The organism is Dechloromonas denitrificans (assembly GCF_020510665.1).
In the GTDB taxonomy this organism is placed as follows: Bacteria; Pseudomonadota; Gammaproteobacteria; order Burkholderiales; family Rhodocyclaceae; genus Azonexus; species Azonexus denitrificans_B.
This window is the reverse complement of the sequence record NZ_CP075187.1, coordinates 2,187,880-2,244,615: the sequence shown is the minus strand read 5'-3', so window position 1 is coordinate 2,244,615 and position 56,736 is coordinate 2,187,880. Positions and strand designations below refer to the sequence as shown.

General features: G+C 57.7%; 55 protein-coding genes (2 of these 55 cut by a window edge). 36 read left to right on the top strand and 19 right to left on the bottom strand.

Annotated elements, in window-relative coordinates:
* Both KI614_RS10640 and KI614_RS10635 read left to right on the top strand, forming a co-directional pair.
* On the top strand, positions 1-275 hold the 3' end of the coding sequence (locus tag KI614_RS10640) for an ABC transporter ATP-binding protein (RefSeq protein WP_226405583.1). Its footprint begins 424 nt before the window's first position; the window shows 275 of its 699 coding nt (coding positions 425-699); its start codon lies beyond the left edge, outside the window; it ends in the stop codon at positions 273-275.
* Entirely contained in the window at positions 269-1,489 is a 1,221-nt protein-coding gene (locus KI614_RS10635; RefSeq protein WP_203467041.1) for an ABC transporter permease, read from the top strand. Before KI614_RS10640 ends, KI614_RS10635 begins: the two co-directional genes overlap by 7 nt.
* On the opposite strand, the gene KI614_RS10630 is transcribed toward KI614_RS10635, so the two are convergent.
* The 7 genes from KI614_RS10630 to KI614_RS10600 form a co-directional block, all read right to left on the bottom strand.
* Positions 1,490-2,800 carry an EAL and HDOD domain-containing protein gene (locus KI614_RS10630; RefSeq protein ID WP_226405581.1) on the bottom strand — a complete coding sequence of 437 codons (1,311 nt, stop codon included), beginning with the start codon at positions 2,798-2,800 and terminating at the stop codon, positions 1,490-1,492.
* Between the two features lie 156 nt (positions 2,801-2,956).
* Complete coding sequence (locus KI614_RS10625; RefSeq protein ID WP_226405580.1) at positions 2,957-3,925, bottom strand: CapA family protein; 969 nt, start codon at positions 3,923-3,925, stop codon at positions 2,957-2,959.
* Entirely contained in the window at positions 3,922-4,329 is a 408-nt protein-coding gene (locus KI614_RS10620) for a hypothetical protein (protein ID WP_226405579.1), read from the bottom strand. Before KI614_RS10620 ends, KI614_RS10625 begins: the two co-directional genes overlap by 4 nt.
* The gene (locus KI614_RS10615) at positions 4,313-4,999 is read right to left on the bottom strand and encodes a YbaY family lipoprotein (protein ID WP_226405578.1); all 687 of its coding nucleotides are present in this window, start codon (positions 4,997-4,999) and stop codon (positions 4,313-4,315) included. The genes KI614_RS10620 and KI614_RS10615 overlap by 17 nt, the downstream gene beginning before the upstream one ends.
* Positions 4,996-5,745 carry an arginyltransferase gene (locus tag KI614_RS10610; protein ID WP_226405577.1) on the bottom strand — a complete coding sequence of 250 codons (750 nt, stop codon included), beginning with the start codon at positions 5,743-5,745 and terminating at the stop codon, positions 4,996-4,998. Before KI614_RS10610 ends, KI614_RS10615 begins: the two co-directional genes overlap by 4 nt.
* Positions 5,746-5,751: 6 nt before the next feature.
* A complete protein-coding gene (aat, locus tag KI614_RS10605; RefSeq protein WP_226405576.1) occupies positions 5,752-6,456 on the bottom strand; it encodes a leucyl/phenylalanyl-tRNA--protein transferase in 705 nt (234 codons plus the stop codon).
* Positions 6,453-7,538 (bottom strand): ABC transporter ATP-binding protein, encoded by a 1,086-nt coding sequence (locus tag KI614_RS10600; RefSeq protein ID WP_226405575.1) that lies wholly within the window; start codon positions 7,536-7,538, stop codon positions 6,453-6,455. The genes aat and KI614_RS10600 overlap by 4 nt, the downstream gene beginning before the upstream one ends.
* Before the next feature lie 148 nt (positions 7,539-7,686).
* On the opposite strand from KI614_RS10600, the gene KI614_RS10595 reads away from it, so the two are divergent.
* Positions 7,687-9,324 (top strand): ABC transporter permease, encoded by a 1,638-nt coding sequence (locus KI614_RS10595; protein ID WP_226405574.1) that lies wholly within the window; start codon positions 7,687-7,689, stop codon positions 9,322-9,324.
* Position 9,325: 1 nt separating this feature from the next.
* Here the strand turns inward: KI614_RS10595 and KI614_RS10590 are convergent, their stop codons facing one another.
* The 4 genes from KI614_RS10590 to KI614_RS10575 all read right to left on the bottom strand — a co-directional run bounded on the left by KI614_RS10590 (position 9,326) and on the right by KI614_RS10575 (position 13,336).
* A complete protein-coding gene (locus tag KI614_RS10590; protein ID WP_226405573.1) occupies positions 9,326-9,952 on the bottom strand; it encodes an ankyrin repeat domain-containing protein in 627 nt (208 codons plus the stop codon).
* Positions 9,953-10,062: 110 nt separating this feature from the next.
* Complete coding sequence (locus KI614_RS10585) at positions 10,063-11,079, bottom strand: Fe(3+) ABC transporter substrate-binding protein (RefSeq protein ID WP_226405572.1); 1,017 nt, start codon at positions 11,077-11,079, stop codon at positions 10,063-10,065.
* Between the two features lie 195 nt (positions 11,080-11,274).
* Positions 11,275-12,747, bottom strand: coding sequence for an IS1182 family transposase (locus KI614_RS10580; protein ID WP_226405571.1), 1,473 nt, complete (start codon positions 12,745-12,747; stop codon positions 11,275-11,277).
* A gap of 79 nt (positions 12,748-12,826) precedes the next feature.
* On the bottom strand, positions 12,827-13,336 hold the full coding sequence (locus tag KI614_RS10575; protein WP_226405570.1) for a C40 family peptidase: 510 nt from the start codon (positions 13,334-13,336) through the stop codon (positions 12,827-12,829).
* A 123-nt stretch (positions 13,337-13,459) separates the two neighbouring features.
* On the opposite strand from KI614_RS10575, the gene KI614_RS10570 reads away from it, so the two are divergent.
* The 8 genes from KI614_RS10570 to KI614_RS10535 all read left to right on the top strand — a co-directional run bounded on the left by KI614_RS10570 (position 13,460) and on the right by KI614_RS10535 (position 22,539).
* Positions 13,460-14,455: an oxidoreductase gene (locus KI614_RS10570; protein WP_226405569.1), complete on the top strand. Its 996-nt coding sequence runs from the start codon at positions 13,460-13,462 to the stop codon at positions 14,453-14,455.
* 1 nt (position 14,456) lies between these two features.
* Positions 14,457-15,575: a response regulator gene (locus KI614_RS10565; protein ID WP_226405568.1), complete on the top strand. Its 1,119-nt coding sequence runs from the start codon at positions 14,457-14,459 to the stop codon at positions 15,573-15,575.
* A 48-nt stretch (positions 15,576-15,623) separates the two neighbouring features.
* Positions 15,624-17,516 (top strand): propionate--CoA ligase, encoded by a 1,893-nt coding sequence (locus tag KI614_RS10560; RefSeq protein ID WP_226405567.1) that lies wholly within the window; start codon positions 15,624-15,626, stop codon positions 17,514-17,516.
* 130 nt (positions 17,517-17,646) lie between these two features.
* Positions 17,647-19,149, top strand: a complete 1,503-nt coding sequence (gene ppx / locus KI614_RS10555) for an exopolyphosphatase (protein ID WP_226405566.1) — start codon at positions 17,647-17,649, stop codon at positions 19,147-19,149.
* Positions 19,146-20,252: an ABC transporter permease gene (locus tag KI614_RS10550; RefSeq protein WP_226405565.1), complete on the top strand. Its 1,107-nt coding sequence runs from the start codon at positions 19,146-19,148 to the stop codon at positions 20,250-20,252. The genes ppx and KI614_RS10550 overlap by 4 nt, the downstream gene beginning before the upstream one ends.
* Entirely contained in the window at positions 20,249-21,004 is a 756-nt protein-coding gene (locus tag KI614_RS10545) for an ABC transporter ATP-binding protein (RefSeq protein ID WP_226405564.1), read from the top strand. Before KI614_RS10550 ends, KI614_RS10545 begins: the two co-directional genes overlap by 4 nt.
* A gap of 9 nt (positions 21,005-21,013) precedes the next feature.
* The gene (locus KI614_RS10540; RefSeq protein WP_226405563.1) at positions 21,014-21,940 is read left to right on the top strand and encodes an MlaD family protein; all 927 of its coding nucleotides are present in this window, start codon (positions 21,014-21,016) and stop codon (positions 21,938-21,940) included.
* The gene (locus KI614_RS10535) at positions 21,937-22,539 is read left to right on the top strand and encodes an ABC-type transport auxiliary lipoprotein family protein (protein ID WP_226405553.1); all 603 of its coding nucleotides are present in this window, start codon (positions 21,937-21,939) and stop codon (positions 22,537-22,539) included. The genes KI614_RS10540 and KI614_RS10535 overlap by 4 nt, the downstream gene beginning before the upstream one ends.
* Here the strand turns inward: KI614_RS10535 and KI614_RS10530 are convergent.
* A complete protein-coding gene (locus KI614_RS10530; RefSeq protein WP_226405551.1) occupies positions 22,536-23,147 on the bottom strand; it encodes a TetR/AcrR family transcriptional regulator in 612 nt (203 codons plus the stop codon). The two genes, KI614_RS10535 and KI614_RS10530, sit on opposite strands and share 4 nt — an antisense overlap.
* 128 nt (positions 23,148-23,275) lie before the next feature.
* Here KI614_RS10530 and KI614_RS10525 point away from each other — a divergent pair, with 128 nt between their 5' ends.
* The 10 genes from KI614_RS10525 to dnaB all read left to right on the top strand — a co-directional run bounded on the left by KI614_RS10525 (position 23,276) and on the right by dnaB (position 32,314).
* Entirely contained in the window at positions 23,276-24,025 is a 750-nt protein-coding gene (locus KI614_RS10525; RefSeq protein ID WP_226405548.1) for an electron transfer flavoprotein subunit beta/FixA family protein, read from the top strand.
* Between the two features lie 2 nt (positions 24,026-24,027).
* Complete coding sequence (locus tag KI614_RS10520) at positions 24,028-24,960, top strand: electron transfer flavoprotein subunit alpha/FixB family protein (RefSeq protein ID WP_226405546.1); 933 nt, start codon at positions 24,028-24,030, stop codon at positions 24,958-24,960.
* A gap of 30 nt (positions 24,961-24,990) precedes the next feature.
* On the top strand, positions 24,991-25,635 hold the full coding sequence (locus KI614_RS10515) for an energy-coupling factor ABC transporter permease (protein ID WP_413464144.1): 645 nt from the start codon (positions 24,991-24,993) through the stop codon (positions 25,633-25,635).
* A 145-nt stretch (positions 25,636-25,780) separates the two neighbouring features.
* On the top strand, positions 25,781-27,511 hold the full coding sequence (locus KI614_RS10510; RefSeq protein ID WP_226405531.1) for a FimV family protein: 1,731 nt from the start codon (positions 25,781-25,783) through the stop codon (positions 27,509-27,511).
* A complete protein-coding gene (locus KI614_RS10505) occupies positions 27,508-29,289 on the top strand; it encodes an acyl-CoA dehydrogenase (RefSeq protein WP_226405529.1) in 1,782 nt (593 codons plus the stop codon). Before KI614_RS10510 ends, KI614_RS10505 begins: the two co-directional genes overlap by 4 nt.
* Before the next feature lie 114 nt (positions 29,290-29,403).
* A complete protein-coding gene (rpsF, locus tag KI614_RS10500) occupies positions 29,404-29,775 on the top strand; it encodes a 30S ribosomal protein S6 (protein WP_203467015.1) in 372 nt (123 codons plus the stop codon).
* Between the two features lie 68 nt (positions 29,776-29,843).
* Positions 29,844-30,128, top strand: coding sequence for a primosomal replication protein N (gene priB / locus KI614_RS10495; RefSeq protein WP_239003021.1), 285 nt, complete (start codon positions 29,844-29,846; stop codon positions 30,126-30,128).
* Positions 30,100-30,375 carry a 30S ribosomal protein S18 gene (gene rpsR, locus KI614_RS10490; protein ID WP_027458986.1) on the top strand — a complete coding sequence of 92 codons (276 nt, stop codon included), beginning with the start codon at positions 30,100-30,102 and terminating at the stop codon, positions 30,373-30,375. Before priB ends, rpsR begins: the two co-directional genes overlap by 29 nt.
* 18 nt (positions 30,376-30,393) lie before the next feature.
* Positions 30,394-30,840, top strand: a complete 447-nt coding sequence (gene rplI, locus KI614_RS10485) for a 50S ribosomal protein L9 (protein ID WP_203467014.1) — start codon at positions 30,394-30,396, stop codon at positions 30,838-30,840.
* A gap of 67 nt (positions 30,841-30,907) precedes the next feature.
* Complete coding sequence (gene dnaB / locus KI614_RS10480) at positions 30,908-32,314, top strand: replicative DNA helicase (RefSeq protein ID WP_203467013.1); 1,407 nt, start codon at positions 30,908-30,910, stop codon at positions 32,312-32,314.
* Positions 32,315-32,317: 3 nt separating this feature from the next.
* Here dnaB and KI614_RS10475 read toward each other — a convergent pair whose 3' ends face one another.
* From KI614_RS10475 to KI614_RS10465, 3 genes are all read right to left on the bottom strand, one after another.
* Entirely contained in the window at positions 32,318-33,601 is a 1,284-nt protein-coding gene (locus KI614_RS10475) for a transglutaminase-like domain-containing protein (RefSeq protein WP_226405527.1), read from the bottom strand.
* Positions 33,602-33,682: 81 nt separating this feature from the next.
* Positions 33,683-35,113, bottom strand: a complete 1,431-nt coding sequence (locus tag KI614_RS10470) for a PhoH family protein (RefSeq protein WP_203467011.1) — start codon at positions 35,111-35,113, stop codon at positions 33,683-33,685.
* A 33-nt stretch (positions 35,114-35,146) separates the two neighbouring features.
* Positions 35,147-35,602 (bottom strand): peroxiredoxin, encoded by a 456-nt coding sequence (locus KI614_RS10465; RefSeq protein ID WP_226405525.1) that lies wholly within the window; start codon positions 35,600-35,602, stop codon positions 35,147-35,149.
* Positions 35,603-35,687: 85 nt separating this feature from the next.
* Here KI614_RS10465 and KI614_RS10460 point away from each other — a divergent pair, with 85 nt between their 5' ends.
* Together KI614_RS10460 and KI614_RS10455 are read left to right on the top strand one after the other, a co-directional pair.
* Positions 35,688-37,832: an ABC transporter substrate-binding protein gene (locus KI614_RS10460; RefSeq protein ID WP_226405512.1), complete on the top strand. Its 2,145-nt coding sequence runs from the start codon at positions 35,688-35,690 to the stop codon at positions 37,830-37,832.
* Complete coding sequence (locus KI614_RS10455) at positions 37,829-39,001, top strand: methyltransferase (protein ID WP_226405510.1); 1,173 nt, start codon at positions 37,829-37,831, stop codon at positions 38,999-39,001. Before KI614_RS10460 ends, KI614_RS10455 begins: the two co-directional genes overlap by 4 nt.
* Here KI614_RS10455 and KI614_RS10450 read toward each other — a convergent pair.
* The 4 genes from KI614_RS10450 to KI614_RS10435 form a co-directional block, all read right to left on the bottom strand.
* On the bottom strand, positions 38,979-39,647 hold the full coding sequence (locus KI614_RS10450; RefSeq protein ID WP_226405508.1) for an HAD family hydrolase: 669 nt from the start codon (positions 39,645-39,647) through the stop codon (positions 38,979-38,981). The two genes, KI614_RS10455 and KI614_RS10450, sit on opposite strands and share 23 nt — an antisense overlap.
* The gene (gene ubiG / locus KI614_RS10445) at positions 39,640-40,338 is read right to left on the bottom strand and encodes a bifunctional 2-polyprenyl-6-hydroxyphenol methylase/3-demethylubiquinol 3-O-methyltransferase UbiG (RefSeq protein WP_226405505.1); all 699 of its coding nucleotides are present in this window, start codon (positions 40,336-40,338) and stop codon (positions 39,640-39,642) included. Before ubiG ends, KI614_RS10450 begins: the two co-directional genes overlap by 8 nt.
* 70 nt (positions 40,339-40,408) lie before the next feature.
* Positions 40,409-41,068 carry an OmpA family protein gene (locus KI614_RS10440; RefSeq protein ID WP_203467005.1) on the bottom strand — a complete coding sequence of 220 codons (660 nt, stop codon included), beginning with the start codon at positions 41,066-41,068 and terminating at the stop codon, positions 40,409-40,411.
* A gap of 56 nt (positions 41,069-41,124) precedes the next feature.
* On the bottom strand, positions 41,125-42,459 hold the full coding sequence (locus KI614_RS10435; RefSeq protein WP_226405503.1) for a TRZ/ATZ family hydrolase: 1,335 nt from the start codon (positions 42,457-42,459) through the stop codon (positions 41,125-41,127).
* 98 nt (positions 42,460-42,557) lie between these two features.
* On the opposite strand from KI614_RS10435, the gene gyrA reads away from it, so the two are divergent.
* The 13 genes from gyrA to pseC form a co-directional block, all read left to right on the top strand.
* Positions 42,558-45,194 (top strand): DNA gyrase subunit A, encoded by a 2,637-nt coding sequence (gyrA, locus tag KI614_RS10430; protein WP_226405501.1) that lies wholly within the window; start codon positions 42,558-42,560, stop codon positions 45,192-45,194.
* Positions 45,194-46,279: a 3-phosphoserine/phosphohydroxythreonine transaminase gene (gene serC, locus KI614_RS10425; RefSeq protein ID WP_226405499.1), complete on the top strand. Its 1,086-nt coding sequence runs from the start codon at positions 45,194-45,196 to the stop codon at positions 46,277-46,279. The genes gyrA and serC overlap by 1 nt, the downstream gene beginning before the upstream one ends.
* 6 nt (positions 46,280-46,285) lie before the next feature.
* Positions 46,286-47,377 (top strand): prephenate dehydratase, encoded by a 1,092-nt coding sequence (gene pheA / locus KI614_RS10420; protein ID WP_226405497.1) that lies wholly within the window; start codon positions 46,286-46,288, stop codon positions 47,375-47,377.
* 11 nt (positions 47,378-47,388) lie between these two features.
* Entirely contained in the window at positions 47,389-48,477 is a 1,089-nt protein-coding gene (gene hisC, locus KI614_RS10415; RefSeq protein ID WP_226405495.1) for a histidinol-phosphate transaminase, read from the top strand.
* Positions 48,478-49,344, top strand: coding sequence for a prephenate dehydrogenase (locus tag KI614_RS10410; RefSeq protein WP_226405493.1), 867 nt, complete (start codon positions 48,478-48,480; stop codon positions 49,342-49,344).
* Positions 49,344-50,183, top strand: a complete 840-nt coding sequence (locus KI614_RS10405) for a DNA ligase (protein ID WP_226405491.1) — start codon at positions 49,344-49,346, stop codon at positions 50,181-50,183. Before KI614_RS10410 ends, KI614_RS10405 begins: the two co-directional genes overlap by 1 nt.
* Positions 50,184-50,230: 47 nt before the next feature.
* Positions 50,231-51,295: a dTDP-glucose 4,6-dehydratase gene (gene rfbB / locus KI614_RS10400; protein ID WP_226405489.1), complete on the top strand. Its 1,065-nt coding sequence runs from the start codon at positions 50,231-50,233 to the stop codon at positions 51,293-51,295.
* A complete protein-coding gene (rfbA, locus tag KI614_RS10395; RefSeq protein WP_226405487.1) occupies positions 51,292-52,176 on the top strand; it encodes a glucose-1-phosphate thymidylyltransferase RfbA in 885 nt (294 codons plus the stop codon). The genes rfbB and rfbA overlap by 4 nt, the downstream gene beginning before the upstream one ends.
* Complete coding sequence (gene rfbC, locus KI614_RS10390) at positions 52,176-52,754, top strand: dTDP-4-dehydrorhamnose 3,5-epimerase (protein WP_226405473.1); 579 nt, start codon at positions 52,176-52,178, stop codon at positions 52,752-52,754. The genes rfbA and rfbC overlap by 1 nt, the downstream gene beginning before the upstream one ends.
* A gap of 74 nt (positions 52,755-52,828) precedes the next feature.
* On the top strand, positions 52,829-54,511 hold the full coding sequence (locus KI614_RS10385; RefSeq protein ID WP_226405471.1) for an ABC transporter ATP-binding protein: 1,683 nt from the start codon (positions 52,829-52,831) through the stop codon (positions 54,509-54,511).
* Between the two features lie 32 nt (positions 54,512-54,543).
* Positions 54,544-55,542, top strand: coding sequence for a UDP-N-acetylglucosamine 4,6-dehydratase (inverting) (pseB, locus tag KI614_RS10380; RefSeq protein ID WP_226405469.1), 999 nt, complete (start codon positions 54,544-54,546; stop codon positions 55,540-55,542).
* A 6-nt stretch (positions 55,543-55,548) separates the two neighbouring features.
* The gene (locus tag KI614_RS10375) at positions 55,549-56,463 is read left to right on the top strand and encodes an SDR family oxidoreductase (protein ID WP_226405466.1); all 915 of its coding nucleotides are present in this window, start codon (positions 55,549-55,551) and stop codon (positions 56,461-56,463) included.
* Positions 56,460-56,736, top strand: partial view of a UDP-4-amino-4,6-dideoxy-N-acetyl-beta-L-altrosamine transaminase gene (gene pseC / locus KI614_RS10370; RefSeq protein ID WP_226405463.1) — the start only. The gene runs 896 nt beyond the window's last position; 277 of the gene's 1,173 nt are visible here — the first part of the coding sequence; it begins with the start codon at positions 56,460-56,462; its stop codon lies beyond the right edge, outside the window. Before KI614_RS10375 ends, pseC begins: the two co-directional genes overlap by 4 nt.

Sequence of the window (56,736 nt, the reverse complement as noted above, 5' to 3'; positions counted from 1 at the left end):
TGCCGGCGCGTATTTCCGGCGGCCAACAGCAGCGTGTTGCGATTGCTCGGGCGCTGGTCAACAAACCGCGCCTGATTCTGGCTGATGAGCCGACCGGCAATCTCGACAGCCATACCAGCGAGGAAATCATGCGCCTGTTCGGCGAACTCAACGCCGAAGGCATCACCATCGTGCTGGTCACGCATGAGCCGGATATTGCCGCCCATGCCAAGCGCCAGGTGCGTTTTCTTGATGGCCTGCTGGTCAGCGATCAACTGACGGAGGCGACATGCTGAAGGCGATGCTCGGCGAAGCCTGGATGGCGATGGGCGCCAATCGTCTGCGCACGGCGCTGACCATGCTCGGTATGGTGATCGGCGTCGGCGCTGTGGTGATCATGATGGCCATCGGGCAGGGCGCCCAGTACGCCGTGCAACAGACAATCAGCACGATGGGCTCGAATCTGTTCATCGTCCTTTCCGGCTCGTTTACCGCCGCCGGCGTGCGCAGCGGCTCGGCCGGGGCGCCAACGATCAATGTCGCCGATGCCGATGCGATTGCCGAACTCGATGGCATCGCCAATGTCGCGCCGACGCATCAGGGCACACGGCAACTGGTTTACGGTTCGCAGAACTGGAGCACGCAGGTGATCGGCACGACGCCGCCTTATCTTGAGGCGCGCGCCTGGAATATCGTTAACGGCGCAGCTTTTGGCGATTCCGATGTGCGTGCCGCAACCCGCGTCGCGCTGATCGGCAAGACTGTGGCTGAAAACCTGTTTGTTGACGATGATCCGGTCGGCAAGACCATCCGCATCCAGCAGAATCCTTTCGTCGTGATCGGCGTGCTCGGCAGCAAGGGGCAGAACCTGGACGGCCGGGATCAGGACGATACGGTGATCATTCCGCTGACCACGGCCCAGCGCAAGGTGTTCGGTACGCCGTTCCTCGGTTCGGTGCGCATGATCATGGTCCAGGCGGAATCCTCTGAAGCCTTGCCGCTGGCCGAGAAATCGGTCGAGTCGCTGCTTCGTCAGCGGCACCGGCTGCGTGAAGGCATGCCGAATGATTTCTTCACACGCAACCTGTCGGCGGCGGCTGAGTCGGAAGCAGAAACAACGCGCACGATGTCCATCCTGCTCGGCGCCATTGCCTCGATTTCGCTGCTCGTCGGCGGCATCGGGATCATGAACATCATGCTTGTTTCGGTCACCGAACGGACGCGTGAAATCGGTATCCGGATGGCGATCGGTGCCCGTCAGAAAGATATCCTGACGCAGTTTTTGCTCGAAGCGATCATGATTTCACTGGCCGGTTGCCTGCTCGGCCTGTTGCTTGGTATTGGCGGCGCGCTGCTGGTCAATGCGACGACCGGCATGGTCATCGTTGTTTCCGGCAGTTCGGCGCTGGTCGCCTTCGCCGTTGCCGCCGGGGTCGGTGTGTTCTTCGGTTACTACCCGGCGCGCAAGGCGGCGCAGCTCGATCCGATCGAGGCGCTGCGCTACCAATAATCAGCCGTTGCCGACTTCGCTCGTCGCCCAGGTCATTGCTTCGCGGTAATAGTCGAGCAATTCGGTCGGGCTGATCCGGATCGACGTGGCCAGAACGATGGCCTGGTCGAGCCGGCAGCGTTCCAGCGCCAGCGCCAGTTGCAGCGGCCTGGCGTAGGGGCCTTCGCCGCGCAGCAAGGCATCGGCGACCGTTTCCGGCAGGCGCATCTTTTCGAGAATCTGGCTCATCGGCAGGCCGAGCAGGCTTTCGAGGATGGACAGCAGGCCGACGAGGAACATTTCATCCGATTTCTGCGGGTCGGCATTGCCGGCCACCTGCTTGAGGAAAGCGGCGCGGCACAGGGCGAAAACCATCAAGGTCTGGTCGCGTCCGCTGTTGGCATCGACATGCAGCAGGGCGATGGCTAGCCAGCGATAGAGGGCGTCGCGGCCGAGCAGCATGATTGCTTCTTCGAGATTGGCAACCTTGCGCGGCAGGCCGTAAAGCGGCGAGTTGGCCATGTCGAGCAGCTTGACGACGACCGCCGGGTCGCGCATGGCGGTGGTTGCCAGGTCGGCCAGATCGACGTCGCTGCGCAACTGGTTGAGCATTTCGATGACGACCAGCCGGCTTTCGCTGATTGGCCCGGCAGCAGCCTCTTCATCGCGCGTTGCGGCAAAACTGCCGAGGCAGAAATCGAAACCGAGCGACAGGCAGAGCCGGTGTTCGGCCCAGGTGTGTACGTTATCGGCGGCCATCAGCAGACCGGGTTTGCGCTGGCGCAGTGTTTTGACCGTTTTTTCCAGCGCGGCGAGGGAGGCGGTCTGAAAATCGAACAGCAGGACATCGGCTTGTCCGGCCAGACTCAAATCGGCATCGTTTCGCAGGTCGACCGCAAGACGTGCGCCGGCGGCACGAATGCTGGCGACCAATGCGTCGCGCGCAGGGGCATCGAGTTGGCCGAGGTCGTCGATCAGGAAACAACTGCGGCGCTGGATCAGGCTGCGGAAATCGACGGCCTGCCATTGCGCCACTGTCAGGGGAATGATCACCAGGCGCTGTTCGGCAAAGCGCGCGACTTGCTCGCGCTCGAGTGCCTGGCGCAATGCACTGGCTTCGATCGGACGATCGGCGACCAGTGAGCGGGGGCGGAGCAGGTAGCCTGAAATCTTCGATTGTCCATCGACCATTTCACCCCAGCCGATGAAGATCAGCGCTGCGCCTTGCGGTGCCTGGGCTGCGGCCGCCGGTGCAACCGGGCGCGGGCTTGGCGCGGCGGCGGCTTTTTTATCGTCCGAGAAAAAACCGAAGAGGCGCTTGAAAAAACTCATTGGGCGGAAATTTCCTGGGCAATCGAGAGCGGCAAGGGGGCTGAAGGTCGTTCAGCGAATGCCAAATGATACCGCGGGGCGATGCACAAAAGTAGTGCGGAGATCTGCCATCGCACCGGTGTTGCCGCGGGTGGTTACGCTCATCGAATGATTCCCTTACGGGGTCTGGCATTCGAGCAGTTCGGCTGCGCCGCCGCGTCCGCAGGGCGTGAAGGCCCCTGAAACCGGGTGCGGCGTTCCGTTTTCATCCATTTCTGCGAGCAGCGTTTCCCAGAACAGCAGGCCGGTTTTGTCGAATTTCAGGCGCAACAACCAGCCGCGTCGGGCGGCCGGCAGATCGAAGCCATCGAAAACGAAATTGCCCAGGCTGTAGATGATCGGTTTGCCCTGATAAATCTCGGCGCCCTGCGTGACGTGCGGGTGGCCGCCGACGACCAGGCTGGCGCCAGCGTCGATCATCTTGCGGGCCAGGGTTTTCTGGCGCTGGTCGGGCAGCGGTTCGCGTTCCCAGCCCCAGTGCATGAAAGGAATGACGTGGTCGGCACCGGCAGCTTTGGCAGCCCGGATGTCGGTGACGACCTGATCATCCTCGCTCCAGGCAATGCCCGGCCAGTCGGCGCCGGCTTCGAAGGTGCGTGGCTTGAATTCGTTGTAGCTGAGCACGGCAATTTTCAGGCCCTTGCGCTCGATCCACAGCGGCGCGTGGGCTTCACTCAGGTTACGGCCGCCGCCAAAGTGGGCGATGCCAGCCTGGTCGAGGTGGTGCAGGGTTTCGAGGAAGGCGTCGCGGCCGTAATCGCCGGAGTGGTTGTTGGCCAGCGCCACGGCATCGAAACGACCTTGCAGGACGCGGGTGACCGATGGCTGGGCGCGGAAGCTGTAAATCTTGTTATCGAAGGCCTGGCCGCTTTCGGCGATCGGGCATTCGAGATTGCCGATCCGGTAATCGGCCTCGCGCAGGATGTCGGAGAAGGGGAGTAGCGGGTCGCCACCGTCGGCGATCAGTCGGCCCGGTCCATCGTCAAGCATCAGGTCGCCGGCGAAAGTCAGGCTGAGCGGTTCGGCCTGCAGGTTGCAGGCAAAGAGCAGGGCGAATGTCGCGGTCAATCGGCGAAAATGGCTCATTTTCCGGCTCCCGGCTTGAATTCGCACCAGTATTGCAGTTCGCCGTCGCGCATCGGCTCGTAGACGAAATTCAGGCCGCTGAAGCCGTAGACCGGGAGATTGACCGGCGGATAGAGGTGGCTGGCCTGATGGATCAGTTGCGGGCCGCTGTCGCGGTCGGCATAGGTGTACAGCTTGATGCCCGACACATCGGTAGGTTCATCGCGGACTACGATGCGAAAGAGGAAGAATGAGCCGATGGCGACCGGGGCCACTTGATACGGTGAGGCGACCGGCTGTGCTTCGATCGTCCGCATTTCACCGCCGTAGGTGACATGGCAGGCAACGCCAGCCGCTGCGGCGGGCAGGGCCGGCAGCAGCAGGGCGGCGAGCAGCACGCTGCCCGGTTTAACGGCGCGGGCCACGAGCGACGGGCTTGAGGCGCATGTCAACCGGATTCGGCTGTCCGTTCGTGAGCGCCGGATAGCTGCGGTCGTTGATGAAGAGCAGCTTGCCCCGGCTTTCGATACGCGCCGAAATGGTGATGCGCGCCCGCTTGCCGATCAGGTCGCGGTCGATGGTTGTCTGGAAGTTGATCGGCACTTGCTGGCCGGCCAGTTCGATACGCTGTTCGGCCAGGGTTCGGGCTGGCGCTCCTGCCCGGGCGGTGTCCTGGATGCGGACAATCAGCACGGCATCCGGCGGCAGGGCGATGCGCTGCAGATAGCTGACGCTGCCGGCGATATCGACGAAACTGCTGGCCGCTACCGGGCTCGGGCTGGCGGCGCCCGGTGGTGGCGTGTTGCCGCGCAGGCAGTCGCGGCGGTTGCCCTTGTCGTCCTCGAACAGGGCGCGCTCTTCCTTGGTGTGCAGGCGTAGCGTTTCGTTGCGGTACAGCGTGCCGGATGCCGCCGGTACTTGCGGCAGGGTGATCGCCTCGTCGGCGAAATGGAGCGTGGCTTGCGGTCGACCGTCGCTGTTGGCGGAAAATGAAATTTCGATATGGCTGCCGTTGTCGCAGGCGTAGGGCAGGCGTTCGTTGTCGGCTGATGCTGCCAGCGGCAGGAGAAGCAGGGCCAGGAGAGCTGATTTCATGCAGGGTCTTCAGTGTTGGGTTGGAGAGGCGACCAGCGACCGTCAATGAGGCCTTCGATCGGCTGGAAACTCGCTTTGTAGGCCATTTTCCGGCTTTCGGCAATCCAGTAGCCGAGGTACAGGTAGGGCAGTCCCAGCGCCTCGCATTGCGCCGCTTGCCAGAGCACGTTGTAGGTGCCGAAACTGGCGTTCGGGATATCCGGGTCAAAAAAGGTGTAGACCGAGGAAAGGCCGTCGTCGAGCACGTCGATCAGGCTGACCATGCGGACTTCGCTGCCTTCGGAAAATTCGATCAGGCGGGTATCGACCCGGCTTTGCAGCAGGAAGTTGGCGTACTGGTCGTGGCTGTCTTGATCCATGCCGCCGCCGGCATGGCGGGCGCTCTGGTAGCGGGCATAAAGGGCGTAATGATCGTCGAACAATTCAAGCGGCAATTCGCGGGCGACCAGATTGGCGTGTCGCTTGAGCGCCCGGCGCTGATTGCGCCTCAGTTGGAGTTCGGCAACCGGCAGGCGGACGGGAACGCAGGCCTGGCAGGCATCGCAATGCGGCCGGTAGGTGAAAATGCCGCTGCGCCGGAACCCCTGGCGGACGAGTGAGCTATAGATTTCGCTGTTGATCAGGTGGGCCGGCGTGGCGACCTGCGAGCGGGCTAAACGCTCAGGCAGATAGCTGCAGTCGTAGGGCGAGGTGGCGTAGAACTGGAGCAGCGAGAAGGGCAGCGCAGCGTCGTCGGGTTGGGCCATGGTCTCCTACCAGTTCAGATTGAGCGACTGGATCGACCAGGCATCGCGGCGGACGGGGGCTGCGGTCAACCGGTGTAAATGGTCGATAAACAGGCTGCGCGGAATTTCCCGGCCGCCGAGTGAGGCCAGATGGTCGGTATACATCTGGCAGTCGATCAACTCGACGCCAAGCGCCGTGAGTTGCCTGATCAGGTGAGCGAAGGCGACCTTCGATGCGTTGCTGCGGCGCGAAAACATCGATTCACCATAGAACATGTGACCGATGGCCAGGCCATAAAGACCGCCAACCAGATCGCCTTCTTCATAGACTTCGACCGAATGGGCCCAGCCGAGTTCATGCAGGCGGATGTAGGCGGCGAGCATCTCTGCTGAAATCCAGGTGCCGTCCTGTCCCGGGCGTGGCGTTTCGGCGCAGCCGCGCATCACTCCGGCAAAGTTGCGGTCGAAATGTACGTCGAAACAGCTGCTGCGCAATATCTTGCGCAGCGAACGGCTGGGCTGGAACTCATCGGGAAACAGCACCATGCGTGGGTCCGGGCTGTACCACAGGGGCTGCCCTTCGACCGTGCCCCAAGGGAAGATTCCCTGAGTGTAGGCGTCGAGCAGGCGGGCCGGGTCGAGCTCGCCTCCCACGGCGAGCAGGCCACCCATATCGCTTCGGGCCGTCTCGACCGGCGGAAAAAGGTCGAGCGAACCGAGAAAGGGAATCATGCGTGCCCGGCGCCTGTGCGCTGGGCCTTGAAGGCAATGACGTGATCGGCATCGAGACGGATGCCGATTTTTTCGCCGAGCGCGTGGTTGTGGTGCGAGGGGACCAGCGACAGTACTTCGGCACCGCTGGCCAGGCGCAAGGTGTACAGGATGTCGGCGCCGCGAAATGCCTTGTGCAGCACTTCGGCCTGGAGCGGGCTGCGATCGTCGTGCACGATGTCATCGGGACGAAGCAGGACGTCGACATCGCAACCATCGCCGCAGTTGGCGCAGGTTTCACTGCACTCGACCGGGATGTCGGAGGTCAGCTTGCCCAGTTCCATGTCGACATTGCTGCCGCCGGCAACCACGCCGGGCAGCAGCACGCCCTGGCCAATGAAATCGGCCACGAAACGATTGGCCGGCCGGTGGTAGAGGTTGTAGGGAACATCCCATTGCTGGATGCGACCTTCGTGCATGACGCCGATTTCGTCGGCCATGGCGAAGGCTTCGTTCTGATCGTGCGTGACGAGTATCGCGGTCGACCCCTCGCGTTTGAGGATTTCGCGTACCTCGACCGACAGGCGTTCGCGCAAACCGACATCAAGGTTGGAAAACGGCTCGTCGAGCAGGATCAGTTCGGGGCGTGGCGCCAGGGCGCGGGCCAGGGCGACGCGTTGTTGCTGGCCACCGGAAAGTTCATGCGGATATTTGTGGCCCTGACCGGAAAGACCGACCGTGGCGAGCAACTGGCGAACACGCAGATGGGTATCTTCTTGCGGCTTTTTGCCCAGACCGAAGGCGACATTCTGTTCGACAGTCAGGTGAGGGAACAGGGCGTAATCCTGGAAAACCATCCCGATTCGGCGCTTCTCCGGGGCAATGCGTTCGCCGGCCTGGCTGACCGTTTCGCCGCGCAGCTTTATCTGGCCGCCGGCAATATCTTCAAAGCCGGCAATGCAGCGGAGCAAAGTCGTCTTGCCGCAGCCGGAAGGTCCGAGGAGGCAGGCGATCTGTCCGGCTTCGAGGCGAAAATCCACACCATTGACAATGGTGTGCTTGCCGTAGCGCTGGACAATGTCATTGAGTTCAAGTTGAGCCATAGCGCTTGATTATAATTCGCATTGAGCGACATCGAATCGCCTGCCGCAACGAAAATCCCGGCATCGCCGAGGGTGGGCCAGGGGCGAATCCGGAGGGGCGGCGGTTAGCTGATTTACGGGGCAACGATTATAATTCGCATTGACCACCATGCGCACCCGGACCTATTCCCCGCTGATCATCATTGCCGCCCTTGTCGCCTTTCTGGCCGGCTTGCCGGTTGCCAGTGTCGGGTTGAACCTTTTTGTCGGCGGCACCAGTTCAACCTGGCTCCATCTTTCCCAGACAGTCTTGCCAGAGTACATCGCCAATTCGCTGTGGCTTTGCCTGGGCGTGGGGAGCGGCGTGGCCTTGATCGGCGTTGCCACCGCCTGGTTGACGGCGATGCACGATTTTCCCGGTCGCCGGTTTTTCGAATGGGCCATGGTTTTGCCGTTGGCGGTGCCGGCCTATGTCATGGCCTATGTCTATACCGATTTCCTGCAGTTTGTCGGCCCGGTCCAGACGGCATTGCGCGAGATTTTTGGCTGGGAGCACGGTGATTACTGGTTTCCCGACATCCGTACCTTACCTGGCGCGGTACTGATGTTTGTCTGCGTGCTTTATCCCTATGTTTATCTGCTGGCCCGTACCGCCTTCATTGAGCGGGCAAGCGGCATGCTCGAAGCTGCCAGGACCCTGGGTATGGGGCCGTGGCGCGCATTTTTTGCCGTTTCCCTGCCGCTGGCCCGACCTGCCATTGTCGCCGGTGTCGCCTTGGCCTTGATGGAAACGCTGGCCGATTACGGGACGGTGGCCTATTTCGCGGTCAACACCTTCACCACCGGTATTTACCGCGCCTGGTTTTCGCTGGGTGATCGTGTCGCAGCGGCTCAGTTGGCGGCCATGCTGCTCGGTTTCGTCCTCTTCCTGTTGATGGCCGAACGCCTTTCGCGCAGCCGTGCGCGCTATCACAACACGACAGCCCGTAATCGTCCGATGGCAGGCGCACGCCTGACCGGCTTCGCGGCGCTGCTGGCTTGGTTGGCTTGTGCCTTGCCGCTGCTTCTCGGTTTTGTCCTGCCGGCCATTTTGCTGCTCAAAATGGCGTTGACCGAAGGCGATGCGCAGTTTGGCGAGCGTTTCCTGATGTTGTCACGCAACAGCTTTCTGCTGGCTGGATGTACGGCCGGAATCGGCGTCCTGATCGCTCTGTTGCTGGCCTATGGCGCACGCCTCTCAAAAGGCGCGTTGGCGAGCGGATTGAATCGCCTGGTCGGGCTGGGCTACGCTGTGCCGGGAGCCGTCATTGCCGTCGGTGTCCTCATTCCGGTGACCCGCCTTGATAACTGGCTGGCCGGGCAATGGCTGTTCTGGTTTGGTCACAATCCGGGATTGCTGCTGACCGGGGGCATCGCGGCGCTGATTTACGCCTATCTCGTCCGCTTCCTTGCCGTGGCACTGCATACCGTCGAGTCGAGCTTGGCCAAAATTACGCCGAGCATGGACGATGCCGCCTGCAGCCTAGGGTTGGGGCAGGGTGAAACCCTGCGTCGGGTGCATGCACCGATGCTGCGTGGCAGCCTTTTTACGGCCGGCTTGCTGGTGTTTGTCGATGTGATGAAGGAGCTGCCGGCAACGCTGGTCATGCGCCCCTTCAATTTCGATACCCTGGCGACTCAAGCCTACACCCTGGCTTCGGATGAACGTCTGGCCGAGGCGTCGACCGCAGCATTGGCGATCGTTGTCGTCGGACTGCTGCCGCTGATTGCGCTGTCGCGTCAGATTTCGGCAACTCGCCGGGGCTGAGTCAGCCTTCGCTCTTGCCTGACTGCCAAAAGTTCGGCTTTGGCGATTCTGCCGGTTTTTCCTGATCTTTTTGTTGGGCCGCTTCCTCGCGCTCGTCATTGAAACGCATCAGGTCCATGGCCAGCAGGTTGGTGTCGGTGCCGTAACAGGAACGCACGTGAACTTCCTCGATGGCACTCTGGATGGCCGAGGTTTCGAATTCGATGATATTCGATTCGGGTTCGCTATTTTTTACTTCATGCACAGGTGAGGCTGGCTGATCCAGCGGCAGATCGACCAGTTCTGGCGTTGATGGCAAGGCCTCGGTCAGGGCTGCGCCATGCATCAGTTCATCGTCGATCACGAGGTCGGATGGGATGCTGGCGCCCTGCTTGATGAGCAATGCGGCAATGGTTCGATGACCGCCGCGCAAGGCCAGGCGAAGTGGCATGCCGGTACCGCTGCTGCCGAGTGCATTGACATTGGCGCCATGCGTCAGCAATTCTCGGATGATCGGCAGGTTGCCTTCGAAACAGGCGGTTCGCAGAGGGAGGCCGCCGAAGCCGTGAATGTCGGCTTCTTCCACATCATCGCCTTCTTCAAGTGCTTCGATGACGCCATTCAGGCTGTTGGCCCGAATGGCTGTCATTAGTTTGCTTGTCTTAAATCCGAGTTTGGCCATCGTTTCGCTTTCATCCCAATGCCTGCGGAGTTTAGGCGATAGTGGCGGATTTGGCGAGTCCGCCAGCCCATCGGCATTTATTTGAAGCCGGCCCGATCAAAAATCATTTGTGCTTTAGTCTGGTACATCGCCAGATTTTTGACCGGCAATTTGTCGGCCTTGAATTTGCCCAGGCTGTCGAGTGCCGGGTTGCTGACCTTGATGCCATCAACTGCCGGCCATTCATTGTTGCCATCGGCAAAATAGCGTTGTGCAGCATCCGATGCCAGGTATTCGAGGAATTTGACGGCCGCCTCTTTGTGCGGCGCCGTTTTCAGCATGCCGCCGCCAGACACATTGATATGGGTGCCGGTGGTGCTTTGGTTCGGCCAGATGACGCCGATTTTTTCCATTGCTTTTTGCTCTTCCGGCTTGGTTGACCGCAGCATTCGGGCAACATAGTAAGTATTCGACAGGGCAACGCCGCATTCACCGGCTGCGACCGCCTTGATTTGATCGGTATCCCCGCCTTTCGGCGTACGGGCAAAATTTGCCACCATGCCGCGGGCCAGTTCTTCCGCCTTGGCTTCACCCTGGTGGGCGATGATCGAAGCCATCAGCGACAGGTTGTAGGGGTGCGAGCCCGAGCGTGAACAAAGTTTGCCCTTGAGCTTCGGATTGGCCAGGTCTTCGTAGTTCTGGACATCCTCGGCCTTTACACCGGTCTTGTTGTACACAATGACGCGCGCCCGGGTTGAAAAGGAAAACCAGTCTTCGGTGCGCAAATGAGCCGGGAGGCGGCTATCGAGCACTTTTGACGTGACGTTGGCAAAAATACCCAGTTCGTGTGCCTTGGCCAGACGCGCGGCGTCGACGGTCAGGAAAATATCGGCCGGGCTGTTGCTGCCCTCGTTTTTGATACGCTCCAGCAGTTCGTCTTCCTTGCCCTCGATGCGATTGATCTTGATGCCGGTTTGCTGGGTAAAGTTGGCGTAGAGTGCTTCGTCTGTCTGGTAATGTCGTGCCGAATAAAGATTCAGGATCTTTTCTTCTGCTTGAGCAGGGTTGATCAGGGCGAGAAGTGCGGCGGCAATCAGTGAGAGGGGCTGCTTCATGAGAAAACCTGACGAAGGGATAGAGATGGCACGAGTCTACCTGCTGTCAGCTATTTCTGTAAATGAGAAACGTTATTGATCGTGGGCAGGGCAGGGCGAAAAAAAGCGGCATATTTGCCGCTTCAGACTGCTGACGAACCCCCGATTTTTCGGGGGGTTTGTTTTTCTGGTTGGAAATCAGGGAGACTCCTGGCTTCAAGCCGAAGCGAGGCGGATTCTGAAATTCAGGTTAGGAACCCCGATCTGCCAAAGATGGCGGGCGAATGGGGCGGCAAAACGGGTTCGTGCGAGGATTTTGGCCAATAAGGCTGCCGCCTTGCGGGCCAGCAGCAGGGCCATCTTCTTCATGTTCTGACAGGCCGCCGAGAGCAGGCACTGCGCCTGCACCTTGGCCAAGCCACGGAAGCGAGCGTAACGGTGGCCATGCAACTCCTTGGCATCGGCAAAGCTGCGCTCCACTGTTTCCTTGCGCCGGGCGTACAGCCGTTTGCCCAGGTCGCTCAGGCGATTGGCGTTGATCGCTTCCTTGAAACCTTCCCAGAGATGCCGGGTCACGAGCTTCTGATGGTTCCGGCTCTGCGTGCATTGCCCGCGCACGCCGCAATCGGCACACCGCGCCGGGTTCGAGGCGTATTCGCGATAACCCAGCCGGTTGGTCGTCCGGTACGGTAGAACCTCCCCGGCCGGGCAGCGGTAGCAGTCCTGGACCGCATCGTAGAGATAGTCCCGTTTGTAGAAATAGCCATCGCGGTGTGTGGGTCGCTTGTAGCCCATCACCCCGAACAGTGCCCGCTCGAGAATGCCCTTGCAGACTTGCGGGGTGAAATACCCGGCATCCAGCCCGACGGCGCCCACGGCCAGATCAAAGCGCTCCATGACCCGATCCAGGCGGGCAAGGTAGGGCTGGCTGTCATGGACATTGCCCGGCGTGACATGGGTATCGACGATCAAAGCATGCACGCCATCGACAGTCCGGTGATCCAGATAGAAGAAGCCGGTCGGCTTGTTGTCGCGGGCCATGAAACCTGCGTCGGGATCGACCGTGCTGACCTTGACCTCCTTCATCGGCGGTGTCGAATCATCGTCATCACGCTTGAGCGGCTTCTTGCCCGCGGCGGCTCGGTCCGTTTCGATGGCTGCATCCAGTTCGGCCAGGTAGGCCGCAGGGGTTTGCTCGACCTGATGCACCTCAAAATGCCGTTTGTTGGCATTCGCCTTCAGATGCGTGCTGTCCGTGTAAAGCACCCGCCCGCCAATCAGCTTATGCTCAATGGCTTGCTCGACAATCCCGTCGAAGATGCGTTGCTCAATGTCCGTCCCGACAAAGCGGCGACGGCGATTCTGCGACAGCGTCGAGGCATCCGGCACTTTGTCCGTCAGTCGAAAGCCGAGAAACCAGCGGTAAGCCACATTGACCTCTATTTCCTTCACCAGCCGTCGCTCGGAGCGAATCCCAAACAAGTAGCCAATGAACAACATCTTGAACAACACCACCGGATCAATCGCGGGTCGGCCATTGTTCTCGCAATACAGGTGCTGGGTCGCTTCACGAATGAAATCAAACCGGATGTGCTGGTCGAGCAGCCGGAGCAAGTGGTCTTTCGGGACCAATTGCTCCAACGTCACCATCTCCAGTTCCGTTTGGGCAGGGTAGGCAGGTTTGAGCATGCCTGCATTATAAAAAATAAAGCCCCCAATCGCTTGGAGGCTTTGTCAGCGGTCTGAAGCGGCATATTTGCCGCTTGTTTCAGTTGCCTTCGATGATTCGTCGGGCGCCGTTGTAGCGCTGTACCCAGTAACTGTTTTCCATGCTTTCCACACGCACTTCGGCGCCTGTGCGCGGTGCATGCAGGAAGTGGTTGTCACCGAGGTAAATGCCGACATGCGAGAAAGTCCGGCGCATCGTGTTGAAAAAGACGAGATCGCCGGGTTTGAGCTGGCTGGTATCGATTTTTTCGCCGACTTCGCTCATTTCGCGTGCCGTGCGTGGCAGGGATGCGCCAATGCTGTCCTTGAACACCAGGCGAACAAAGCCGCTGCAGTCCAGGCCGCTGTCTTCATTGTTGCCACCGAGGCGATAACGAACGCCGACCAGCTTCAAGCCTTGCAGGATGACATCCTGCGCAGCGTTGGTGTAACGTTCGAAGAAAGAAAGTTGTTCCTCGGGTTTGCGCAACTGTTCCGCTGCTGCGGATGCCCCTGTGCCGCCCACGAGAAGGGCCGCAACGAGCAGTACGGGAGATAGAACTTTACGCATAGCCGTGGAATGTATTTCAAAAACGCTTAACTGTAAAGTTGCCGACACGTTTGACCGATGTAACGCTGTTCATAATCCGTAATTATGAATTACAATTTATTTTCCCGTGGAGTGAGAAAAGCAATGAATTCGTTCAAGGCTCTGTTGATTGAACAGCAGGATGGCAAGGTAAGCAGCAGCTTCGTCCAGATGGATGAAAGCCAGCTGGATAGTGGCTCCGTCACCATTCGCGTTGCCTATTCCAGCGTCAACTACAAAGACGCTTTGGCGGCGACCGGCGCAGGAAAAATCATCCGCCGCTTTCCGTGCGTCGGAGGGATCGATCTTTGCGGGACGGTGATCGATAGTGTCGATGCACGTTTCAAGGCAGGTGATCAAGTCATCGCGACAAGCTTTGATATCGGTGTCGCTCACCACGGGGGCTATGCTGAAATCGCCCGTGTTCCGGGCGACTGGGTGGTGCCGCTGCCGCCGGGGCTTTCCTTGTTTGAATCCATGGCACTGGGGACGGCGGGCTTTACTGCTGCACTTGGTATTGTGCGGATGGAAGAGAATCGTTTGCGTCCGGAAAACGGACCGGTCATCGTCACGGGGTCGACGGGGGGCGTCGGCAGTCTGGCGGTCGACATGCTGGCCAGGCTGGGCTATCACGTTGTTGCGCTGACCGGAAAGGAAAGCGAGGCTGATTACTTGCGCAGCCTGGGGGCTCGCGAAGTGATGCTCCGCCAGAATCTCGATCTGACCAAGATACGTCCGCTCGACAAAGGCCGCTGGGCTGGCGCGGTTGATAACCTGGGAGGCGATGTGCTGGCCTGGATTGCAAGCACCATGGAGCAGGGCGGAACAATCGCCAGCATCGGCCTGGCTGCCAGCATGTCGCTCAATACGACGGTTGCACCGTTCATCCTGCGGGGCGTGTCATTGCTGGGTATTGATTCCGGATATATCCGCGAACCTTATCGCAGCGGTGTCTGGCAGCGGCTGGCGACAGATTTGCGCCCGCCTCACCTGGCATCAATGGCTCGCCGGATTGCGCTTGATGATTTGCCGGCCACCTTCACTGAATTTGTTGCCGGAAAAGCTCGTGGCCGGGTTGTCGTCGAGATCGCAGGAGGCTGAGGTGGCAAACCTGCCTCGCATTCTTGTTGTGGATGATTCGAAAGTGGTGAGGGCTTCGCTGGCTCACCACCTGAAGGGTATCTATGACGTGCGTGAAGAGGAGAATGGCGAGTCTGCCTGGCAAACCCTGGTACTCGATCACTCGATCCTGGCGGTCATTTCCGATCTGCAGATGCCGAAGCTGGACGGATTCCAGCTACTTGAGCGTGTTCGAGCCTCGCGATTGAGGCGTCTGCAGCAACTTCCCTTCATCCTCGTTTCCGGTGAGGAGGGCGAAGAAGAGCGCCTGCGTGCCAGTTCCCTTGGTGTTTCGGACTTTATCGCCAAAGGGGCAGGCAGTGCCGAGATCCTGTTACGGCTGAATCATCTGCTGGCCTTGTCGGATGCCCGGGCATCACTTGAAATCTCGCGCGAAAGCCTGGTTCAGGACCCGGAGAGTGGCTTTTTTACTCGGAAGTATCTCGAACTGCAAATTGCCCAGGCGCTTTCCCATTCTGCCCGTCACGGTGTCGATATGAGCGTGATGGTGCTTGCCTTTGACGGTTATGCAGCGCTGGTTGATCGTCTTGGTGAAGACGTTGCCGGGCAGGTTGGTGCGCGTTTTGCCCGGATGTTGGCCGGGAAAATGCGTCAGGAAGATAGTCTGGGCCATTTCTTGCCGGGGCAGTTCGCCATCGTTTCTCCCGGGACATCCGCTGCATTTTGTGCCGCTTTTGCCGAGCGGGTTCGTCAGGCTGTTGAGGTGGCGCGCCTGACTGTGCGTGGCGAGAGTGTGGCGTTGACCGTGAGTATCGGCCTGGCGGGCGTACCGATGGATCGGGTCGCCTCCGCCGGTGCCATGCTCGATCTGGCCGCCCTGCGAACCCAGGAAGCCATGGGGGTCGGTGGAAATCGCATTGTTGCACCGGGGGCTGCGCCGGCGATTCCCAATTCCATCTCGATCCAGCATGCCCTTGAATTACTTGCAGCAGGGCGGCGCGAGGCTGTATTGCCGCACCTGGGCGCACTTGGCGAGCAGTTGCTGCCGCTTTTGCGGATTATCGACAGTGAATTTGATCTGGCCTTGCCAATGGCCGGTATCGAGCAGCGTTTCATAGAGCGGGCAGGGAAAAAACAATAGCCCGATCTTTATTTTGTTGTGCAGGAAAACCTAACTTGAGGGAGTTGTATGGCGACTTACAAGGAATTTCATCAGTATTCCATTGAAAAACCGAATGAGTTCTGGACCGAACAGGCCCAACTCGTTGACTGGAAGGAACCGTTTACCCAGGTATGCGACTACTCGCGTCCCCCGTTTGCCAAATGGTTCGTCGGCGGCAAGACCAATCTTTGCTACAACGCGGTTGATCGTCACGCGGCCAAGCGCCCGAACGATCGTGCGCTGATCTTCATTTCGACTGAAACCGATGAAGAAACGGTTTACAGCTTTGCCGAGCTGCAGCGTGAAATCGAGCGTATGGCGGCGATTTACCAAAGCCTCGGCGTCAAGAAGGGCGACCGCGTCCTGATCTACATGCCGATGATCGCCCAGGCAACCTTCGCCATCCTGGCTGCAACCCGCATCGGCGCCATCCACTCGGTGGTCTTCGGTGGCTTCGCTTCCGGCTCGCTGGCCACCCGCATCGACGATGCCAAGCCGGTGCTGATCGTTTCTGCCGATGCCGGCATGCGCGGCGGCAAGGCCGTGCCCTACAAGCATCTGCTCGATGAAGCCATCGAACTGGCCGAACACAAGCCGGCCAAGGTGCTGATGGTCGACCGTGGTCTGGACAAGGAATTCAACAAGGTGGCTGGTCGCGACGTTGATTACGCGACCGAACGCGCCAAGTTCATGGATGCCCAGGTGCCGTGCGAATGGCTGGAATCGAACGAGCCGTCCTACATCCTGTATACCTCCGGGACGACCGGCAAGCCGAAGGGCGTGCAGCGCGATACCGGCGGTTATGCTGTGGCACTGGCCTCGACCATGAAGCACATCTACTGCGGTGGCGAGGGTGAAACCTTCTTCTCGACCTCCGATATCGGCTGGGTGGTCGGTCACTCTTACATCATCTACGGCCCGCTGATTGCCGGTATGGCCACCGTGATGTACGAAGGCACGCCGCTGCGTCCGGATGCCGGCATCTGGTGGCAGATCGTCGAGAAGTACAAGGTCTCGGTCATGTTCTCCGCACCGACGGCAGCCCGCGTGCTGAAGAAGCAGGATCCGGCCTTCATGCACAAGTATGACCTGTCGACCCTGAAGCATATTTTCATGGCCGGCGAGCCGCTTGATCAGCCGACCCACGAATGGTTCATGGGTGAGCTGAATATCCCGGTCATCGACAACTACTGGCAGACTGAAACCGGTTGGCCGATGCTGGCTGCGTTGCCGGGTGTGGAAAAGACACCGATCAAGTTCGGTTCGCCGAGTTTCCCGGTCTACGGCTACAACCTGAAGATTTTCCGCGAAGACGGCTCCGAGTGCGGCGCCAACGAAAAAGGCATTGCTGCGGTCATCCCGCCGTTGCCGCCTGGCTGTCTGTCCACCGTCTGGGGTCAGGACGACCGTTTCGTCAGCACCTATTTCACCCTGTTCAAGGAGCCGCTGGTTTATTCCTCCTACGATTGGGCGATCAAGGACGATGACGGTTATTTCACCATCCTCGGTCGTACCGATGACGTGATCAACGTTGCCGGTCACCGTCTGGGCACCCGTGAAATCGAGGAAGCCATCCAGAACCACGCGGCGATTGCCGAAGTGGCCGTGGTTGGCGTCGAAGACAAGCTCAAGGGCCAGGTGCCGATGGCATTCGCCGTCGTCAAGGATGCTTCCAAGGTGGCAACGCCCGAGTTGGTCAAGGCGCTGGAGAAGGAAGTGTTTGCCACGGTCGACGGCATTTTGGGGGCCATTGGTCGTCCGGCTCGCGTGCACTTCGTGACTGGTTTGCCCAAGACCCGTTCCGGCAAGATGCTGCGCCGTTCGCTGCAGGCTTTGGCTGAAGGTCGCGATCCAGGCGATCTGACCACGATCGATGATCCGTCGACGCTGGAACAGATCAAGAACGCACTGGCCAGCTGATCCGGTTCGTGCTTCATCCAAACCCGCCGACGCAAGCCGGCGGGTTTTTTTACGCCTCAACTGTAAGAATTGATGCCGGGGGTGGGTGTTAGAATGCCCGTCAGTCCTACCTTTCCCGTGTTCCTTACTGATGATTTACGAAACAGTCGCTGCAGTTGATTTAGGCTCCAATAGCTTCCGCCTGCAGGTTGGTCGGGTGGTCGATGACCAGATTTATACGCTGGATTCGATGAAGTCTGCCGTCCGGCTGGCTTCCGGGCTGAATGCCGACAAGCGCCTGGATGCGCCATCGCAGGCACGCGCCTTGCTGGCCTTGCGCAATTTCGGCGAGCGTTTGCGCGGCCTTGATCCTGGGGCTGTTCGTGTCGTTGCCACCAATACGCTGCGAGTGGCTAAAAATGCTGCCGAGTTTCTGCCGCTGGCGGAAGAGGCGCTTGGCTTTCCGATCGAAATCATTGCCGGTCGGGAGGAAGCGCGCCTGATTTACATCGGCGCCTCGCACTCCTTGCCTTCTGCGTCGCACAAGCGTCTGGTCATTGATATCGGCGGTGGGTCGACCGAATTCATTATCGGCAAACGCCATGATCCGCAACTGATGGAGTCCCTTTACATGGGCTGCGTCAGTTATACCCAGCGGTTTTTCCCGGATCGGAAAATCGACAAGAAGCGTTTGCGCGAGGCGCAGGTTGCTGCAGCGAAGGAAATCGAACTGATTGCCCACGATTATCAGCGTCTGGGCTGGAAGGAAGCGGTTGGTTCTTCCGGTTCAGCACGGGCGATTGCGGATGTGCTCGAAATGAACGGCATGAATCCGAATGGCGAAAGTGGCATTACCCGGGAAGGCCTGGATAAGCTTTGTGCCTTGCTGATCAAGGCGGGGTCCGCCGAAGCGCTTGATTTGCCGGGCGTACGCAGTGATCGTTTGCCGGTTCTGCCGGGAGGTATCGCGATCATGTCAGCCATTTTCGAGGAGTTGGGGCTGGAGCGCATGACCTATGCCGATGGTGCTTTGCGTCTCGGCGTGCTTTATGACCTGCTTGGCCGTTTTCATGACCACGATATGCGTGATTCGACCGTCAAGCAGTTTCGTCGGCGTTATCAGGTAGAAGCGGATCAGGTCGAACGGGTGGAAGCAACGGCGATTTCGGCGCTGACCCAGCTTTCGGAAGGTACGCCGAGCGAAGTTGACGTTCAGTTTTTGTCCTGGGCCACCCGGTTGCATGAAATCGGGATTTCGGTGGCCCATAACGCCTACCACAAGCACGGTGCCTACATCCTGACCTATGCCGACATGCCGGGTTTCTCCAAAAAGGATCAGGCACGCCTGGCCATGCTGGTGCTCGGACATCGTGGCAAGCTTGAAAAGCTGGGCTCGATTCCTGCGGTCGACAGCGCCTGGACGCTGGTTTTCTGTTTGCGGCTGGCCGTGCTCTTGCATCGCACGCGGGATGACCGGGCTTTGCCGGATTGGCGGGTTTCCCGTAGCGGCAGCGGCTTCCTGCTTGAACTGCCGGCTGGCTGGCTGGCGACCAACCCGTGGACGGCCGCGGCTCTTGGTGAAGAGGCGGCCATCTGGAAACAGATCGGGCGTGATTATGTGGTCAAGTCGCGGGCCTTGAGGAAGGGCGAATGAAGCCGTTCCCCAGCTTGCAGCTTGAGCCGGGGAAAGTCGTGCTGGCCGGGGAATGGACGTTGGCCGCAATGCTGCCGCAGATTGACGTATTGAAGCAGCAACTTGCTTCAGCCGTCTCCGGTGAGCAAAGCTGGAATCTTCTTGCCGTTACACGGATTGATAGTGCTGCCGCTGTCTTGCTGTGGCGCACCTGGGGCCAGGCCTGGCCGAAAAACCTGCTGATTTCGGGTGTGCACCGCGCCGTCATCGAGCGCGTTGCCAATCTTCCGGCTGAAGTTTCTGCTCCGCCGGTCGACTCCTTCCATCCGCTGGAAATTGTTGGTCACCAACTGCTCAAGGCGACCGTCAACTTGCGTGGCATGGTGACGCTGCTTGGGCAACTCTGGCTCGATGTGATTTATCTGGCTCGCCATCGGGCCGATATACCTTGGCGTGAATTTACCGCCAATCTCTATAAATCCGGTGCCCAGGCACTGCCGGTAACGGCACTGGTCGGTTTTTTGATTGGTATTACGATCAGCTACTTGTCCGCCCTGCAATTGAAAACATTCGGCGCCGACCTGTTCATCGTCAATATCCTCGGCATTTCAATCATTCGCGAGCTTGGCCCGGTCTTGGTCGCGGTGCTGGTTGCCGGCCGATCCGGTTCGGCAATGACTGCCCAGATCGGTGTGATGCGAGTGACCGAGGAAATCGATGCCCTGTCCACGATGGGTATCTCGCGCACGGTTCGTGTCGTTTTGCCCAAGATTTTCGGGTTGACCGCGGCAATGCCGCTGCTGGTTTTATGGACATCGGCCGTCGCCTTGTTTGGTGGAATGATTGCCGCGATGTTCCAGCTTGATCTGTCACTGATCTATTTTTTCGAGAATCTGCCGCGTGCCGTGCCGATGGCAAACTTGCTGATCGGTTTGGCCAAAGGCGTGCTGTTCGGCTTTGTCATCGCACTTGTGGCCTGTTATTTCGGCTTGCGGGTCAAGCCGAACACCGAAAGTCTGTCCGCCAACACAACCAGTGCGGTGGTGACGGCAATTACCGCGGTCATTCTGGTTGATGCGATTTTTGCCGTATTGACCCGTCAGATCGGGATGCCCCAGTTATGACCCGCGATGTCGTCATCGAGCTGTGTGGCGTCGATACGGTTTTTTCCGGGCATTACGTGCATCGCAAGCTCGATTTGTCTATCGAGCGCGGGCAGATCGTCGGTTTGCTGGGCGGCTCGGGGAGCGGAAAAACCACCCTGTTGCGTGAAATGCTCGGCTTGCTTAGGCCGACTGCCGGGTATGTGCGTCTTTTCGATGTTGATTTGAATGATCCGGACAGCCTGGTTCAGCGAGCCATCCGCCGTCGGCTCGGCATGCTTTTCCAGCATGGCGCACTATTTTCCGCACTATCCGTTTTTGACAACATTGCTTTCCCCTTGCGCGAATTGCGTTGCCTCGATGAAGACTGGATTCGGCACCTGGTCCATCTCAAGCTGGCAATGGTCGAATTGGCGCCGGCTCACGGCCTGTTGATGCCGGCGGAGCTGTCCGGCGGAATGGTCAAGCGTGTCGCGCTGGCGCGTGCGCTTGCCCTTGAGCCGGAACTGCTGCTGCTTGATGAGCCGACGGCTGGCCTTGATCCAGATCGCAGCCAGAACTTTGTCGAACTGGTCGGTTCGCTGCAACAGGCGCTGGGCCTGACGGTCGTGATGGTGACGCATGACCTGAATACCCTGGCCGGGCTGGCCAGCCATGTTGCCGTACTGGCCGAGGGACATATCATTGCCCACGGTCCCAAGGCAGAAGTGATGACTGTCGATCATCCTTTTGTGACCGGCTTTTTTGGCGCTGACCGCAAGAAACTGCTTTAATGAAAGCTCATGGAAAATAAATCTCATGCCTTCGTGGCCGGCATTTTTGTTCTTTTGCTGGGTCTTGCTGCTTTGCTGGCACTCTACTGGCTCGGTGGTGCCAAGGACGATACGCATGATTACGTGGTTGTCACCAAGCAAAATATCGGTGGATTGAATCCACAAGCGCAAGTGCGCTATCGCGGCATCCGGGTTGGCAAGGTCAGCGATATCCGGCTCGATCCGGATGACTACAGCAATATTCTTGTGACGATCTCGGTGCGTGAAGATGTCCCGCTCACCAAGGGGACAGTCGCCAAACTCAACTATCAGGGCGTCACCGGTTTGGCGCACATTCTTTTGCTCGAAACCGGCAAGGACAAGGCTCCCCTTGAGCCAGACGATGAAAAGCCGCCGCAGATCATGATGATTCCCTCGCTTTTCGACGAGTTGGGCGAAAGCGGTGCGGCGACCTTGAAGCAGGCGCAATTGCTCATGGCATCCGCCAATGCCATGCTCAGTGAAGAAAATCGCAAGCACCTCACGGCAACGCTAGCTAATCTGGAGACCGCTTCGGCGCACATGAAGCCGGCGCTTGAAAATCTGAACGGCAGCCTGATCCAGATTCGCAAATTGATTGATGATCAAAATGTCAAGAAACTATCGGCTGCAGCCGGTGAAGTCGCCCCCTTGCTGGCCGATACGCGCGTGCTGATCGGCAAAATGCAGGCGGCTACAGACAAGCTCGATGGCGCCATTGGCGATGCCTCGGCCGGAGGAACGGCGGCACTGATGCCGCGCCTGAATGAATTGGCCAGTGATTTTTCGACAACTTCGCGTCAGCTGAGCCGCGTTTTGCGGATTCTCGAAGATTCGCCGCAGGGGCTTGTTTTCGGTGCGCCGGCATTGCCTCCCGGCCCCGGTGAGCCAGGCTTTTCTAACGGGGGCGGGCAATGAACGTGCGACTCTTTGCGATACCGGTCCTTGTGCTGTCGCTGGCCGGCTGTTTGACGTCAGGCAAGCGAGGCGATACGGCAATGGCGGTCTATGACCTCGGTTTTGCGGTCGACCGCAGCAATCTGCCGATTCGTAAAGTGCCGATGGCCGTTGAAGTCAGGGCGCCGCTGTGGTTCGACTCGCTGGGCATCGGTTACCGCCTGGCCTATGACGAGCCAGCGCGATTGCGTGAATATGCCAGGGCGCGTTGGGCGGGGCCGCCGGCTCAGTTGATTCAACTCAAGCTGGTTCGCGATTCAGGCCTGGTTGCGGCAGGGCAGGGGCGGGCGCGTTGTGTGCTACGCCTTGATATCACGGAGTTCAGCCAGGTTTTTGATACGGCGACCGTCAGTCGGGCTGTCCTGCAAGGTCGCGTGCAATGGCTTGATCGTGGCCGCGGGCGTTTGGCTGAGCAAACTTTTGCCTTTGACCTGGCCGCCGGGTCACCTGATTCAAAAGGCGGTGTAGCTGGCTTGACGGCAGTGGTCGAGCAGTTGACCGCAGCAATCGGTGTGTGGGAGCAGGAGCGATCCGGTGTGCTGGCTGATTGCCTGCGTTAATTTGAAACAATGCGTTCGGCAATGCGTTGCTTAAGATCGCCAAGATTCTCGTCAAAATCACTGTAGTGCATCAGCGATAGCCCGAAAACGCAGGCGTACAGAAGCAGGCTGCGACTTTTTGCTTCGGCTTCCGACATGCCGGAAGCAACAAACAGTTTGCGGGTACACTCCAGGCGATACAAATCAACAGCTTCGACGACGGCTGCCGCACGTGCATCATGGCGAGCCCAGTCGCGCACAGCCAGTTCAATGGACATGCCCTTGCGATTGCGATTGGCGCCATAGACCTCGATGGCATAGTGCAATTGGTCGCGTTCCTGGCCTGGTGCAACCGAGGTGGTTTTTTCGATATCGCGAATCCGGCCGTCTTTCCAGTGCTCCAGCACGGCATCGAGCAGCGCCTGGCGATCCTTGAAGTGCCAGTAAAAACTGCCTTTGGTGACGCCGCAGCGTTTGGCCAGCACTTCAACGCGCAGGCCGGCAACGCCTTCTCGGGCGAGGACATCAACCGCCGTTTCGACCCAGTTGTTGGGGTCGAGTTGCGTGCGCGGCGATACCGCCTTCTTGCGAGGCACTTTCAGGGGAGACTTGACAGGTGTGATTTCCATACGCTACCGTATGCACTCCATACGACACAGTATGGTCATTGTGCGTAATGACTAAGACTCTGTCAAACAGATGCCAGTTTGTAGTACAAAGGCGCTGATAAATTTAAACGACCTGAAAGGAGAGGCTTGTGAAAATTCTCGTCCCCGTGAAGCGGGTAGTGGACTACAACGTCAAGGTACGCGTGAAGGCGGATGGTTCAGGGGTAGACCTGGCCAACGTCAAGATGAGCATGAACCCGTTCGACGAAATCGCGGTGGAAGAAGCCGTGCGTCTGAAGGAAGCCGGCATTGCGACTGAAGTGATCGCTGTTTCCTGCGGCGTGGCCGCCTGCCAGGAAACCCTGCGCACCGCGATGGCGATTGGTGCCGACCGCGGCATCCTGGTTGAAGCCGACGTCGAACTTCAGCCGCTGGCTGTCGCCAAGCTGCTCAAGGCGCTGTGCGACAAGGAACAACCGCAACTCGTCATCTGCGGCAAGCAAGCGATTGACGACGATGCCAACCAGACCGGTCAGATGCTGGCTGCGCTGCAGAACTGGCCGCAAGCCACCTTCGCCTCCAAGGTTGTCATCGCCGGCGGCAAGGCAGAAGTCACCCGCGAAATCGACGGGGGTCTGGAAACCCTGGCGATCAGCCTGCCGGCCGTTGTCTCGACCGACCTGCGCCTGAACGAACCGCGCTACGCCACGCTGCCGAACATCATGAAAGCCAAGAAGAAGCCGCTCGACACCGTCAAGCCTGCCGACCTCGGCGTTGACGTTGCCCCGCGCCTGAGCACGCTGAAAGTCGCCGAACCGGCCAAGCGCTCCGCGGGTGTCAAGGTCGCGGATGTGGCCGAACTCGTCAACAAACTCAAAAACGAAGCCAAGGTGATCTGATCATGACCATCCTCGTTATCGCCGAACACGACCACGCCAGCCTCAAGGCCGCCACGCTCAACACCGTTGCTGCCGCCGCCAAAATCGGTGGCGACATTCACGTCCTCGTTGCCGGCACCGCCTGCAGCGGCGCCGCCCAGCAAGCTGCCGGCCTGCAAGGCGTGAGCAAAGTCAAAGTGGCCGACGCGGCCCACTACCAAAGCCAGACCGCAGAAAACCTGAGCGCACTGGTCATCGCCAACGCCGCCGGCTACAGCCACATCCTGGCCCCGGCCACGACCTTCGGCAAAAACCTGCTGCCGCGCGTTGCCGCACTGCTCGACGTCGCGCAGATTTCCGAAATCACCGGTGTTGAATCTGCCGACACCTTCGTCCGCCCGATCTACGCCGGCAATGCGCTGGCCACGGTCAAGAGCGCCGATACGGTCAAGGTGATCACCGTGCGTACCACCGCCTTTGACGCGGTCGACGCCGGCAACAATGCCGAAATCGAAACGCTCGGCGCCGCCGCCGACACCGCCCAAAGCGCGCTGACCCATCGCGAACTGACCAAATCGGCCCGCCCTGAACTCGGCGCCGCCAAGATCATCGTCTCTGGCGGTCGAGGTCTGGGCAGCGGTGAAAACTATCAGCAACTGCTCGAACCGCTGGCCGACAAGCTCGGTGCTGCGCTCGGCGCCAGCCGTGCTGCGGTCGACGCCGGTTTTGTGCCGAATGACTACCAGGTGGGCCAGACCGGCAAGATCGTCGCGCCGCAGCTCTACCTGGCGGTCGGTATTTCCGGTGCGATCCAGCATCTGGCCGGGATGAAAGATTCCAAGGTGATCGTGGCGATCAACAAGGACCCCGATGCCCCGATCTTCCAGATCGCCGATTACGGCCTGGTAGGTGACTTGTTTGAGGTGGTGCCGCAACTGGTGGCTGCGGTTGGCTAAAATAGCCGTGTGAATCTACCGGACACACTGTTGGGCGAAGCGTGGTACTGGGCGGCTTGGGTCGTCTGGCTACCCGTCTTCGCCCTTTGTCTTTTTCGGGCCGACTGGGCGCGTCTCAAAGATTCGGAACAGCTCAATGTGTGGCTTGGCATGATCGTGTTCCTGGTGCTGATCTGGAGCATGAAAGCGGGCGTCAAACCCGGGTTGGGATTCCATCTGCTGGGCGCTACTGTCTTTACGCTAAGTTTTGGCCCTTACCTTGCCTTCATTGGTTTGTCTGCCGTTTTGGCTGCTGTCACCTTGAATGGTTCTGCCGGAATTTTTGCCTTTGGGTTGAATGAGCTACTGATGGCTGGCGTGGCGGTGCCGTGCAGTCATTTCTTGTTCAAGTGGCTTTCTCCGGTTCTTCCCAAGCATTTTTTTGTTTATATATTCATTCACGGATTTCTTTGTGCGGCACTGACTGTTATTGCGACCGGATTTACCGTTTCTGTGTTCATGGCAATGGCGGGGGCGTACGAATGGGAATATCTGATTGGTGATTATTTCCCCTATTTTTTGTTATTGGGATTCTCCGAGGCATGGCTCTCGGGAATGGTCATGACGCTTTTTGTCGTTTATCGTCCCAACTGGGTACTTACCTTTAACGATTCCTGTTATCTATGTGATAAATAACGACTACAATCCGCTTAGTTTTTTGTCATTGAGGGCTGTTTCCTTGAATTGTTTGACTTTCCGTTATTGCTTTCCGGTCGCCTTGCTCGCCGTTTCTGCGAGCGCTTCAGCGATTGGGCTGGGGGAGCTCAGGGGGCAGCCAGCATTGGGCGATCGTCTGCAGGTTGAGGTCGGTTTGCTGGGCGGGGGCAAGGAAGTGCTTGATGCTTCATGCTATCGCCTTGTTCAGCCTGCGAATGGCGGTGATCTGCCTTGGCTCAAGAAAGCGGTGCTGAGTACTCGCAATGGCAATCCGCCCGTTCTGGAAATCAAATCAGATATTCCCTTGCGTGAGCCGATCATGCAGTTTGCCGTGCATGTGGCGTGTGGGAATGATATCTCTCGTGATTATGTGATTCTCGCTTCGCCGGCCAGGGATGTTGCGCCTGAGTCGTCGCCACGTGCGGTTGCCCGCGAATTGCCGTCACAGGTTCAAGGAAATTCAGCAAAGGCTGCTTCGCGTCCAGCGGCGGCAGACCGTGGGCCGGTTGTTTCCCGTCCTTCGGCCCCGCGTTCGCGTCCTGTCGGACGCAATGATGCTGGCAAGGGATTGCCGGACCGCTTGATGCTTTCAACGGGGATCGATGTCGGTGATCCTTCCTTGCGCCTGGCGACCGATATCGCCGGCATGGGCAGGCAGGCAGGTGCCGGGCAATCGGTCGAGGCTCAGCGTGAAGTGCTACGCCTCGAATATCGCATGCTGATGGCGCTTCATGAGCAGGCCAATACCCAAATGGCGACGGCGGAAAAGCTGCGCAACATGGAAGGTACCTTGGCTGAGCTGGAACAGAGAACGCTGGAAATTGCCCAGCGTTCCGAGAAGGAAACGGCTCAGGGAGCGCCTGCGGTAGCGGGGGCTCAGCCCGTTGGCGATAGTGCCAAGCCTGTTGCGCCTGCGCCGACTGCTCCGCCAGCCAGCCAGCCGCCTGCTGTAGCCGATTCGTCGAGCGATCTCTCCGAGTGGGGGCTCTACGGGCTTTTGTCGGTGGCTGTGTTGGCGCTCGGCGGCTTGCTTGGCTGGAGAAATTATCGTGAGCGCCAATTGCGCAATATCGATTCTGACGATTTGTTCGTTGCGCCCGGGTTGGAGGTTGATCCAAAGCGCGATGAAGAGCACGAAGAGCTCGGTGGTGTTGATCTGCCCGTCGAGCCGGGCATGATGGGTTCGACCATGAAGGTCGACCTTGAGCTTGATGGGCACGATACAGGTGAAGTGGTCAGCAATGCGCCGCAGGCAGCGAGCGACTCCCTGGCTGAGGCCCAATTGGATTCTGTTTTTTCGGTCAATGCCACGACGCTTGATGAACATTTTGAAGCCAATCCGGTCATGGAACTGGCTGACATCATGCTTTCTTTCGGGCGTGTCAAGGGTGCAGCCCAGGCGCTTCAGGAGTACATCGATAACAATCCGCAGGAGGCCTTGCAGCCATGGATTCGTCTGATGGACGTCTACAAGATGGCTGGCATGCGTAATGAATTCGAAGCTGTTGCGTTGAATCTGAACCAGAACTTCAATGTTGAAATTCAACAATGGGATGGCTCGGAGCCGAGTCAGAACCGTCATTCGCTGGACCTGATTCTCGATGATGAGGTTCCGGTTTCTCCTGTCCCCGTTGCTCCGCGTCCGGAATGTCTTGAGGATATGCCGCGCATCATGGCGTCGGTGACCCAGTTCTGGTCGTCGGGCGATGTGGTTGGCTATCTTTATCAGCTGTTGCGCGATAACCGTGGCGGTAAGCGAGTTGGTTTTGCTTTGCCGGTTGTCGAGGAAATTCTGTTCCTGATCGAACTCAAGGAAACATCAAACCGCATGGAAAGAGAAGTGGAGGGGGCATGAGCGAATATGTTGCACCGCTGAAGGACATCCGTTTTGTCATGCAGGAGCTGGCAGGCCTGGATCAGGTTGTAGCGCTGCCTGGTTGTGAAGAGGCTTCTCCGGATGTGGTTGATGCAATTCTCGATGAGGCTGCCAAGTTTGCGGGTGAGGTTCTTTCCCCGCTGAATCGGGTGGGTGATCGAGAGGGGGCCAAGTGGGCGGATAAGGTGGTAACCACCTCGCCTGGCTTCAAGGAGGCTTATCGTCAATTTGTGGACAATGGCTGGAATGGCTTGGGTTGCGACCCCGAGTTCGGCGGCCAGGGCTTGCCCCGTTTGCTATCTGCTGCCGTCAGTGAAATGTGGAAGGCCTCCAATCATGCTTTTTCCTTGTGTCCGATGTTGACCCAGGGAGCTATCGAGGCACTGATGATCGCCGGTACGGATGCTCAGAAAGCGACGTATTTGCCGAAACTGGTCTCCGGTGAGTGGACGGGTACGATGAATCTGACCGAGCCCTCGGCGGGGTCAGATCTTGCAGCCGTGCGCAGTCGTGCAGAGCCTGTCGGAGATGGTACCTACAGGATTTTTGGCCAGAAAATCTTCATTACCTACGGCGAGCACGACATGGCGGACAATATTGTCCATCTGGTTCTGGCTCGCACGCCCGATGCCCCGGAGGGGGTCAAGGGGATTTCCCTTTTTGTAGTTCCGAAGTTCCTGCTCGATGCAGCAGGTGAGCCGGGCGAGCGTAATGACGTCTTCTGTGTCTCGATTGAGCACAAGCTGGGTATTCATGGTAGCCCAACTGCCGTTCTGGCCTTTGGCGACAATGGTGGTGCTATCGGGACGCTGGTTGGTGAAGAGAATCGTGGTCTGGAATACATGTTCATCATGATGAACGCAGCCCGCTTCAATGTCGGCCTGGAAGGTCTGGGTGACGCCGAGCGGGCTTACCAGCGGGCAGTTGCCTACGCCAGGGATCGTGTGCAGGGGGCTGAGGTTGGTGTACGTGGCGGGCCGAAAGTCCCGATTATCAAGCATCCTGACGTTCGACGCATGTTGATGTCGATGCGTGCCCGGATCGAGGCAATGCGAGCTTTGGCCTATGTGACGGCAACGGCACAGGATCACGCGCATGCCAACCCGGATGCGCTTGCTCGCCAGCGCGGTCAGGCCTTTGCTGATTTGATGATTCCAGTGGTGAAGGGGTGGAGTACCGAGAGTGCCATCGATATTGCCTCGCTCGGCGTGCAAGTTCACGGCGGCATGGGTTATATCGAGGAAACGGGTGCAGCCCAGCATCTGCGCGATGCGCGAATCACTGCAATTTACGAAGGTACAACGGCAATTCAGGCAAACGATCTGATTGGCAGGAAGATTGCTCGTGAAAAAGGGGCGACGATTGCAGCCTTGATTGCAGATATGCGTGCCGCTGCACTACAGCTCGATGATGATCTGTCGCACGTAGGTGCCCGTCAGAATGCTGCGGTCGACGCGCTGGAAAAGGCTGTTTCCTGGATTGTCGAGACATTTTCGTCGGATACCAAAGCGGTTCATGCCGGCGCTGTGCCGTTTCTTTATCTGCTGGGGATTGTTGCCGGAGGTTGGCAACTAGGGCGGGCAGCGGTTATTGCCCGTGCCAGGTTGTCGTCCGGTGATACGGACCCTTTCTGGAAAGCCAAGCTGGCTACAACCCGCTTCTATGCTGACCACTTTTTGACTCAGGCGGAGGGCTTGGCTGAGTCTGTTATCACCGGTGCTGTTGGTGCGCTTCAGATCGATGACGATGGTTTTTAATAAATAAGCCTTTGTTTTTCCCTCTAAGCCCACGATTTCTGCTATAGTCGTGGGCTTTTCAACCTTGCCCCACCGCGACCGCATGGCGGGGGGTATTAGCCAAAAGGAGTTTGCATGCGCCATTACGAAATCGTCTTTATCGTCCACCCGGACCAAAGCGAACAAGTGCCAGGCATGGTCGAGCGTTACCGCGCCATCGTTACCGCAAAGAACGGCACGATCCACCGTCTTGAAGATTGGGGCCGTCGTCAGCTGGCTTACCCGATCCAGAAGATCCACAAAGCTCACTACGTCCTGATGAACATCGAGTGCGAAGGTGAAACGCTCAATGAACTCGAACATTCGTTCAAGTTCAACGACGCTGTTCTGCGCCACCTGACCGTCAAGATGAAGGCTGCTGTGACGACTCCTTCCCCGATGATGAAGGAAGAAAAGTCCAAGTCTTTGCTGGCTGGTGAAGCTGCCGTCGAAGCACCGGCTGCTTAACGGATATTTGTACGGGATTACGGCTGAACTGTCTTGAAATCACTGGAAAGCTGCTTGAGCGTAAAGCGTTGCGCTACACGCCGGCAGGAATTCCAGTCAGTGAAGGATGGCTGCAACACAGCTCCTCACAGATTGAAAACAAAACAGAGCGCCTGGTAGAAGTGGAAATTGCTGTTTTGGCCTTGGGTGATTCTGCCCGCTGGCTTGAAGCAGTCCCTCTGAGTGGGGGTGTCAAAGTGACAGGTTTTCTGGCTGCCAGAAATCGCAACAGCAAAATGCCCGTACTGCATGTGCACTCAATAGAATTTTTGGAAGGAAACGAAAATGGCTCGATTCTTCAAGAAGAAGGATGACGACAAGAAAAAGAAGCGCGGTGGCGGCCTGTTCAAGCGTCGCAAATTCTGCCGCTTCACGGCTGAAAAGGTCGAACAGATCGACTACAAAGATGTAGACGTTCTCAAGGAATACATCCAGGAAAACGCCAAGATCATGCCGGCTCGTCTGACCGGTACCAAGGCCGGCTATCAGCGTCAGCTGGGCACCGCAATCAAGCGCGCCCGCTTCCTGGCTCTGCTGCCTTACACCGATAACCATCAATAATTTTCGAGGAGACGAAACATGCAAATCATTCTGCTCGAGAAGGTTGTTAACCTCGGTAACCTCGGTGATGTCGTCAAGGTCAAGGACGGTTACGCCCGTAATTTCCTGATCCCGAAGCGTATGGCCAAGCGTGCTACGCCTGCTGCCATGGCTGAGTTTGAAGCTCGTCGCGCTGAACTGGAAAAGCTGGCCGCTGAAAAGCTGGCTGCAGCCCAGGGCGTTGCCGACAAGATGAACGGCACCACCGTTACCGTTGCCCGCAAGGCCGGTATGGATGGCCGCCTGTTCGGTTCCGTCGGTAATGCCGACGTTGCTGAAGCACTGAAGGCTGCCGGCTTTGCCGTCGATCGTTCAGCTGTTCGCATGCCGGAAGGCCCGCTCAAGACGATCGGTGAATTCCCGCTCGACGTTGCCCTGCACACCGACGTGCTGGCCAACATCAATGTGGCTGTGGTTGCCGAGTAATTTCGCTTACTCTGTTTCATTGAAAGGCCTCGCATTTGCGAGGCCTTTTTAATTTACACTCTTCCCGATGAACCAGCGTCCGCCAAAACCAAAATCTGTCGATCCTTCCCTCGCTCAGCTACGTGTCCCGCCGCACTCGATCGAGGCCGAGCAATCCGTTCTTGGTGGTCTCCTGCTTGATAACCAGGCATGGGACCGAATGGGCGATCTGCTCACCGATAGCGACTTCTATCGTGATGAGCATCGGCGAATTTTTCGTCAGATTCGTGGCCTTCTCGAACGAGCCAAGCCGGCTGACGTCGTTACCGTGGCCGAGGCGCTCGATGCGGCAGGAGAAAGCGATCAGACCGGTGGCCTGGCTTACTTGGGCGAACTGGCAGCAAATACGCCGTCAGCTGCAAATATCCGGCGTTACGCTGAAATTGTCCGAGAGCGTGCCGTGTTGCGCCAACTGGTCGCGACGGCAGATGAAATTGCCTCTGATGCCTTGAATCCCCTTGGGCGTGATGCGGCAACCTTGCTCGACGAAGCCGAGTCCAAGATTTTCAAGATCGCCGAAGCAGGGGCTGGGCACAGTGAAGGTTTTGTGCACATCAACCCTTTGCTGACCCAGGTGGTTGAGCGCATCCAGGAGCTGCACGACCGGGATAACCCGTCGGACATTACCGGCGTGCCAACCGGTTTTATCGACCTTGATCAAAAGACCTCCGGTTTCCAGCCGGGGGACCTGATTATCGTGGCCGGCCGCCCATCCATGGGGAAAACGGCATTTGCCTTGAATATCGCGGAGAATGTCGCGGTCGACACTGGTTTGCCGGTCGGAGTGTTTTCGATGGAAATGGGTGGCGCCCAGTTGGCCATGCGGATGCTGGCTTCAATCGGACGTCTGAACTCGCAGAATCTTCGAACCGGCCGGATGAATGACGAGGAGTGGTCAAAACTCTCCTTTGCCCTCGGCAAGTTGCATGAGGCACCAATTTATATCGACGAGACCGGCGGTCTCAGCCCGGCCAATCTGCGGGCTCGGGCACGACGTTTGGCGCGGCAGTATGGCGGGAAGCTCGGCTTGCTGGTCATCGACTACATCCAGTTGATGAGTGGTAACAAGCAGGGAGAAAACCGTGCAACGGAAGTGTCCGAAATTTCACGCTCGATCAAATCCCTCGCCAAGGAGTTGCAGGTTCCTATCGTGGCGCTTTCTCAGCTCTCCCGAAAGGTCGAAGAGCGAACCGACAAGCGTCCGATGATGTCTGACTTGCGCGAGTCCGGCGCTATCGAGCAGGACGCGGACGTTATTCTGATGATGTACCGCGAGGAATATTACAAGCCGGATACCCCGGACAAGGGGATTGCCGAAGTGATTATCGGCAAGCAGCGTAATGGTCCGACAGGAACGGTGCGGATGAACTTCGTGGGTGAGTTCACCCGCTTCCAGAATCTGGCTGGCGGTGGTTTTGTCAGCTCGGATAACTAGGTTTCAGAGCTCGACACCGCGTGTGCTGATCGTATATTGAATAGCTGCCGGGTTGGTTCCATCAAGCCGCCCGGCATTTGATTCGAGCTGTGGAAGCAGCAGGAAGGGCAGTATCCGGCTCTGTCCGGGCAGGGTGATGTCACTGCCGACATTGAATGCAATCCAGTTCATTTCCCATACGCCGAACAGGATTTTTTTCAGCGACAGAAGCTTGCTGTCGCGGTCCGAGTAGCCTTCCAGTGCAATCGAGCGGCGTACATCGCTGGGATCGACCGGAATCCAGCCGTAGCCAGGGATGTAGAACTCTGCCCGGACGTGTTGTCCGCGCGTTGCGTCGCTGCTGTTCAAGCCCAGGCTGCGGAACAGGCGCGATGGCCCTACGCGCAAGCCGTAGACACAGCGTGCCGGGATGCCGATGGCCCGACAAATCGAAACAAAAAGCCCGTTGATATCGGCAGAGCGTCCACCGTACTGTCCTTGAATCAGCTGCTTGCGGACATCGCCAGTGCCGCAGCCAGGGAGGCTGGGGTCATAGATTGAGTTATCGACGACCCAGTCATAAATTGCCTTCGCCTGGGCGACCGGGTCCTTGATGCGGCCAACAATTCGCTCTCCAAGCTGGAATGCGAGGCCATCATTCGGGATCAACTGGGAGGCCTGCAGGTTGCGTCGGAGAATATCTTCGCGCTCAGGCGCAACGGTGCGCTTTGTCACGTCGAAATGACGGTCCGCGGTCGTGACCAGGGTGGTGAGCTGAAGTGTTGCCTCGCCACTCTCCTTCCATTCGCAGCGAAATACTTCGAGATCGCCATCGGGTAGGCGTCGCATGCTCGAATTGTTTGGGTTGCCACCCCACGAGTGACCCAGGGTGCGCTGGAAGAGCGTGTCCTGATTCAGTGGCAACGGCAGCCAGAGCTTGCTTTGACCACTGGTGTTTTTTAGGTTCACCGTAGTGGTGATTTCGTAGGTACGCCATTCGCTGGGTGGTTCGGCTGCCTTGACGGGCGGCAGGCGCGAGGCAGAAGTACCCTGTGGGGGTCTTTCGATGACAGGATCGTCGGCCGTGTGCGTGACGGGACCGGCGGCTACCTGGCGATAGCTGTGCCGTCCTTTTTTCGTCGATTGTCCGGACTTTTTCGAGGTGGCGCCTTTCTTGGCACCACTGGATTTCGATGAAGACGATTTGCCCGCAGTAGCCTTGGCACTGCTGTGTTTTTTTGCGGCGGCAGCTTCGCTTGCAAAAAGCGTCAGAGCGGCGGCAGATACTAGAAAATCACGACGTTTCAAAAGTTTCCTCCGGCAGAGCAGCCCGTGGCTGAAACGAAAAGGCCGTGTCGCTGACACGGCCCCTTTGGTTATTTCCAGCGATTATAACACTTCGGCTGCATGGTCCGCCAAGCGGGAACGCTCACCACGTTGTAACGTTATGTGACCGGAGTGAGCCCAGCCTTTAAAGCGGTCGACCACGTAAGTCAGACCTGAACTCCCTTCTGTCAGGTAGGGAGTGTCGATCTGGGCAATATTGCCGAGGCAGACAACCTTGGTTCCTGGACCGGCGCGAGTCACCAGGGTTTTCATCTGCTTGGGCGTCAGATTCTGGGCTTCATCGATGATCAGGTACTTCTTCAGGAAGGTCCGGCCGCGCATGAAGTTCATCGACTTGATCTTGACTCGCGAACGAATGATGTCGTTGGTCGCCGCTTTACCCCAGTCGCCGCCGTAGGTGCCGCTGCTTGCTTCATCGGTATGGGTGAGGACGTCGAGATTGTCTTCCAGCGCGCCCATCCAGGGGGCCATTTTTTCCTCTTCCGTACCAGGCAGGAAGCCGATGTCCTCACCGACCGGGACTGTGGCCCGGGTCATGATGATTTCGGCAAACTGCTTGCTTTCGAGAACCTGGGTCAAGCCGGCGGCGAGCGTCAGCAGGGTTTTGCCAGTACCGGCCTGGCCGAGCAGGGTGACGAAGTCGATGTCCGGGTTCATCAGCAGGTTCATCGCGAAATTCTGCTCGCGATTGCGTGCCGTGATACCCCATACCGCATTTTTGGGATGCGTGTAATCAACCAGGGTTTCGAGTACGGCACTTTTGCCGGAGGTTTCCTTGACGATGGCGGTGAAGCCATCCTTTTCCATCCAGACGAATTCATTGACCAGCATTTGCGGGCACAGCGGGCCACTGACCTTGTAGTAGGTCTTGGCCTCCTTTTTCCACGACTCCATGCCCTTGCCGTGCTTGTCCCAGAAATTGTCGGGCAGGGCGCGGGTACCGGTGTACAGGATGTCGGTATCCTCGAGCACCTTGTCGTTGAAGTAGTCCTCGGCAAGCAGGTTGAGGGCGCGCGACTTGATGCGCATGTTGATGTCTTTCGACACCAGGATGACCGGACGCTTGGGAAATTTTTTCTGCAGGTGGATGACCACCGAAAGGATCTGGTTATCGACCTTGGAGGTCGGCAGGCCTTGTGGCAGATCGGCGCTGATTGCTTCGGTTTGCAGGTAAAGGCGGCCGCTGGCCAGTTTGGCTGATGGGCCGTAAAGATCGATGCCCTCGTCGATGTCATCCTCGCCGTTGGCGGCCAGCAGTTCATCGAGCGTACGCGATGTCTGGCGGGCATTGCGGGCAATTTCGGACATGCCCTTCTTGTGATTGTCGAGCTCTTCCAGCGTCATGATCGGCAGGAAAACGTCGTGCTCTTCAAAGCGGAACAGGCTGCTGGGATCGTGCATCAGCACGTTGGTGTCGAGGACGAAGATCTTGGTAACGGCGGGCTTCTTTGAGGCTGCGGGCTTGCGCGGCATGGAGTGGGCCTTTGGTCGGGGTGGGAAAAGGAGTTAAATCGTTTTGACGAAATCGAGTACTTCCTGAACGTGGCCCGGTACTTTGACGCCACGCCATTCGCGGCGCAGAACACCTTTTCGGTCGATGATAAAGGTGCTGCGTTCCACGCCACGAACCTGTTTGCCATACATGTTTTTCATTTTCATGACGCCGAACAGATTGCATACGGCTTCATCGCTGTCCGATCCTAGCTCGAAGGGGAATTCCTGCTTCGCTTTGAAGTTTTCGTGCGATTTCAGGCTGTCGCGGGAAATGCCCAGAATCACTGCGTCGACCGCGGCAAACTCGTTATGCAGATCACGGAAATTCTGTCCCTGCGTGGTGCAGCCCGGCGTGCTGTCCTTGGGGTAGAAATAGATGACCACGATCTTGCCGGCCTGGGCGGCAAGGTTGAACGTCTGGCCACTGGTGGCTGGCAGGGAAAAGTCGGGGATTTGGGTGTCGAGCATGGCTTGCCTTTTTGTTATCGGGTTTGGGCCATTGTGGGCAAATCGTGTCCGGGCGGTCAACTCGTCATTTGTTAAACTCTCGCCCATGCGAACAAATTTTGCCTGCCTCTCTTTCTTCCTGTTACTGGCCGGTTGCGGGCAGTCCTGGAACGATCCCTATCCGGCTGCAGATGCCGGGCAGAATATTCTTTACACCGTATTCACCGAACGCCCGAAGCATCTTGATCCGGCCCAGTCCTACACCGAGGATGAGCTGGCATTTACCGGGCAGATTTATGAACCGCCCTTGCAGTATCACTATCTCAAGCGTCCCTACGAATTGATGCCGGCTACCGTCGAGGCCGTGCCGCAGCCGCGGTTTTTCGATGCCGCGGGCCGTGAGTTACCGGCTGATGTGGCACCGGAGAAGGTAGTCGAGAGTGTGTATGAATTGAAATTGAAGCCGGGCATCCGCTTTCAGCCGCATCCGGCTTTTGCGCTCGATGCGCACGGTCAACCGCTTTACCTGGGCAAAAGTGCGGCCGATGGTCGTCAATCACTGGGCGACTTTGCAGCAACGGCAACACGCGAACTGACCGCCGATGACTACATCTACCAGATCAAGCGACTGGCTCATCCGCGTCTGCATTCGCCGATTTTTGGCATGATGGCCGACAAGATCGTTGGTTTGCAAGCCTTGGGCGAATCGCTTGGGCAGGCGGCCAAAGCCTTGCCGAAAGATGCCTGGCTGGACCTCGATGAGCATGCCTTGTCGGGCGTTCAGAAAGTCGATGCACTGACCTGGCGCATCCGTATCAAGGGCAAGTATCCACAGTTTCTTTATTGGCTGGCGATGCCGTTCTTTGCGCCGGTGCCGCGTGAGGTCGACCGCTTTTTCAGCCAGCCGGGCATGGCGGCGAAGAACTTCTCACTGGACTGGTGGCCGGTTGGAACGGGGCCGTATTTTCTGGCTGAGAATGATCCGAATCGTCGCATGGTGCTTGTCCGGAATCCGAATTTCCACGGCCAGACTTATCCCTGCGAAGGTGAGGCGAGCGATCGTGCAACGGGGTTGCTGGACGATTGCGGCAAATCGCTGCCGTTCATCGATCGGGCAATCTTTACCCGCGAGAAGGAGGCCATTCCTTACTGGAACAAGTTCCTGCAGGGGTATTACGATGCTTCCGGGATTTCCTCGGATAGCTTCGATCAGGCGGTTCGCGTCAATGTCGGTGGCGAGGTGGGGCTGACTGACGAAATGCAGGCCAAGGGTATCCGGCTGCTGACCTCGGTCAAGAGTTCGACCTTCTACATGGGCTTCAATATGCTCGATCCGGTCGTCGGCGGGCTGGTGCCGCGGTCAACCCGTTTGCGGCAGGCAATTTCAATTGCCATCGATCAGGAAGAGTACATTTCGATTTTTGCCAATGGCCGGGGCATTGCCGCGCAAGGGCCTTTGCCGCCGGGGATTTTCGGTTACGAGAATGGCGAAGCGGGAATCGATCGTGTGGTCTATGACTGGGTCGATGGCAAGCCCAAGCGCAAGCCGATCGAGCAGGCGCGCCAGTTGATGGTCGAGGCGGGCTATCCGAACGGGCGCGATGAAAAAACAGGGGAGCCGCTGGTCGTCAATCTTGATACGACCGGCGGAGGAAGCGGTGAAAAATCCCGGCTGGATTGGCTGGTCCGTCAGTTTGCCAAGATCGACATCCAGCTGGTTGTCCGTTCGACGGACTTCAATCGTTTCCAGGACAAGATACGCAAGGGTAATGTCCAACTCTATTATCTGGGCTGGAATGCCGATTACCCCGATCCGGAAAATTTCTTTTTCCTGCTCGATGGCAATGAAGGCAAGGTCGTTCGAGGGGGTGAAAATGCTTCGAATTACGCCAATCCGGCGTTTGATCGCTTGTTCGCCCGCATGAAAAATATGGACAACACGCCGGAGCGTCTGGCGATCGTCCGCGAAATGAACGGGCTTTTGCACCATGATGCTCCCTGGGTCTTCGGCTTTCATCCCAAAAGCTATACCTTGAGCCATCGCTGGTTGAAAAATCGTAAGCCAAGTGAAGTCGGGAACAACATTCTGAAATATCAGCGAATTGACACGGTCGACCGCAGCAATGCACGAAAATTGTGGAATCCGCCGGTTTTCTGGCCAATCGGGCTGGCTGTGCTGGTCCTGGTGCTGGCCTTGTTGCCGGCCTGGAGCGCTTACCGTCGACGTGAGCAACGAGCTGCGCTGAAATGAATCTCGCGGTACGTCAGCGTGACATTGATGCTCTGCTCGCCGCCAGTCGGCCGTGCTGGCATCCGCAACCATTCCGTGAGCCCTTGCCAGCCTGGTGCGAAAGCTATCCGGCTTTGTTTGATGAACTGAATGCCTTGTCCGAGGCCGAGGTCAGCCGGCTGAACGATGACGGTGCGGCGGCCCTGGCCTTGCTGGCCAGGCATCAGCCTGAGTGGGGCGATCTTGTTGCGCTGGCGGCTTTGCCGGAGCGAGCGAAAGTGCCGATGGTCGAACATGGGCCGCGTTGGTGTCGTGACATTCCCGGGCGAAAGCGAGAACAAATCGAGGCTTTTGCCGCATCCACAGCGCATCAGGCCCTGCCTGTGATCGACTGGTGTGGCGGCAAGGGGCATCTCGGCCGTTTGCTTGCCCTGCAGTGGCAGATGCCTGTCAGCACGCTGGAAATCGATCGTCAGCTTTGTCAGGAGGGGCGGCAGTTGGCTGCTCGTCAGCAATTGCCGCAGGAATTTCTTGAGGCGGATGCGTTGACCGTGACAGATTGGCCGCAGTCTGGTCAGCATGCGGTAGCCCTGCATGCCTGTGGCGAGTTGCATCGCCGCTTGATCCGTCATGGTGTGGCGCGGGAGGTGAAGCAATTTGATGTCGCGCCGTGCTGTTACCACCGGGGCGTTACCCAGTCATATCAACCCTTGTCGCCGAGGCTGGCAACTGTCCTGACGCGCGACGATACGCGTCTGGCGGTGACCGAAACAGTGACTGCATCGCCCAGGCTGGCGCGCCTGCGGGATAAGGAAATGGCTTGGAAACTGGGGTTTGATGCGTATCGCCGTCAAGTGTCCGGCAATGTTTATAAAACCTTCAAGCCGGTCCCGGCCGCCTGGTTTCGGCTGCCATTTGAGGATTTTCTGACCTTGATGGCTGAACGCGAGGCTTTGCCGGTGCCGGGCAATCGTTCTGCTGCCGAGTTCGAGGCGCAGGGGTGGCAGCGGCAGCGCCAGGTGATGCGCTTTTCTGTGGTTCGACACGCTTTTCGCCGGCCACTTGAAGTCTGGCTGGCGCTTGATCTGGCCGGATTTCTCGAGATCAGCGGCTATCGCGTTGAGCTGGGTGTTTTTTGTTCTCGGCAGTTGACGCCGCGCAACCTGCTTATTTCTGCCCGACGCAGCTAGCCACGTAGTCGGCCAGTTCGGATGGGTGGTCAATGATCAGATCGGCCCCCCAAGTCTCCAGCGGCCCATTGTGGCCGAGATAGCCATAAGAGACGGCCACGGTGAAGCAGCCGGCGGCTCGTCCTGCCTGGATGTCGCGTAGATCATCGCCGACATAAATGCTGCGTGCCGGGTCGGCCTTGAGGTTCTGGCAGGCGTACAGGATCGGGCGTGCCGAGGGTTTGGCCTCCGGTGTCGTGTCTCCGCTGACAACGCAGCGGGTGCGCGGTGTCAGTCCTAGCAATTTGACCAGCGGATCGGTGAAACGCATTCGTTTGTTGGTCACGATGCCCCAGCTGAGTCCCCGGTTTTCCAGTTGATCGAGCAAATCCGGAATGCCGTTGAACAAGGTGCTTTGATCGCACAGCCGCTCAGCATAGATTTCCAGGAAGCGCTCAGCCAGTCGATCGTATTCCGGTGATCCGGGATCGAGATCGAAGCCGGCCTTGAGCAAGCCGCGCACACCTTGTGAGGTGTAAGGGCGCAGCTTGTCGAGAGCTTGCTGCGGTCGACCTTCTTCCTGGAGCAAAAAATTGGCGGCACCGCCCAGGTCCGGGGCGGTGTCAGCCAGCGTGCCATCCAGGTCGAAGAGAACCGCTTCAAACATGCCGGGTGGTGCGCAACAGGTAATTGACGCTGGTGTCCTGTCCCAGTGAATATTCCTTGAGCAGCGGGTTGTAGCTCATACCCAGCATTTCATCCGGCTCCAGCCCAGTCTGCTTGGCCCAGCGAGCCAGTTCCGATGGCTTGATGAACTTGGCGTAGTCGTGGGTGCCCTTGGGTAGCATCTTGAGGATGTATTCCGCACCGAGCACTGCGAACAGATAGGATTTCGGATTGCGGTTCAGTGTCGAAAAGAAAACCTGCCCACCGGGTTTGACCAGGCGAGCGCATGCGCTGACGACGCTCGATGGGTTGGGGACATGTTCGAGCATTTCCAGGCAGGTGACCGCGTCAAAGGCGCCGGGCATTTCTTCCGCCAGCTGTTCGACGGCGATCTTGCGGTAGTCAACCTTCTGGCCGGTTTCCAGCAAATGCAGGCGGGCGACGCCAAGCGGTTTTTCAGAGAGGTCGATGCCGATGACATCGGCGCCCATTCGGGCCATGCCTTCCGAAAGCAAACCACCACCACAACCCACATCAAGCACTTTTTTACCGGAAAGTCCGACGTTGCGGTTAATCCAGTCCAGTCGCAGTGGATTGATGTCGTGCAGGGGCTTGAATTCGCTATTCGGGTCCCACCAGCGGTGAGCAAGTTCGCCAAATTTATCGAGTTCTGCGGGATCAGCGTTGAGCATTTTGGTCTATGAAAGTGGATGAAAAGAAAAAGCCCCGCTGGGCGGGGCTTTTTGTTGAAGCTTCGGCAGATTACTTGGTGCCGATCACTTCGATGTCAACGCGACGATCCGGCTGCAGGCAGTCGATCAGGGCCTTGGACTTGCCGTTACCCTTGCACTTGTCGCCGGTAACCGGCTGCTTCTCGCCCTTGCCTTCGGTGTAAACACGGTTGGCTTCGATACCCTTGGAAACCAGGTATTCCTTGACGGCAGCAGCACGCTTTTCAGACAGCTTCTGGTTGTAGGCATCGCCACCGATACGGTCGGTGTGGCCAACGGCCAGGATCACTTCCAGCTTGATGGCCTTGGCCTTGGAAACCAGCTCATCGAGCTTGGCTTTACCAGCCGGACGCAGAACAGCCTTGTTGAAGTCGAACAGGGCGTCGGCAGCGACGGTGATCTTTTCACCGGACGGCTTCGGACCAGCAACGGCAGCACCGCCGGCAGCGCCCTTGGCAGCAGCTTCACAGGCTTCCTTCGGCAGCAGGTCCTTGTCGCATTCGCAACCGGCAGCGTCCTTGGCGGCAGCAGCCGGGGTCCAGTAACCGGTGCGCCAGCACAGGCCGAAACCGGACTTGGCGACGACGTCGCGCTGGTCGATCACGTAAACGCGTTCTTGAGCAGTAGCAGCGAAACCGATACCGGCCAGCAGGGCCAGAACCAGTGTTTTCTTGGCGATGTTTTTGATCATTGTTTTCCCTCGTTGAAGAAAATTTAAAAATCCTTGACCCGCAAATTCAGCTAAAACTAAGCCTCACCGCGGACTTCAAGCTTATTTTGCCATAGGGCAATGGCCGAATCCAAGTCATTTTGCCCATTCGTGCGTAAAGTTTTGTGGTCTACGCAACACTTTCCGGCGACCCAAACATGGCTGACATTTTCCCGTCCGGCAACGTGGACAAGATGCGACAGCGGATCAAAACAAGGTTGCGTTTCCAGGTTGCCAAGCTCGACCGCGCAGAGGTCTGCAGCCTTGCCAATGGTGATTGATCCTGTTTCATGGCTGAGGCCGAGTGCGCTCGCGCCGTTGAGTGTTGCCATGCGCAAGACTTCGTTGGCCGGCAGGACGCTGGCGTCGCCGGAGATTCCTTTGGCGAGTAGTGAGGCCAGTCGCATTTCTCCGAACAGGTCGAGTCGATTGTTGCTGGCTGCACCATCGGTGCCCAGGCCCACATTGATGCCGAGTTGTCGCATTCTTGCGACAGGGGCAATCCCGCTCGCCAGTTTCAGGTTGGATGTCGGGCAGTGCGCGATGCTGCTGCCACTGTCGGCCAGTGTTGCCAGATCGCTTTCCTCATTATGAGCCGCGTGTACGCCGATGAATGAGGGGCCGGTTAGTCCTAGTTTCTGTAGTCGTTGAAGTGGTGTTTGCCCGTATAGCTTGAGGCTGTCGGCCAGCTCCTGGCGTGTTTCGTGAACGTGGCAGTGGATCGGCAGGTTGAGTTGTGCCGAAAGCGTCAGGATGCGCTCGAAAGTGAGGTCGGAGACGGTGTAGGGGGCGTGTGGTGCCAGGCAAAAGCCGATCAGTGGATGGTCGAGCCAGTTTTCGCGGGCAGCGAGGCCTTTGTCGATGTAGTCATCGGCGTCGCTGGCGTAAGGGGTCGGGAACTCCAGGGTTGTGATGCCGAGCATTGCGCGCATGCCGAACTCGGCTACGGCAGTTGCTGCTGCTTCGGGATAAAAATACATGTCACTGAAGCAGGTGATGCCGCCCTTGAGCATTTCGGCGCAGGCCAAGCGGGTGCCGTCGTACACGAATTGTGCCGACATGTGTGCTGCTTCGGCTGGCCAGATGTGTTCCTGCAGCCATTCCATCAAGGGGAGGTCATCGGCCAGTCCGCGCATGAGAGACATGGCTGCGTGTGTGTGCAGATTGATCAGGCCGGGAATGAGGATGTGTTCGGCGAGTGTGACTCGTTCCTCCGCCCGATATCGTGCCCGTGCTTCGCCGGTGGGCAGAATGTCGATGATTCGGCCGTTGTGAATGGCTACGGCATGGTTTTTCAGTACCACATCAGGGTCGACCGCAGCAATCCAGCGGGACTCGATCAGCAGGTCGATGATTTCAGGTGTTGTTGTCATGGAAAACGACGTCTGTTCATTGATGGTGGCGTGTTAAAATAACAAATTACGCTCGATTCAACTAATACGGCATCGCGCAAGCGGTGCGAATGTGAGACATGGACCAATTCGCCAAAGAAACTCTGCCGATCAGCCTCGAAGACGAGATGCGGCGTTCCTATCTCGATTACGCGATGAGCGTGATTGTCGGTCGTGCCCTGCCGGATGCGCGTGACGGCCTGAAGCCGGTACATCGCCGCGTCTTGTTCGCGATGCACGAGTTGAACAACGACTGGAACAAGGCGTACAAGAAATCAGCTCGTATCGTCGGTGACGTGATCGGTAAATATCACCCGCATGGTGACTCCGCCGTTTATGAAACCATCGTTCGCATGGCGCAGGATTTTTCGCTGCGCTACATGCTGGTCGATGGTCAGGGCAACTTCGGCTCGGTGGACGGCGACAGCGCGGCAGCGATGCGTTACACCGAAGTGCGCATGGCCAAGATCGGCCACCAGTTGCTGGAAGATCTCGATAAGGAAACCGTCGATTTCGGGCCGAACTATGATGGTTCCGAGCATGAGCCGTTGGTTATGCCGGCGCGTATTCCCAATCTGCTGATCAACGGTTCTTCCGGTATTGCGGTCGGCATGGCGACGAACATTCCGCCGCACAACCTCAATGAAGTGATCGCCGGTTGTCTGGCGCTGCTGGAAAACCCGGCAATCACCATTGACGATCTGATCGAATACATTCCAGCCCCCGATTTTCCGACGGCTGCACTGATTTACGGTGTGATGGGCGTGCGCGAAGGTTACAAGACCGGTCGCGGTCGCGTGGTCATGCGCGCCCGTACGCATTTCGAGGACATGGAAAAGGGCAATGGGCGTCAGGCACTGATCGTCGATGAAATTCCCTACCAGGTTAACAAGAAGTCGCTGATCGAGAAGATCGCCGAACTGGTCAACGAGAAGAAAATCGAGGGTATCTCCGATATTCGCGATGAGTCCGACAAATCGGGCATGCGTATCGTCATCGAACTGAAGCGTGGCGAAGTCGGCGAGGTCATCCTCAATAACCTCTACAAGCAGACCCAGCTGCAAGACACCTTCGGCATGAACATGGTGGCGTTGGTCGATGGCCAGCCGCGCTTGCTCAACCTCAAGCAGATGCTTGAGTGCTTCCTGTCGCATCGCCGCGAAGTGGTGACGCGCCGTACGGTCTATGAGCTGCGCAAGGCGCGCGAACGTGGCCATATCCTGGAAGGTCTGGCTGTCGCGCTGTCCAATGTCGATGACATCATCACGCTGATCAAGGCAGCACCGACGCCGGCTGATGCCAAACGTGGTTTGATGGAACGTCAGTGGCGCAGTCCGGTTGTCGAGGAAATGCTGATTCGGGCCGCCTCGGATGCGTCGCGTCCGGATGGTCTGGCGCCGGAATTCGGCTTGTCGTCGCAGGGCTACCGCCTGTCCGATGCACAGGCCCAGGCCATCCTGGAACTGCGTCTGCAGCGCCTGACCGGTCTGGAGCAGGACAAGATCGTCAGCGAGTACAAGGACGTCATGGCCAAGATCCTCGATCTGCTCGACATCCTGGCCAAGCCGCAGCGCATCACCGAAATCATCGTTACCGAACTGACCGCGATCCGCGAGCAGTTCGGCGACGAGCGTCGCTCCGAAATCGTGCTGCACACGCAGGAACTCGGTATCGAAGATTTCATCACGCCGATGGACATGGTGGTTACCCTGTCGCACGGTGGTTATGTCAAGGCCCAGCCGCTGGCCGATTACCGTTCGCAGCGTCGTGGCGGGCGTGGCAAGCAGGCGGCGGCGATCAAGGACGAAGATTTCGTCGATCACCTGTTCGTCGCCAATACGCACGATTACATCCTGTGCTTCTCGAATCGCGGCCGTTGCTACTGGCTGAAGGTGTACGAAGCGCCGCAGGGTAGCCGGACCAGCCGCGGCAAGCCGATCGTCAATCTCTTCCCGCTGGAAGAGGGCGAGCGGATCAATGCCGTGCTGCCGGTCAAGGAATTCTCCGATGACCAGTACGTCTTCATGGCGACGGTCATGGGGACGGTCAAGAAGACGCCGCTGTCCGACTTCTCCAACCCGCGCAAGGCCGGCATCATCGCCGTGGCGCTGGACGAAGGCGATATCCTGGTCGGCGTCGAGCTGACCACCGGCCAGAGCGACATCGTGCTGGTGTCTGATGCTGGCAAGGCGGTCTGGTTCGACGAGGAAGATGTTCGTCCGATGGGCCGTGGTGCTCGCGGCGTGCGCGGCATGCGCCTGATGGAAGGCCAGTCGGTCATTTCCCTGCTGGTGGCCGAGAGCGATCAGGCGACGGTGCTGGTGGCGACCGAGAATGGCTACGGTAAACGTACCGTTTTGGCCGATTTCCGTCATTCCGGTCGCGGTACGCAAGGTGTTCGCGCCATTGCCGATAGCGAACGCAATGGGACGGTCGTTGGTGCCAAGCTGGTCAGCGACGAAGATGAAATCATGCTGATCACGACCGGTGGCGTGCTGATCCGGACCCGTGTTGCTGAAATTCGCGGCATGGGGCGTGCTACCCAGGGCGTCACCCTGATTTCGCTCGATGAGGGCGAAAAGCTGGCTGGCCTCGAAAAAGTGGCCGAGTCCGTCGTTGAAGTCGAAGCGGAAGCCGAGGGCGATGCGGCAGAGGCGGTCGTCGAGGCTGCCCCTGAAACCCCGGCACCGAACGTTGAAGAAGGTGGAGAAGCCTGATGAGTCGAATCTGGAATTTCAGCGCCGGTCCGGCTGCTCTCCCAGAAGAAGTCCTGCGCCAGGCGCAGGAAGAACTGCTCGACTGGCACGGCGCCGGTTGCAGCGTGATGGAGATGAGCCATCGCGGCAAGGAGTTCACCAGCATCATCGAGCAGGCCGAAGCCGACCTGCGCGAGTTGATGGGGATTCCGGCCAATTACAAGGTGCTTTTCCTGCAGGGCGGTGCGACGCAGCAGTTCGCTCAGATCCCGATGAACCTGCTGGCCGGTCGTTCGGCCGATTACATCGTGACCGGCTCGTGGTCCAAGAAGGCCCTGAAGGAAGCGCAGCGTATCGGTTCGGTGCGCTGTGCCGCATCGACGGAAGGCAGTGCCTTCACGCGTTTGCCGGTGGCCGAAGAGATCAAGCTTGATCCCTTCGCTGCTTACCTGCACGTGTGCACCAACGAAACGATTCACGGCGTCGAGATTCCGGCCGAGCGCATTGCCGATACCGGCGTGCCGCTGGTTGCCGACATGTCGTCGCACATCCTGTCGCGTCCGGTCAATGTCGAGAAATTCGGCATGATCTATGCCGGGGCGCAGAAAAATATCGGTCCGTCCGGTTTGACGCTGGTCATCATGCGCGAAGAGTTGCTCGGCATGGCGCCGCTGACCATTCCGAGCGTGATGGATTACGCGGTGATGGCCGAAAATGGTTCGATGCTCAACACGCCACCGACTTACGGTATCTATATTGCCGGGCTGGTTTTCCAGTGGTTGAAGAAGCAGGGCGGTCTGGCGGGCATTGACGCGGTCAACGCTGAAAAAGCACGTATTTTGTACGAATGCATCGACAACTCCGGTGATTTCTATGTCAATCCGGTCGATGTCGATTGCCGCTCGCGCATGAATGTCCCGTTTACGCTGGCTGATGCCGGGCTGGATGCGGCATTCCTGGCAGAGTCGAAGGCTGCCGGCCTGGTCTCGCTGAAAGGCCACAAATCGGTCGGCGGCATGCGTGCCTCGATCTACAACGCGGTTCCGCTCGCCGGTGTTCAGGCGCTGGTGGAATTCATGAACGATTTCGCCAAACGCAACGGTTAATCCACAATGAGCGACGAACTGCAGAAGGCCCTGGCCGGTGTGCGCACCGAAATTGACGGCATTGACGCCGAATTGCTCCGCCTGCTTAACCAGCGCGCCCGTTGCGCGCAAAAGGTTGGTGAGATCAAGGCTGAGCATGGCGACGCCGGCTACATCTACCGTCCCGAGCGCGAGGCGCAAGTCTTGCGTCGTTTGCAGGAGCAAAATCCTGGTCCCTTGCTGGGCGAAAACATTACCTTCTTTTTCCGCGAGGTCATGTCCGCCTGTCTGTCGCTTGAGCAGCCATTAGGCATCGCCTTCCTCGGTCCGCTCGGCACCTTCTCGGAGTCTGCCGCGACCAAGCACTTTGGTCATGCCGCGCGTCTATTGCCGCAGTCGTCGATCGACGATGTCTTCCGTGAAGTGGAGTCCGGTCACGCGCAATACGCCGTGGTTCCGGTCGAAAACTCAACCGAGGGCGCGGTCGGTCGGACGATGGATCTGTTGCTCGGTACGCAGCTCAAAATCTGCGGCGAAGTGGTTTTGCGTATTCACCAGAATTTGCTGACCAACGAAACGGATCTGAACAACATTACTCGTGTTTATTCCCACGCCCAGTCCTTGGCCCAGTGCCACGAATGGCTGAACCGGATGTTGCCGAATGCCCAGCGCATTTCGGTCGGCAGCAATGCCCAGGCTGCCCAGAAGGCTTCCGAAGAAGCCGGTACGGCGGCGATTGCCGGTGAGGCAGCTGCGGCGCGCTACAGCCTGCCGCGTCTGGCTGAAAATATCGAAGACGAGCCGAACAATACGACGCGCTTCCTGGTGCTCGGTCGCCACGATGCCGGTCCGTCCGGTCGCGACAAGACTTCGCTGATCATGTCGGCGCCGAATCGCACCGGGGCGCTGCATGAACTGCTGTTGCCGCTGTCGACTTCCGGTGTCTCGATGAGCCGCCTGGAGTCACGGCCGGCACGCAATGCGCTGTGGGAATACGTTTTTTATGTCGACGTCGAAGGGCATCGTGACGATGCACCGGTCAAGGCGGCGCTTGATGAACTCGGCCGGCGTGCGGCTTACATGAAAATTCTCGGGTCCTACCCGGTTGCGGTTTATTGAGGATTGCTCCCATGAGTCTTGCTGAACAAGCCTTGTCGTATGTCCGTGCTATTTCGCCTTACCAGCCGGGTAAGCCGATCACCGAACTGGCCCGCGAAATGGGCATTCCGGTCGAAAGCATCGTCAAGCTGGCATCGAATGAAAATCCGCTGGGCATGAGCCCGAAGGCGAAGCTGGCTGTTGAGGCTGCGATTGGCGGCATCGAGCGTTATCCCGATCAGTTCGATCTGATCAAGGCAGTGGCGGATCGTGCTGCACTGAATCCCAATCAGGTGGTGCTCGGCAACGGTTCAAACGACGTACTCGATCTGATCGCTCGTGTTTTTCTGGCGCCTGGCCGTTCAGCCGTTTTTGCCCAGCATGCCTTTGCGGTTTACCCGCTGGCCACGCTGTCGACCGGGGCAGAGTTGATTGCCACCCCGGCAAAGAACTTTGGTCACGATCTGGCGGCCATGCGTGCCGCCATCCGGCCTGATACGCGAATTGTCTGGATTGCCAATCCGAATAATCCGACCGGCAACTTCCTGCCTTATCCGGAGATCCGTGCTTTCCTGGAAAGCGTACCGAAGGATGTCGTGGTCGTGCTCGACGAGGCTTACAACGAGTATTTGCCGCCGGCCGAGCGTGTCGACACGGCCAGCTGGATCAAGGATTTCCCGAACCTGGTGGTGACGCGGACCTTCTCGAAAATCTTCGGTCTGGCCGGTTTGCGCGTCGGTTATGCCCTTGCTTCAGCCGAAATCGCCGATTTGATGAATCGCGTCCGTCAGCCGTTCAACGTCAATAATCTGGCCATTGCAGCAGCGATTGCGGCGCTTGATGATGTTGAGTTCGTGGCCGCAAGTTATGAACTGAACCAGCGTGGCATGGCCCAGATCATCGCGGCGCTGGATAAATTGGGGCTTGAGTACATCGTCCCGCACGGTAATTTCGTGACCTTCAAGGTTGGCGATGGTGCCGGGGTAAACCAGAAATTGCTCAAGCAGGGTGTTATTGTGCGTCCGATCGGCGGCTACGGCCTGCCGGAGTGGTTGCGCGTCACGATCGGCAAAGAGTCCGAAAATGCGCGCTTCCTGGAGGCGCTGGAGAAGGCGCTCTAAATGCCGGAGTTCGGCAAACTTGTTGTTTTCGGGACCGGTCTGATCGGTGGTTCGTTCGCGCTCGCGCTCAAGGAAGCGGGCGCGGTGGAGGAGGTTGTCGGTTTCGGGCGCACGCCGGCGACCTTGCGTTCGGCGCAGCAGTTGGGCGTGATCGACCGGGCTGGCATCAATCCGAATCACGAAATCGAAGATGCCGACATTATTCTGGTGGCGACGCCGGTCGCCCAGATGCCGGAGATTTTCAACCGCATTGCGCCTTATCTCGGGCCGAATACCATCGTTACCGATGGTGGTTCGACCAAGGGAGATGTTGTCGCCGCTGCGCGCGCCGCCTTTGGTGACCGAATTAGCCAGTTTGTTCCGGCGCACCCGATTGCCGGGGCCGAGAATAGCGGTCCGTCGGCGGCACGTTACGACTTGTATGAGGGCAAGAAGGTTGTTGTTACGCCTTTGCCGGAGAACAGCGACGACTCGCTTGACCATATCAAACGCGCCTGGTCTTTGTGTGGAGCGGATATTTACGAGCTGACACCGGAGGCGCATGACCGTGTTTTCGCCGCCGTCAGCCATCTGCCGCACCTGCTTTCATTTGCCTTGGTGCACGATCTCGCCGTGCGCGAGGATGCTGACGTATTTTTCACTTTTGCCGCCTCGGGCTTTCGCGATTTCACCCGGATTGCAGCAAGCCATCCGGAAATGTGGCGTGATATCTGTCTGGCCAATCGTGAGGCATTGCTTGGTGAGCTTGATAGTTATCGGGCGCAACTCGATGAGTTGCGACTGGCCTTGGCTCAAAACGACGGTGTCCGCCTGGAGGAAGTCTTCGGCGTGGCTCGCAAGGCACGCCGCGATTGGGCGGGGGACTGATGGCGGGGCTGTGGCGGATCATTCTGCTTGCCTGGGTGTTGTTTTTCCCTGCCTTGCCGCATGCCGCAGCGCCTGCTATTTTGCTGGCCGAGGTCTATCGCAATCAGGTCGATGTGACGCGTTATCTGGTCAGCGAAAAACTGGACGGTGTGCGGGCCGTTTGGGATGGAAAAACCCTGCGTTTTCGCAGCGGACGCGAAATCAATGCGCCGCAATGGTTCCTTGATGGTTTGCCGAAGCGTTCGCTGGATGGCGAATTGTGGCTCGGGCGCGGTACTTTCGAGCGGCTTTCCGGGATTGTCCGGCGCGACGTGCCGGATGATGCCGAGTGGCGCCAGGTCCGCTACATGATTTTCGAACTGCCTGGCGGTGAGGGCGATTTCCGTCAACGTGCCGAGCAAATTCGGCAACTCGTTCGTCAGGCCAATGTCTCTTGGTTGCGTGAAATTGAGCAATTACCTGTGGTTGACCGTGACAGCCTGCAAAAGCGGCTCAACGAAGTGGTCAAGGCCGGCGGCGAAGGCTTGATGCTGCATCGCGCCGATGCGCTTTACGAAACCGGTCGCAGCGATACCTTGCTCAAGGTCAAGCCCTGGGAGGATGCCGAGGCTGTGGTCATCGCGCATTTGCCGGGTAAGGGAAAACACACCGGGCGACTCGGTGCCTTGCGCGTGAAAACCGATGATGGGCGCGAGTTTTCACTGGGCACCGGCTTGAGTGATGCGCAGCGTGATAATCCGCCGGCCATCGGGGCGACGGTGACCTATCGTTATCGCGATTTGACGCGCCATGGTTTGCCGCGCTTTGCCAGTTTTTTGCGCGTCAGAGCGGCCGAGTAATGCAGCGTAGCGATGTTTCCTCGTTCAGTTTGAAGGGGGGAGGGTAGATGATTCTGGTCACCGGTGGCGCTGGTTTTGTCGGCAGCAATTTCGTGCTCGACTGGCTGGCGCAATGCGATGAGCCTGTGCTCAATCTCGATGCGCTGACCTATGCCGGGAACCTCGATAACCTGGCTAGTCTGCAAGGGGATTCGCGCCATATTTTCATTCACGGCAGCATTGACGATGGTGAACTACTGAGTCGTTTGCTGGCCGAGCACAAGCCGCGTGCCATCCTCAATTTTGCCGCCGAATCGCATGTCGACCGCAGCATTCATGGCCCGGAAGATTTCATTCAGACCAATATCGTCGGCACCTTCCGCTTGCTCGAAGCGGTGCGCGCTTACTGGAGCGGCTTGGCGGATGATGCCAAGGCGGCATTCCGTTTCCTGCACGTGTCGACCGACGAAGTCTATGGCTCGCTGGCGCATGACGACCCGGCGTTCAGCGAAACCAATCGCTACGAGCCGAACAGTCCCTATTCAGCCAGCAAGGCGGCGAGCGACCATCTGGTGCGGGCTTACCATCACACCTATGGTTTGCCGGTGCTGACCACCAATTGCTCGAACAATTACGGTCCTTACCACTTTCCGGAAAAGCTGATCCCGCTGGTCATTCACAACGCGCTGGCCGGCAAGCCGCTGCCTATTTATGGCGACGGTCAGCAAATCCGCGACTGGCTCTACGTGAAAGATCACTGCGGTGCGATCCGCCGCGTCCTCGAAGCAGGACGGGTTGGCGAGACCTATAACGTTGGCGGCTGGAATGAAAAGGCCAATCTGGACGTGGTTCATACGCTATGCATGATTCTTGACGAACTCAGTCCGCGTTCAGACGGCAAGCCGTACAAGGCGCAGATTACTTACGTGAAGGACCGCCCGGGGCATGATCGCCGTTATGCCATCGATGCAAGCAAAATCGAGCGCAAGCTGGGTTGGAAACCGGCAGAAACCTTTGAAACGGGCATCCACAAGACGGTGCAGTGGTATCTCGATAATCAGGCGTGGGTGGCCAAGGTGACGAGTGGCAGCTATCGCCAGTGGCTGGACCGGAATTACGGAGCGCGTACATGATCAAACGTAAAGGCATTATCTTGGCCGGTGGTTCCGGTACCCGGCTTTATCCGGCCACCTTGTCGGTCTCGAAGCAACTGCTGCCGATCTACGACAAGCCGATGATCTATTACCCGCTGACCACGCTGATGCTGGCGGGAATCCGCGATATTCTGGTCATTTCGACGCCGCAGGACACGCCGCGTTTTGCCCAGTTGCTCGGTGATGGTAGTCAGTGGGGGATCAATCTTCAGTATGCCGTCCAACCCAGCCCGGATGGCCTGGCGCAAGCTTTCATTCTGGGCGCTGATTTCGTCGGTAATGATCCCTCGGCGCTGATTCTTGGCGACAACATCTTTCATGGCCACGAATTCAGCGATTTGTTGCATTCGGCCAATGCCGACACCCAGGGGGCGACTGTCTTTGCCTATGCCGTGACGGATCCGGAGCGTTACGGTGTCGTTGCCTTCGATGCTGAGCAACGTGCCATCTCGATCGAGGAAAAGCCGGCTGAGCCAAAGTCTCGCTACGCCGTCACCGGCCTTTATTTTTACGACAATGCCGTGGTCGACATCGCAAAATCGATCAAACCTAGCGCACGCGGCGAGTTGGAAATTACCGACGTCAATCGTGTTTACCTAGAGCGCAATCAGCTTAAGGTTGAAATCATGGGGCGCGGTTATGCCTGGCTCGATACCGGTACACATGATTCGCTGCTTGAGGCGGGGCAATTTATCGCCACAATTGAAAAGCGGCAGGGTCTGAAAGTTGCCTGTCCGGAAGAAATTGCCTGGCGTCAGAAGTGGATTTCTGACGATGAATTGGTCAATGTTGCCCAGTCGTATGCCAAGACCGGCTATGGTCAGTATTTGCTTGGCATGCTAAAGACAAAGATTTACTAATGAAAGTCACGCCAACTGCGATTCCTGAAGTTCTTGTCATCGAGCCAAAAATTTTTGGTGATGACCGGGGGTTTTTCTTCGAAAGCTTCAATCAAAAAGCCTTTCAGGAAGCAACGGGGCTGGATGTCGCCTTTGTTCAGGATAATCATTCGAAAAGCGCCAAAAACGTCTTGCGTGGTTTGCACTATCAAGTCGTCCAGCCGCAAGGCAAGCTGGTGCGTGTCGTGCAGGGCGAAGTTTTCGATGTCGCGGTCGACACCAGAAAAGGCTCAAGAACGTACGGACAGTGGGTGGGTGAGATTCTCTCGGCCGAGAACAAAAAGCAGTTCTGGGTTCCGCCCGGCTTTGCCCATGGCTTTCTGACGCTCAGCGACACCGCCGAGTTTCTCTACAAGACGACGGATTACTACGCGTCGGAGCATGAGCGATGTATTCGCTGGGATGATCCGAGTGTGGCGGTCATCTGGCCAATTCTTGACTCGCCTATTCTTTCACCAAAAGATGCCGTAGCCGACTTGTTCGACATTTCATGCACTGATTTCAGAGAGTACTCCCAATGTGTCAATCTCAACCTGTAAGTGCTCTTCTAGGGCGGCTTTGGCGCCACTTCAGCAGTCGCCGAAGAAGGCAGTTCAGTTATTTGCTTGTTTTGATGATTTTTGCGTCATTTGCCGAGATATTGAGCATCGGTGCTGTTTTGCCGTTTCTTGGTGCTTTGACCGCGCCCAGCCGAGTATTTGAACATCATGCCGCTCAGATATTCATTAAAGCCTTGGGCATTACTTCTCCCGACCAACTTTTATTTCCACTGACTGTCTTGTTCGGGATTGCAGCCTTATTGGCGGGTGCCATGAGAGTCGTGTTGCTTTGGATGAGCACTCGACTTTCTTTTGCGACCGGCGCCGACCTTGGTATCAGTATCTACCGTCGAACATTGTTTCAGCCCTATGCGGTTCATGTCGCGCGTAATAGCAGCGAGGTAATCAACGGTATATCGACCAAGGCGAATGGGGTGATTTACAGCGTTATTGCCCCGATGTTGATGATTATTAATTCAATTGTCATGTTGATTGCAATTTTGCTGGTAATGCTGTCTGTCAATCTGATGATCACGGTGGTTGCTTTCGGCGGTTTCGGGAGTATCTATGGATTCCTCATCTGGCAAACCCGAGCCCGGAAAATCAGAAACAGTCATGCCATTGCCCGCGAATCGACCAAGGTCATACAGTGTCTGCAGGAGGGGCTGGGAGGAATACGTGATGTGCTTGTCGATGGTAGCCAGTCAGTCTATTGCGAAAATTATCGTAATGCCGACCAGCTTTTGCGTCAGGCTCAAGGTAACAACCAGGTCATCAGTCAGACGCCGCGATATGTGATGGAGGCTTTGGGCATGACGCTCATCGCAGTGCTGGCCTATGTGCTTGCCCGGCAAGAGAATGGTGTTGCCAGCGCCATACCAATACTCGGGGCGTTAGCGCTTGGCGCTCAGCGCTTGCTGCCGGTGATGCAGCAGTTGTATGGCGCCTGGTCATCGATTCACGGAAGTCAGGCATCCCTGCAAGATACCCTTGCCCTTCTTGATCAGCCTTTGCCTGATTATGCAGACTTGCCTGTGGCTTCTCCGATCCCCTTTGAGCATCAGATCGAATTGCGCTCTCTGTCATTTCGCTATTCGCCCCAAACGCCCTTGGTTCTGAAAAACTTGAATCTGTCGATTGCCAAAGGCAGTCGTGTCGGCTTCATTGGTACTACCGGAAGTGGGAAAAGCACCCTGCTGGATATTGTGATGGGTTTGTTGCAACCGACCGAGGGTGCCCTGGAAGTCGATGGAGAGCCGGTTACTGCAGCAAACGGTCGATCCTGGCAGGCGCATATCGCCCATGTGCCCCAGGTTATCTTTCTGGCCGATAGCAGTATCGAGGAGAATATTGCATTCGGTGTGCCGAAAGCCTTGATCGATCATCAGCGTGTGCGACTTGCCGCGCGTCAAGCGCAAATCGCGGAGATTATCGAGACTTGGCCTGCAGGTTATCAAACCTCGGTTGGTGAGCGGGGTGTTCGACTATCGGGTGGGCAGCGTCAGCGTATCGGCATCGCCCGGGCGCTTTACAAGCGAGCCGATGTCATCGTTTTCGACGAGGCTACGAGTGCTCTTGACAATGAGACAGAACACGCCGTGATGCAGGCTATTGACTCATTAAGCGGCAATCTTACGGTCCTGATCATTGCTCACCGTCTTAGTACTCTGAAAAATTGTACTCAAGTAGTAGAATTGGCCGATGGCGCTGTCTGTCGAGTGGGCAAGTATCAGGACGTCGTAACCGAGAAGGCATGAGTGCCAAGAAAACAGAAGGAAACTAATTCAGCATGCTCAATAACGCATCAATTTTGATCACCGGTGGAACGGGCTCTTTCGGCAATACTTTCGTGCCGATGACATTGGCTAAATACAACCCAAAGCGTTTGGTTATCTATTCCCGCGATGAAATGAAGCAGTGGGATATGGCCCAGAAATTCTCGGGCGATCCGCGCGTCAGTTTCATTATTGGCGATGTGCGTGACAAGGACCGTTTGGCTCGTGCACTTGATGGTATCGACTATGTCGTTCATGCCGCCGCAACAAAAATTGTGCCGACCGCAGAATACAACCCTTTCGAGTGTGTAAAAACGAATATCAATGGCGCAATGAATCTGATTGATGCTTGTATCGATCGTGGCGTTAAACGTGTCGTTGCACTATCCACTGACAAGGCAAGCAATCCGATCAATTTGTATGGTGCGACGAAACTGGCATCCGACAAACTGTTTGTTGCCGGGAATGCTTACGCAGGTACCCACGACACGCGTTTTTCTGTTGTGCGATATGGAAACGTCATGGGTTCGCGTGGTTCAGTCATTCCGTTTTTCATGTCGCTGGCCAATACCGGTGTTCTCCCGATTACTGATTCTCGGATGACGCGGTTCATGATTACCCTTGAGCAGGGTGTAGAGTTGGTCTGGCATGCATTCGATGATATGCAGGGCGGTGAAATCTACGTCAAGAAAATTCCGTCCATGACCATTCTTGATATTGCCAAGGCCGTGGCGCCTGACGCCGAAAACAAGATTATCGGTATTCGCCCGGGGGAAAAGATACACGAGCAGATGATCGGGCTTGAAGATGCGCCGAACACGTTTGCCTACAAAGAGCATTTCAAGATTTTGCCGATGATTCATAACTGGTCTTCAGACCCGTCAAGAATTAATGATGGGGTCAAAGTTCCGGATGGATTTACCTATTCTTCGGAAAATAACGACGAATGGATGTCAGCGGATGCGTTGAGAGAGTGGATTGATGCACATCGGCATAAAGTCGGCGCCATCTGATTCTGAATGTCCAAAAACATTCTTATTACAGGCGGCTCAGGTTTGCTTGCCCTCAACTGGGCTGCTACGGTTCGTGAACATTGCTCGGTTACCCTTGGGTTGCATGACCGACTAATTTCACTTGCTGGTGCAGCCAGCCAGAAACTAGACCTTGAGTCCCCCGGCGCGATTGCGTCCAGTATTGATGCCGGGAAATTTGATCTGGTAGTGCATGCTGCTGGTTTTACCAGTGTGGAAGAGTGTGAATCAAAGCCTGATCTGGCGCGCCACATTAATGTCACCCTGGCCAAAAATGTGGCGAAAGCCTGCATGGCAACGGGTGTTTCCCAGGTGCACATATCGACGGACCATCTCTTTTACGGAGATGAGGCTCTGCTTGATGAGAGGTCTCTGCTTGCACCCCGAAATACTTATGGGCTGACCAAGGCTGAGGCAGAGCGTCAAGTACTTGAATCGAACCCTCGTGCGCTTGTAATCCGCACCAATTTTTACGGTTGGGGTTCAAGCTATCGTCATTCGTTCAGTGACATCTTGCTTGGCGCATTGCGTTCAGGGAAAAGCATTGCGCTTTTTCAGGATGTTTTCTACACGCCGATACTGATTGAGTCACTTGCTGAAGCTGTTATGGGTCTCCACCAGTTGAGTGCCTTTGGTATTTATAACGTGGTGGGCGATGAGCGCCTCTCTAAATACGACTTCGGATTAAAGCTCGCCGAGCGCTTTGGCTTGGATGCGGCTTTGATCAAGCCAGCCCAAATGGCTCACCAGGTCTCGCCGGTTCAGCGCCCCCTGGATATGAGTTTGTCGAACCACAAGGTCTGCGAAGCGCTCGGTAGAACGCTTGGTGGCGTTGATGAGCAAGTCGCACGACTTTGCCAACAAGAACAAAACGGGCTTGCCCAGGAGCTGCGCCATCTATGATTCCCTACGGAAAACATCATATTGATGAGGATGATATTCAAGCCGTCGCCGACGTTTTAAGGAGCGGAGTGCTGACGCAGGGCCCGGCAGTTGAGGCTTTTGAGCAGGCAATCGCCGAGTACGTCGGTGCCAAGTATGCTTTGGCAGTATCGAGTGGTACTGCCGCCTTGCATTTGGCTGCCTTGGTCGCCGGGGTCGCTCCGGGGCGTTCGCTGGTCACTTCTCCCATCACATTTGTGGCCAGTGCGAATGCTGCAATGTATGCGGGCGGTC

Bases quoted from the DNA above. Each gene is read 5' to 3' on its own strand.
- KI614_RS10635 (WP_203467041.1), top strand. From the start codon at position 269: ATGCTGAAGGCGATGCTCGGCGAAGCCTGGATGGCGATGGGCGCCAAT.
- KI614_RS10630 (WP_226405581.1), bottom strand. From the start codon at position 2,800: ATGAGTTTTTTCAAGCGCCTCTTCGGTTTTTTCTCGGACGATAAAAAA.
- KI614_RS10625 (WP_226405580.1), bottom strand. From the start codon at position 3,925: ATGAGCCATTTTCGCCGATTGACCGCGACATTCGCCCTGCTCTTTGCC.
- KI614_RS10615 (WP_226405578.1), bottom strand. From the start codon at position 4,999: ATGAAATCAGCTCTCCTGGCCCTGCTTCTCCTGCCGCTGGCAGCATCA.
- KI614_RS10610 (WP_226405577.1), bottom strand. From the start codon at position 5,745: ATGGCCCAACCCGACGACGCTGCGCTGCCCTTCTCGCTGCTCCAGTTC.
- aat (WP_226405576.1), bottom strand. From the start codon at position 6,456: ATGATTCCCTTTCTCGGTTCGCTCGACCTTTTTCCGCCGGTCGAGACG.
- KI614_RS10600 (WP_226405575.1), bottom strand. From the start codon at position 7,538: ATGGCTCAACTTGAACTCAATGACATTGTCCAGCGCTACGGCAAGCAC.
- KI614_RS10595 (WP_226405574.1), top strand. From the start codon at position 7,687: ATGCGCACCCGGACCTATTCCCCGCTGATCATCATTGCCGCCCTTGTC.
- KI614_RS10590 (WP_226405573.1), bottom strand. From the start codon at position 9,952: ATGACAGCCATTCGGGCCAACAGCCTGAATGGCGTCATCGAAGCACTT.
- KI614_RS10585 (WP_226405572.1), bottom strand. From the start codon at position 11,079: ATGAAGCAGCCCCTCTCACTGATTGCCGCCGCACTTCTCGCCCTGATC.
- KI614_RS10580 (WP_226405571.1), bottom strand. From the start codon at position 12,747: ATGCTCAAACCTGCCTACCCTGCCCAAACGGAACTGGAGATGGTGACG.
- KI614_RS10575 (WP_226405570.1), bottom strand. From the start codon at position 13,336: ATGCGTAAAGTTCTATCTCCCGTACTGCTCGTTGCGGCCCTTCTCGTG.
- KI614_RS10570 (WP_226405569.1), top strand. From the start codon at position 13,460: ATGAATTCGTTCAAGGCTCTGTTGATTGAACAGCAGGATGGCAAGGTA.
- KI614_RS10560 (WP_226405567.1), top strand. From the start codon at position 15,624: ATGGCGACTTACAAGGAATTTCATCAGTATTCCATTGAAAAACCGAAT.
- ppx (WP_226405566.1), top strand. From the start codon at position 17,647: ATGATTTACGAAACAGTCGCTGCAGTTGATTTAGGCTCCAATAGCTTC.
- KI614_RS10550 (WP_226405565.1), top strand. From the start codon at position 19,146: ATGAAGCCGTTCCCCAGCTTGCAGCTTGAGCCGGGGAAAGTCGTGCTG.
- KI614_RS10545 (WP_226405564.1), top strand. From the start codon at position 20,249: ATGACCCGCGATGTCGTCATCGAGCTGTGTGGCGTCGATACGGTTTTT.
- KI614_RS10540 (WP_226405563.1), top strand. From the start codon at position 21,014: ATGGAAAATAAATCTCATGCCTTCGTGGCCGGCATTTTTGTTCTTTTG.
- KI614_RS10535 (WP_226405553.1), top strand. From the start codon at position 21,937: ATGAACGTGCGACTCTTTGCGATACCGGTCCTTGTGCTGTCGCTGGCC.
- KI614_RS10530 (WP_226405551.1), bottom strand. From the start codon at position 23,147: ATGGAAATCACACCTGTCAAGTCTCCCCTGAAAGTGCCTCGCAAGAAG.
- KI614_RS10520 (WP_226405546.1), top strand. From the start codon at position 24,028: ATGACCATCCTCGTTATCGCCGAACACGACCACGCCAGCCTCAAGGCC.
- KI614_RS10505 (WP_226405529.1), top strand. From the start codon at position 27,508: ATGAGCGAATATGTTGCACCGCTGAAGGACATCCGTTTTGTCATGCAG.
- rpsF (WP_203467015.1), top strand. From the start codon at position 29,404: ATGCGCCATTACGAAATCGTCTTTATCGTCCACCCGGACCAAAGCGAA.
- rpsR (WP_027458986.1), top strand. From the start codon at position 30,100: ATGGCTCGATTCTTCAAGAAGAAGGATGACGACAAGAAAAAGAAGCGC.
- rplI (WP_203467014.1), top strand. From the start codon at position 30,394: ATGCAAATCATTCTGCTCGAGAAGGTTGTTAACCTCGGTAACCTCGGT.
- dnaB (WP_203467013.1), top strand. From the start codon at position 30,908: ATGAACCAGCGTCCGCCAAAACCAAAATCTGTCGATCCTTCCCTCGCT.
- KI614_RS10470 (WP_203467011.1), bottom strand. From the start codon at position 35,113: ATGCCGCGCAAGCCCGCAGCCTCAAAGAAGCCCGCCGTTACCAAGATC.
- KI614_RS10465 (WP_226405525.1), bottom strand. From the start codon at position 35,602: ATGCTCGACACCCAAATCCCCGACTTTTCCCTGCCAGCCACCAGTGGC.
- KI614_RS10460 (WP_226405512.1), top strand. From the start codon at position 35,688: ATGCGAACAAATTTTGCCTGCCTCTCTTTCTTCCTGTTACTGGCCGGT.
- KI614_RS10455 (WP_226405510.1), top strand. From the start codon at position 37,829: ATGAATCTCGCGGTACGTCAGCGTGACATTGATGCTCTGCTCGCCGCC.
- KI614_RS10450 (WP_226405508.1), bottom strand. From the start codon at position 39,647: ATGTTTGAAGCGGTTCTCTTCGACCTGGATGGCACGCTGGCTGACACC.
- ubiG (WP_226405505.1), bottom strand. From the start codon at position 40,338: ATGCTCAACGCTGATCCCGCAGAACTCGATAAATTTGGCGAACTTGCT.
- KI614_RS10440 (WP_203467005.1), bottom strand. From the start codon at position 41,068: ATGATCAAAAACATCGCCAAGAAAACACTGGTTCTGGCCCTGCTGGCC.
- KI614_RS10435 (WP_226405503.1), bottom strand. From the start codon at position 42,459: ATGACAACAACACCTGAAATCATCGACCTGCTGATCGAGTCCCGCTGG.
- gyrA (WP_226405501.1), top strand. From the start codon at position 42,558: ATGGACCAATTCGCCAAAGAAACTCTGCCGATCAGCCTCGAAGACGAG.
- serC (WP_226405499.1), top strand. From the start codon at position 45,194: ATGAGTCGAATCTGGAATTTCAGCGCCGGTCCGGCTGCTCTCCCAGAA.
- pheA (WP_226405497.1), top strand. From the start codon at position 46,286: ATGAGCGACGAACTGCAGAAGGCCCTGGCCGGTGTGCGCACCGAAATT.
- hisC (WP_226405495.1), top strand. From the start codon at position 47,389: ATGAGTCTTGCTGAACAAGCCTTGTCGTATGTCCGTGCTATTTCGCCT.
- KI614_RS10410 (WP_226405493.1), top strand. From the start codon at position 48,478: ATGCCGGAGTTCGGCAAACTTGTTGTTTTCGGGACCGGTCTGATCGGT.
- KI614_RS10405 (WP_226405491.1), top strand. From the start codon at position 49,344: ATGGCGGGGCTGTGGCGGATCATTCTGCTTGCCTGGGTGTTGTTTTTC.
- rfbB (WP_226405489.1), top strand. From the start codon at position 50,231: ATGATTCTGGTCACCGGTGGCGCTGGTTTTGTCGGCAGCAATTTCGTG.
- rfbA (WP_226405487.1), top strand. From the start codon at position 51,292: ATGATCAAACGTAAAGGCATTATCTTGGCCGGTGGTTCCGGTACCCGG.
- rfbC (WP_226405473.1), top strand. From the start codon at position 52,176: ATGAAAGTCACGCCAACTGCGATTCCTGAAGTTCTTGTCATCGAGCCA.
- KI614_RS10385 (WP_226405471.1), top strand. From the start codon at position 52,829: ATGATTTTTGCGTCATTTGCCGAGATATTGAGCATCGGTGCTGTTTTG.
- pseB (WP_226405469.1), top strand. From the start codon at position 54,544: ATGCTCAATAACGCATCAATTTTGATCACCGGTGGAACGGGCTCTTTC.
- KI614_RS10375 (WP_226405466.1), top strand. From the start codon at position 55,549: ATGTCCAAAAACATTCTTATTACAGGCGGCTCAGGTTTGCTTGCCCTC.